The organism is Croceibacterium salegens (assembly GCF_009827435.1).
GTDB classification, from domain to species: Bacteria; Pseudomonadota; Alphaproteobacteria; order Sphingomonadales; family Sphingomonadaceae; genus Croceibacterium_B; species Croceibacterium_B salegens.
On record NZ_WTYM01000026.1, the window covers coordinates 1 to 57,671 of the forward strand.

Annotated in this window: 46 protein-coding genes and 1 pseudogene (1 of these 47 running past the window's edge); 21 read left to right on the plus strand and 26 right to left on the minus strand. The window is 62.8% G+C overall.

From position 1 onward, the window contains the following. From GRI89_RS02655 to GRI89_RS02665, 3 genes are all read right to left on the minus strand, one after another. On the minus strand, positions 1-440 hold a 440-nt coding region (locus tag GRI89_RS02655; protein WP_159791898.1), incomplete at its 3' end, for an FAD-dependent monooxygenase. A 72-nt stretch (positions 441-512) separates the two neighbouring features. Then, positions 513-1,376, minus strand: coding sequence for a dioxygenase family protein (locus GRI89_RS02660; protein ID WP_159791941.1), 864 nt, complete (start codon positions 1,374-1,376; stop codon positions 513-515). Further along, positions 1,376-2,443, minus strand: coding sequence for a maleylacetate reductase (locus tag GRI89_RS02665; protein WP_159791943.1), 1,068 nt, complete (start codon positions 2,441-2,443; stop codon positions 1,376-1,378). Before GRI89_RS02665 ends, GRI89_RS02660 begins: the two co-directional genes overlap by 1 nt. A gap of 170 nt (positions 2,444-2,613) precedes the next feature. Between GRI89_RS02665 and GRI89_RS02670 the strand changes: the two genes are divergently transcribed. From GRI89_RS02670 to GRI89_RS02685, 4 genes are all read left to right on the plus strand, one after another. Beyond that, the gene (locus GRI89_RS02670) at positions 2,614-4,800 is read left to right on the plus strand and encodes a dehydrogenase E1 component subunit alpha/beta (protein WP_159791945.1); all 2,187 of its coding nucleotides are present in this window, start codon (positions 2,614-2,616) and stop codon (positions 4,798-4,800) included. After that, a complete protein-coding gene (locus tag GRI89_RS02675) occupies positions 4,800-5,834 on the plus strand; it encodes an ACP S-malonyltransferase (RefSeq protein ID WP_159791947.1) in 1,035 nt (344 codons plus the stop codon). The genes GRI89_RS02670 and GRI89_RS02675 overlap by 1 nt, the downstream gene beginning before the upstream one ends. 107 nt (positions 5,835-5,941) lie before the next feature. Next, positions 5,942-7,231, plus strand: a complete 1,290-nt coding sequence (locus tag GRI89_RS02680; protein WP_159791949.1) for a flavin-dependent oxidoreductase — start codon at positions 5,942-5,944, stop codon at positions 7,229-7,231. Then, positions 7,228-7,683 carry a DUF3237 domain-containing protein gene (locus GRI89_RS02685; protein WP_159791951.1) on the plus strand — a complete coding sequence of 152 codons (456 nt, stop codon included), beginning with the start codon at positions 7,228-7,230 and terminating at the stop codon, positions 7,681-7,683. Before GRI89_RS02680 ends, GRI89_RS02685 begins: the two co-directional genes overlap by 4 nt. On the opposite strand, the gene GRI89_RS02690 is transcribed toward GRI89_RS02685, so the two are convergent. After that, a complete protein-coding gene (locus GRI89_RS02690) occupies positions 7,680-8,060 on the minus strand; it encodes a MerR family transcriptional regulator (RefSeq protein WP_159791953.1) in 381 nt (126 codons plus the stop codon). The genes GRI89_RS02685 and GRI89_RS02690 overlap by 4 nt on opposite strands. Beyond that, positions 8,057-9,736 (minus strand): long-chain-fatty-acid--CoA ligase, encoded by a 1,680-nt coding sequence (locus tag GRI89_RS02695; RefSeq protein WP_159792098.1) that lies wholly within the window; start codon positions 9,734-9,736, stop codon positions 8,057-8,059. Before GRI89_RS02695 ends, GRI89_RS02690 begins: the two co-directional genes overlap by 4 nt. Positions 9,737-9,891: 155 nt before the next feature. Here GRI89_RS02695 and GRI89_RS02700 point away from each other — a divergent pair, with 155 nt between their 5' ends. Genes GRI89_RS02700 through GRI89_RS02710 form a run of 3 tightly spaced genes read left to right on the plus strand, consistent with a single transcriptional unit; the run spans position 9,892 to position 15,156 of the window. Next, entirely contained in the window at positions 9,892-11,025 is a 1,134-nt protein-coding gene (locus GRI89_RS02700) for a thiolase family protein (protein ID WP_159791955.1), read from the plus strand. Further along, entirely contained in the window at positions 11,025-13,355 is a 2,331-nt protein-coding gene (locus tag GRI89_RS02705) for a 3-hydroxyacyl-CoA dehydrogenase/enoyl-CoA hydratase family protein (RefSeq protein ID WP_159792100.1), read from the plus strand. The genes GRI89_RS02700 and GRI89_RS02705 overlap by 1 nt, the downstream gene beginning before the upstream one ends. Before the next feature lie 10 nt (positions 13,356-13,365). Further along, positions 13,366-15,156: an acyl-CoA dehydrogenase C-terminal domain-containing protein gene (locus GRI89_RS02710; RefSeq protein ID WP_159791957.1), complete on the plus strand. Its 1,791-nt coding sequence runs from the start codon at positions 13,366-13,368 to the stop codon at positions 15,154-15,156. 114 nt (positions 15,157-15,270) lie between these two features. On the opposite strand, the gene GRI89_RS02715 is transcribed toward GRI89_RS02710, so the two are convergent. Beyond that, positions 15,271-16,218 carry a TauD/TfdA dioxygenase family protein gene (locus GRI89_RS02715; RefSeq protein ID WP_159791959.1) on the minus strand — a complete coding sequence of 316 codons (948 nt, stop codon included), beginning with the start codon at positions 16,216-16,218 and terminating at the stop codon, positions 15,271-15,273. Between the two features lie 32 nt (positions 16,219-16,250). Beyond that, positions 16,251-16,709 carry a MaoC family dehydratase gene (locus GRI89_RS02720; protein ID WP_159791961.1) on the minus strand — a complete coding sequence of 153 codons (459 nt, stop codon included), beginning with the start codon at positions 16,707-16,709 and terminating at the stop codon, positions 16,251-16,253. Between the two features lie 104 nt (positions 16,710-16,813). Between GRI89_RS02720 and GRI89_RS02725 the strand changes: the two genes are divergently transcribed. The 7 genes from GRI89_RS02725 (at position 16,814) to GRI89_RS02755 (ending at position 23,442) form a co-directional block, all read left to right on the plus strand. Beyond that, a complete protein-coding gene (locus tag GRI89_RS02725; protein ID WP_159791963.1) occupies positions 16,814-17,260 on the plus strand; it encodes a hypothetical protein in 447 nt (148 codons plus the stop codon). Continuing rightward, the gene (locus GRI89_RS02730) at positions 17,257-17,646 is read left to right on the plus strand and encodes a Rid family hydrolase (protein WP_159791965.1); all 390 of its coding nucleotides are present in this window, start codon (positions 17,257-17,259) and stop codon (positions 17,644-17,646) included. The genes GRI89_RS02725 and GRI89_RS02730 overlap by 4 nt, the downstream gene beginning before the upstream one ends. Positions 17,647-17,756: 110 nt before the next feature. Then, on the plus strand, positions 17,757-17,942 hold the full coding sequence (locus tag GRI89_RS18230) for an I78 family peptidase inhibitor (protein ID WP_328598051.1): 186 nt from the start codon (positions 17,757-17,759) through the stop codon (positions 17,940-17,942). Between the two features lie 52 nt (positions 17,943-17,994). After that, positions 17,995-19,140: an acyl-CoA dehydrogenase family protein gene (locus GRI89_RS02740; RefSeq protein WP_159791969.1), complete on the plus strand. Its 1,146-nt coding sequence runs from the start codon at positions 17,995-17,997 to the stop codon at positions 19,138-19,140. Continuing rightward, a complete protein-coding gene (locus GRI89_RS02745) occupies positions 19,137-20,192 on the plus strand; it encodes an enoyl-CoA hydratase/isomerase family protein (protein ID WP_328598052.1) in 1,056 nt (351 codons plus the stop codon). Before GRI89_RS02740 ends, GRI89_RS02745 begins: the two co-directional genes overlap by 4 nt. A 111-nt stretch (positions 20,193-20,303) precedes the next feature. Then, positions 20,304-21,116: a sulfite exporter TauE/SafE family protein gene (locus GRI89_RS02750; RefSeq protein ID WP_235912733.1), complete on the plus strand. Its 813-nt coding sequence runs from the start codon at positions 20,304-20,306 to the stop codon at positions 21,114-21,116. 97 nt (positions 21,117-21,213) lie between these two features. Continuing rightward, positions 21,214-23,442 carry a beta-glucosidase gene (locus GRI89_RS02755; RefSeq protein ID WP_159791971.1) on the plus strand — a complete coding sequence of 743 codons (2,229 nt, stop codon included), beginning with the start codon at positions 21,214-21,216 and terminating at the stop codon, positions 23,440-23,442. Here GRI89_RS02755 and ligD read toward each other — a convergent pair. The 5 genes and pseudogenes from ligD to GRI89_RS02780 all read right to left on the minus strand — a co-directional run. Then, positions 23,439-24,317 (minus strand): annotated as a pseudogene (gene ligD, locus GRI89_RS02760) (non-homologous end-joining DNA ligase); the annotation flags it as partial. The gene GRI89_RS02755 and the pseudogene ligD sit on opposite strands and share 4 nt — an antisense overlap. Positions 24,318-24,452: 135 nt before the next feature. After that, positions 24,453-24,662, minus strand: coding sequence for a hypothetical protein (locus tag GRI89_RS02765; protein WP_159791975.1), 210 nt, complete (start codon positions 24,660-24,662; stop codon positions 24,453-24,455). 13 nt (positions 24,663-24,675) lie between these two features. Then, on the minus strand, positions 24,676-24,813 hold the full coding sequence (locus GRI89_RS02770) for a hypothetical protein (protein WP_159791977.1): 138 nt from the start codon (positions 24,811-24,813) through the stop codon (positions 24,676-24,678). Then, positions 24,810-25,013 (minus strand): hypothetical protein, encoded by a 204-nt coding sequence (locus GRI89_RS02775; protein WP_159791979.1) that lies wholly within the window; start codon positions 25,011-25,013, stop codon positions 24,810-24,812. The genes GRI89_RS02770 and GRI89_RS02775 overlap by 4 nt, the downstream gene beginning before the upstream one ends. Positions 25,014-25,177: 164 nt before the next feature. Then, positions 25,178-25,636 (minus strand): YaiI/YqxD family protein, encoded by a 459-nt coding sequence (locus GRI89_RS02780; RefSeq protein ID WP_159791981.1) that lies wholly within the window; start codon positions 25,634-25,636, stop codon positions 25,178-25,180. Between the two features lie 111 nt (positions 25,637-25,747). Here GRI89_RS02780 and GRI89_RS02785 point away from each other — a divergent pair, with 111 nt between their 5' ends. The 3 genes from GRI89_RS02785 to GRI89_RS02795 all read left to right on the plus strand — a co-directional run bounded on the left by GRI89_RS02785 (position 25,748) and on the right by GRI89_RS02795 (position 30,387). Further along, on the plus strand, positions 25,748-27,925 hold the full coding sequence (locus tag GRI89_RS02785) for a PQQ-dependent dehydrogenase, methanol/ethanol family (RefSeq protein ID WP_159791983.1): 2,178 nt from the start codon (positions 25,748-25,750) through the stop codon (positions 27,923-27,925). Beyond that, complete coding sequence (locus GRI89_RS02790) at positions 27,922-28,920, plus strand: formylglycine-generating enzyme family protein (protein ID WP_235912735.1); 999 nt, start codon at positions 27,922-27,924, stop codon at positions 28,918-28,920. The genes GRI89_RS02785 and GRI89_RS02790 overlap by 4 nt, the downstream gene beginning before the upstream one ends. A gap of 303 nt (positions 28,921-29,223) precedes the next feature. Further along, a complete protein-coding gene (locus tag GRI89_RS02795; protein ID WP_159791985.1) occupies positions 29,224-30,387 on the plus strand; it encodes a tyrosine-type recombinase/integrase in 1,164 nt (387 codons plus the stop codon). A 241-nt stretch (positions 30,388-30,628) separates the two neighbouring features. Here GRI89_RS02795 and GRI89_RS02800 read toward each other — a convergent pair whose 3' ends face one another. The 5 genes from GRI89_RS02800 to GRI89_RS02820 form a co-directional block, all read right to left on the minus strand. Further along, positions 30,629-31,480, minus strand: coding sequence for a DNA adenine methylase (locus tag GRI89_RS02800; protein WP_159791987.1), 852 nt, complete (start codon positions 31,478-31,480; stop codon positions 30,629-30,631). Further along, positions 31,480-32,628 (minus strand): DGQHR domain-containing protein, encoded by a 1,149-nt coding sequence (locus tag GRI89_RS02805; protein WP_159791989.1) that lies wholly within the window; start codon positions 32,626-32,628, stop codon positions 31,480-31,482. The genes GRI89_RS02800 and GRI89_RS02805 overlap by 1 nt, the downstream gene beginning before the upstream one ends. After that, a complete protein-coding gene (locus GRI89_RS02810; RefSeq protein ID WP_159791991.1) occupies positions 32,618-33,118 on the minus strand; it encodes a hypothetical protein in 501 nt (166 codons plus the stop codon). The genes GRI89_RS02805 and GRI89_RS02810 overlap by 11 nt, the downstream gene beginning before the upstream one ends. 118 nt (positions 33,119-33,236) lie before the next feature. Next, positions 33,237-33,677, minus strand: coding sequence for a DUF2924 domain-containing protein (locus GRI89_RS02815; RefSeq protein ID WP_159791993.1), 441 nt, complete (start codon positions 33,675-33,677; stop codon positions 33,237-33,239). Continuing rightward, the gene (locus GRI89_RS02820; RefSeq protein WP_159791995.1) at positions 33,677-33,904 is read right to left on the minus strand and encodes a DUF3489 domain-containing protein; all 228 of its coding nucleotides are present in this window, start codon (positions 33,902-33,904) and stop codon (positions 33,677-33,679) included. The genes GRI89_RS02815 and GRI89_RS02820 overlap by 1 nt, the downstream gene beginning before the upstream one ends. 617 nt (positions 33,905-34,521) lie before the next feature. Here GRI89_RS02820 and GRI89_RS02825 point away from each other — a divergent pair. Beyond that, positions 34,522-34,908: a hypothetical protein gene (locus tag GRI89_RS02825; protein ID WP_159791997.1), complete on the plus strand. Its 387-nt coding sequence runs from the start codon at positions 34,522-34,524 to the stop codon at positions 34,906-34,908. 19 nt (positions 34,909-34,927) lie between these two features. Here GRI89_RS02825 and GRI89_RS02830 read toward each other — a convergent pair whose 3' ends face one another. The 9 genes from GRI89_RS02830 to GRI89_RS02870 form a co-directional block, all read right to left on the minus strand. Continuing rightward, positions 34,928-37,885 carry a hypothetical protein gene (locus GRI89_RS02830; protein WP_235912737.1) on the minus strand — a complete coding sequence of 986 codons (2,958 nt, stop codon included), beginning with the start codon at positions 37,883-37,885 and terminating at the stop codon, positions 34,928-34,930. Between the two features lie 35 nt (positions 37,886-37,920). After that, the gene (locus GRI89_RS02835; RefSeq protein ID WP_159792001.1) at positions 37,921-38,952 is read right to left on the minus strand and encodes a hypothetical protein; all 1,032 of its coding nucleotides are present in this window, start codon (positions 38,950-38,952) and stop codon (positions 37,921-37,923) included. 49 nt (positions 38,953-39,001) lie between these two features. Beyond that, on the minus strand, positions 39,002-39,367 hold the full coding sequence (locus tag GRI89_RS02840; RefSeq protein ID WP_159792003.1) for a hypothetical protein: 366 nt from the start codon (positions 39,365-39,367) through the stop codon (positions 39,002-39,004). A 30-nt stretch (positions 39,368-39,397) separates the two neighbouring features. Then, positions 39,398-40,228, minus strand: coding sequence for a M12 family metallopeptidase (locus GRI89_RS02845; protein WP_159792005.1), 831 nt, complete (start codon positions 40,226-40,228; stop codon positions 39,398-39,400). A 52-nt stretch (positions 40,229-40,280) separates the two neighbouring features. Beyond that, a complete protein-coding gene (locus GRI89_RS02850; protein ID WP_159792007.1) occupies positions 40,281-41,570 on the minus strand; it encodes a hypothetical protein in 1,290 nt (429 codons plus the stop codon). A 515-nt stretch (positions 41,571-42,085) separates the two neighbouring features. Beyond that, positions 42,086-43,408, minus strand: coding sequence for a site-specific DNA-methyltransferase (locus GRI89_RS02855; protein WP_159792009.1), 1,323 nt, complete (start codon positions 43,406-43,408; stop codon positions 42,086-42,088). Next, complete coding sequence (locus GRI89_RS02860; protein ID WP_159792011.1) at positions 43,401-43,862, minus strand: phage terminase small subunit P27 family; 462 nt, start codon at positions 43,860-43,862, stop codon at positions 43,401-43,403. The genes GRI89_RS02855 and GRI89_RS02860 overlap by 8 nt, the downstream gene beginning before the upstream one ends. Positions 43,863-44,153: 291 nt before the next feature. Then, complete coding sequence (locus tag GRI89_RS18350) at positions 44,154-44,657, minus strand: helix-turn-helix domain-containing protein (protein WP_159792013.1); 504 nt, start codon at positions 44,655-44,657, stop codon at positions 44,154-44,156. 280 nt (positions 44,658-44,937) lie between these two features. Further along, entirely contained in the window at positions 44,938-45,540 is a 603-nt protein-coding gene (locus GRI89_RS02870; protein WP_235912740.1) for a hypothetical protein, read from the minus strand. Positions 45,541-46,106: 566 nt separating this feature from the next. Here GRI89_RS02870 and GRI89_RS02875 point away from each other — a divergent pair. The 3 genes in view from GRI89_RS02875 to GRI89_RS02885 are tightly spaced (at most 10 nt apart) and all read left to right on the plus strand, a layout consistent with a single transcriptional unit that may run on beyond the window. Then, entirely contained in the window at positions 46,107-54,317 is an 8,211-nt protein-coding gene (locus GRI89_RS02875; RefSeq protein ID WP_159792017.1) for a SpvB/TcaC N-terminal domain-containing protein, read from the plus strand. A gap of 10 nt (positions 54,318-54,327) precedes the next feature. Next, positions 54,328-54,726 (plus strand): hypothetical protein, encoded by a 399-nt coding sequence (locus GRI89_RS02880; protein WP_159792019.1) that lies wholly within the window; start codon positions 54,328-54,330, stop codon positions 54,724-54,726. Between the two features lie 2 nt (positions 54,727-54,728). Then, a protein-coding gene (locus GRI89_RS02885) for a Tc toxin subunit A-related protein (RefSeq protein WP_159792021.1) crosses the window boundary here: on the plus strand, positions 54,729-57,671 show its beginning. It continues 6,744 nt past the right edge of the window; only the first 2,943 of its 9,687 coding nucleotides appear in the window; the start codon lies at positions 54,729-54,731; its stop codon lies beyond the right edge, outside the window.

A 57,671-nucleotide genomic window follows, 5' to 3' on the forward strand; every position in this document is an offset into this window, starting at 1 on the left:
TGCCCGGCCCCGTCCTTGGTGAAGGTGACATAAGGCGCATCGCCCTCGGCCTCGTGAAGCACCACATCCTCGGCCTCGTAAACCACTTCAAGCTCGCGCTCTTCGCGCGCGTCCATGAGGTCCTTGGTCAGCTCGGTCTGGCCGTAGACGACCACCTGCTTGCCAGTCAGTTCGGCGATGTCGATGCGGATCAGCCGTTCGCCGTCGGCGAGGTTGAACCCGTCGTGCGGCAGCCCTTCTGCCTTGAGCCGCGCATCGAGGCCGAGCCGCTCCATCAGCGACACCGTGATCCCTTCGAGCACCCCGGCGCGGATGCGCGAGAGCACGTAGGCGGGCGAGCGACGTTCCAGCACCACGCACTCGATACCTTCGGCACGCAGAAGGTGGCCAAGCAACAATCCCGCCGGCCCCGCGCCGATTATGCAAACCTGCGTCTTCAAACCCTGACTCCGCCGCACATGAATTCACTAACCCCAAGCTACTTCACCGAATCCGCCGCCGCGGCTTTGGCCTCATTCGCGGCTCAGGGCAAAGGTGTAGTGCAGGCTCTTCCACGGGGCGTTCATTTCACGTCCCGCGGGACCCTCGCCAGGGTCGTGTTCGTCGAGTTCGATGATCAACGACGGCTTGACGCCGAACACCGCATCGGAGGTGAGATAAGGGTCGCCGCTTGGGAACAGGTGCGTGACCAATGGCACGAAGCCGTCCGCGGCTAGCTTGAAGTGGACATGGCCGGGCCGCCAGGGATGCCGACCCGTCTTCGCGAGAAGGTCGCCGACCGGGCCGTCGGCCGGAACCTGGTACGAGACCGGCACCACGGCCCAGCACCGCACGCGGCCATCGGCGTCGGTCCTGAAGCGCCCGCGCAGGTCGTATTCGCCCTCAGGCAAGTCGCGCTGCACATCGTAGAGCCCGTCTGGACCGCCCTCCCAGATATCGACGATCGCGCCTTCGAGCGGCTTGCCGGCGCTGTCGGTCACCTCGATGTCGACCCACAGCGGGATGCCGTCGTCGCTATCGGTAATCCGGCTGCCCTGCTCGGCGATCGGCGGTTCCTCCACGTAGAACGGCCCGAGCACCGTGCTCTCTGTAACCCCGTCCTCTTCCGTCTGCTGCAGAGTATCGACCAGCATCGACACACCGAGCACGTCGGAGAGCAGGATGAATTCCTGCCGTGCGCCCTGACAGGTGTGGCCTACCCGGGTGAGGAATTCGATGGCGCCCATCCATTCGGCCGGCGTCGGATCGACCTCGGTGACGAAGGCATGGAGGTGGCGGATGAGCGCGTTGCTCAGTTCGCGGGTACGGCCATCGGGCGCCCCGGCGAAACTGGCGAGGGCCGAGCGGGTAATCTGTTCGGGCGTTACGGCGTTCATCAATGCATCTCCTCCGGCGGCCGGCCGTCCCAGGCTGCTTCGAGCAGCTTCTGCAGGCCGTGCGCATCGAGCGGTTCCGGGTTCCAGTACGGATTGGCCATGGTCAGATCGACCGCGCGGCCGATACCCTCGCGCGGCATGCCGAGTTCTGCAAGCGTCATCGGCGCGCCAAGGCGTTTTGCAAGGTCCCACATCCCCCGCGGCGCCTGCTCGACACCGAGCACGCGGGCAACCCTGGCCATGGCTCCGCTTGCTGCGCGGGCATTATAGGCCATGGCGTGCGGCAGGATCACCGAGTGCGTCGCGGCGTGCGGCAGGCCGAAGGTCCCTCCGAGCGTGTGGCAAAGCTTATGGTGAAGCGCCATGCCGACCACGCCCAGGGTCACGCCGCAGGCCCACGCGCCATAGAGCGCATCCGAACGCGGGCCCGAAGCTGTCGGATCGGCGACCAGTCGCGGCAGGGCGCCAGCCAGCGCCCTGATGCCGTCCTCGGCGAGCAGCGAGGTCAGCGGATTGGCGTCGGGCGAGTAGAGGCCCTCGACCGAATGGGCGATGGCGTTGAGCCCCGATGTCACCGTCACGTCCACCGGCAGGCCCAACGTCAGTTCCACGTCGTAGACCACCACCTCGGGCAGTACCCTCATGTTGCGCTGAATGGTCTTCACGCCGTTTTCGGTCTGGCCGAGGACTGGTGTAGCCTCGGAACCGGCGTAGGTCGTCGGCACGACCACTTGCGGCAGGTCGGTACGCAGCGCGATCGCCTTGCCCAGCCCGATGGTCGAACCTCCGCCGATCGCCACCACGCAATCCGCGCCGGTCTCGGCCACCTTTGCCATCGCCGTTTCTGTGACTTCGACCGGCGTGTGCATCGCCGCGCCGGCAAAATGCCCGCAGGCGAGATCACCAAGTTGCGCCACCAGCCGCTCGCCCATGCCGGCCTGCCCGGGCGTCGTCAGTACGAGCGCACGCGTGCATCCGAGCGCCGTGATCTCCCTGCCCAACTCGGACATCGTGCCTCGGCCGAACACGAACCGGCCCGGCAAGGCGTTGTAAGCGAATGGCTCCATGCCAGACCGTCTAGCGGGCGATTGGGGCCGGGTGAACAACCTCGTGCCGCGATCCCTGCAGGGAACGGCGGGTTACTCATGCAACTATCTTTCGACCCTGCAGTTCGGCTGCTAGGGGGCTGTCACGCTGGCCGACCAACGCCGGTACTTTCGCATTCGAGGCTCCCGGCATGGACCGCGCCAGTATCGTTCACGACAACTTCCTGCGCCGGGTGGCGGTGGGCGACTTTCCGGCTGGCAATGCGCCCGATCGGACGCTCGCCCCGGAACTTGCCGTATCGATCTTCCGCTCGGCCTGCCTGACCCGCGCGCTCGACCGCGAAAGCCGGACTATGCAGGCGACGGGCAAGGGCTTCTACACTATCGGCTCCTCGGGACACGAGGGCATGGCGGCGGTGGCCGCGGCGTTGCGGCCGACCGACATGGCCTTCCTCCACTATCGCGACGCCGCCTTCCAGATCCAGCGCGCCGCGCAGGTTCCGGGCCAGACCATCGCCTGGGACATGCTGCTTTCCTTCGCCTGCTCGAGCGAGGACCCGATCTCGGGCGGACGGCACAAGGTTCTCGGCTCCAAAGCGCTCAACATCCCGCCGCAGACCTCGACCATCGCCAGCCATCTGCCCAAGGCGGTGGGCGCGGCCTATTCGATCGGCCTTGCCAGGCGCCAGCCGCCCGAGTTCCGGCAGTTGCCCGACGACGCCATCGTCTATTGCTCGTTCGGCGATGCCTCGGTGAACCACTCGACCGCGCAGGGCGCGTTCAACACCGCGGGGTGGACGAGCTACCAGTCGGTCCCATTGCCGCTGCTGTTCGTGTGCGAGGACAACGGCATTGGCATCTCGACCAAGACGCCGAGGGGCTGGATCAAGGCGAACTTCGAAAACCGGCCCGGAATCAGATACTTCGAGTGCGACGGGCTCGACATCTACGAGACTTATCGCTTGGCGCAGCAGGCCGCGCTCTACGTTCGCACCCGGCGCAAGCCTGCGTTCCTGCATGTGCGCACCATCCGGCTCTATGGCCATGCCGGGGCGGACGTGGCGATGGCCTATCTTTCGCGAGCAGAGGTCGAGGCCGAGGAGGCGCAGGACCCGCTGCTGCACATGGCCCGCCAGCTTGGCGAAGTCGGTGTACTTTCTGCGAATGAAACGCTTGATATCTACCGGAACACCGCCGAACGCGTGTCGCGCGTTTCGGCCGAAGCCGTCACCCGCCCACATCTCGAAACCGCCGACGAGGTCATGGCCAGCCTGATCCCGCCGCGGCGCGAATGTCGGCCGAGCAACGGCCCCGATGCCGAGACGCGAGCCGAGCTGTTCGGATCGGATATGGCGCTGATGGAAAAGCCCCAGCCGATGGGCAAGCTCATCAACATGGCGCTGACCGACCTCATGCTCGAGCATGGCGAGATCGTGATGATGGGCGAGGACATCGCGAAGAAGGGCGGCAACTACGGCATCACCCAGCGACTCTCGACACGCTTCGGCTCGCCCCGCGTGATCGACACCCTGCTCGACGAGCAGTCGATCCTCGGCCTCGCCATCGGCATGGCGCAGAACGGCTTCATCCCGATCCCCGAGATCCAGTTCCTCGCCTACCTGCACAACGCCGAGGACCAGCTGCGGGGCGAGGCGGCGACGCTGCCGTTCTTCTCGAACGGGCAATTTACCAACCCGATGGTCGTGCGGATTTCCGGTCTCGGCTACCAGAAGGGCTTCGGCGGGCACTTCCACAACGACAATTCGGTGGCGGTGCTGCGCGACATCCCCGGCCTGATCCTCGCCTGCCCGTCGAACGGGGCCGATGCGGCGAAGATGCTGCGCGAATGCGTGCGGCTGGCGCGCGAGGAGCAGCGGCTGGTGGTGTTCCTCGAACCCATAGCGCTCTACCCGATGCGCGACCTTCACGAGACCGGCGACGGCGGCTGGATGCGGACCTATCCCGCGCCCGGTGAAAGGATCCCGATCGGCGAGGTCGGGGTGCACGGCGCGGGCAAGGACCTCGCCATCGTCACTTTCGGCAACGGCGCATACCTCGCGCAGCAGGCGCTGCCGCTGCTCGCCGCAAATGGCGTGAAGGCGCGCATTGTCGATGTCCGCTGGCTCTCGCCCTTGCCGGTCGAGGGCATCGCGAAGGCGCTCAAGGACTGCGGCGCGGCGCTTATCGTCGACGAGACCCGGCGCAGCGGCGGGGTGGCCGAAGCGCTGATGGCGCTGGTCGAGGAAGAGACCGGACTGCCGCACGCGCGCCTCACGGGAGAAGACAGCTTCATCCCGACCGGCCCGGCCTATGCCGCGACCATGCCCTCGCGCGACAGCATCATTGCCGCCGCGCTCGACCTGGTGGGCCGCAAGTGATGCAGACCGCCGTCGTCATCTGCCCCGGACGCGGGACTTACAACGCGGCCGAGCTCGGCTACCTCGGCCGGCACTTCCCCGACGCCGCCCTGCTGCGCCGGTTCGACGCCCTGCGCGCCGAGGCGGGGCAGGACACGCTGAGCGCGCTCGACGGCGCGGAGCGGTTCTCGCTCGCCAGGCATTCGCGCGGCGACAATGCCTCTGGCCTTATCTTCGCCGCCTCGCTCGGCGATTTCCTGGCCATCGACCGCACGGCGATCGAGGTGGTCGCGGTGACCGGCAATTCGATGGGCTGGTACTCGGCGCTGGCTTGCGGCGGGGCGCTTTCGCCCGAGAACGGATTCCGCGTCGCAAACACCATGGGCACGCTGATGCAGCAGGCGCTGATCGGCGGACAGACGATCTACCCGTGGCTGGACGATGACTGGGTGCCCCGCCCCGAGCGCAAGCGCGAACTTCTCGACCTTGTCGCGACAATCGGCGCGGAGCCGGACAAGCAACTGTACCTGTCGATCGACCTTGGCGGAATGCTGGTGCTGGCCGGCAATGCCGTCGGGCTCGAAGCGTTCGAAAAGGCGGTTCCGCCGGTGCAGGAGCGCTTCCCGATGCGGCTCGGCAACCATGCCGCGTTCCACACGCGGTTGCAGGAGCCGGTGGCCGCGGCCGGACGGGCGGCGCTACCGGTAGGAATGTTCGGCCAACCGAACCAGCCGCTGATCGACGGGCGCGGCAATGTCTGGTGGCCCGCCGCGACCGATGTGGCGGCGCTCCATGACTACACCCTCGGCCACCAGGTGACCGAGAGCTACGACTTCACCCGCGCTGTGACCGCCGCCGCGCGCGAGTTCGCGCCCGACCTGTTCATCGTCCTCGGCCCCGGCACGACGCTCGGAGGCGCGGTGGCGCAGTCGTTGATTCTCGCCCAGTGGCGCGGAATGGGCAGCAAAGCGGATTTCCGCGAGCGGCAGGCCGAGACCCCGCTGCTCGCCTCGATGGGAATGCCCGAGCAGCGCCCGCTCGTAACGGCAAGCTAGTTACACTCGATACGGTCACATTGCCTCGTCCGGCGGGTTTGCCTAGACGCCCTCGGCTCGCGCCGGACTCGCGCGATGCCGGATCGAACGAACGAGGGTGCCAGCGGATGCCGCAGCAAAGGGTTTTGATTGCAGGTGGCGGTATCGGCGGCCTCGCACTGGCGCTCACGCTCGAACAGATCGGCGTGCCGTGCACGGTGTTCGAGAGCGTGCGCGAACTGAGGCCGCTCGGCGTCGGGATCAACATCCAGCCCAATGCCGTGCGCGAGCTGCACGATCTCGGCATCGGCGAGGACGAGCTCGGCGAAGTCGGCATCCCGGCGCGTGAATGGGCGCTGGTCGGGCTCAACGGCAAGGAAATATATTCAGAGCCGCGCGGCAAGCTGGCCGGGTACAGGTGGCACCAGTACGCGCTCCACCGCGGACGGCTGCACCTCCTGCTGGCGCGGAAGGTGATCGAGCGGCTCGGGCCGGACGCGCTGCTGCTCGATCACAGGGTCACCGGGTACCGCAAGGAAGCCGACGGATCGGTCACCGCGCTCGTCGCTACGCCCGAGGGACCGCGCGAATTCAACGGCGCGCTGCTGTTAGGTGCCGACGGGATTCATTCCGCGGTCCGTGCGCAGATGCACCCGAACCAACCGTCGATCCACTGGGGCGGGACGATCATGTGGCGCGGCACCTCGCGCGGGCAACCGATCCGCAGCGGGTCCTCGTTCGTCGGCCTCGGCACCAGCCGCCACCGCGTGGTCTTCTATCCAATCTCGCAGCCCGACGAGCACGGCAGGGCCGACATAAACTGGGTCGCCGAAAAGACTTACGACACCGATCACGACTGGGCCAAGTCGGGCTGGTTCCGCCCGGTCGGGCTCGACGAGTTCGCCCACGAGTTCGAGGATTTCGTCTACGACTGGCTCGACCTCCCTGCCCTGCTGGCCAGTTCCGAGATCGCCTACGAGAACCCGATGATCGACCGCGATCCGTTGCCGACCTGGGTCGATGGCCCGGTGGCGCTGATTGGCGACGCCGCACACCCGATGTACCCGACCGGCTCGAACGGAGCTTCGCAGGCGATCATCGACGCACGCCAGATCGGCAAGTCCATGCTCGACCACGGCGTCACCGAGGCAAGCCTTGCCGCCTACGACGAGCAGTTCTGCGGCCCCATCGGCCATATCGCCCTGCGCAATCGCGGCGCCGGCCCGTTCGGCCTGCTGAACATGGTCGAAGACCGTTGCGGCGGCGAGTTCGATGACATCGACGCGGTGATTCCGTCCGAGGAGCGCGCCGCCTTCATGCTGGCCTACCAGCGGGCTGCGGGCTTCGCGAAGGACCGCCTCAACGCTGCGCCGCGGACAATCCCCGAAGGCGCGCAAGTGGCGAAGGTGGAGGCATGATTCCGCAGCTCGAACACGCCTGCGACATCGTGGCCCAGCTGTCCGCGCCGCACGAGATGGGCGAGGCTCCGGGCGGTACCCGGCGCATCATCCCCATCGTCGGCGGCACCGTGACGGGACCGCTCCTGCAGGGCCGCATCCTCAACGTCGGCGCCGACTGGCAGACGGTGACGGCGAACGGGGTCGCCCAGCTAGATGCGCGTTATGCCATCGAGACGCCGGACGGCGCGGTGATCGAGGTGATCAGCCGCGGCATCCGCGACGCCTCGCCCGAGGTCGCCGCGCGCATCGCCGCGGGCGAACAGGTGCCGCTGTCGGAATACTACATGCGCACCGCGATCCGCCTCGAATGCGGCGCGCCGGCCTACGACTGGGTCAATCGCTCGCTGTTCCTGGCGACGGGAGGCAAGGTCGGATCGACCGTCAGCCTCTCGGTCTATCGCGTCGCCTAGCCGCGCGCGAGAAAGGCGACCGACTCCTTCTCGATCTCGCTCAGTTCGCGGATCGTCTCCTCGATCGCCTTGCGCTGGTTCTTCAGGTCCTCCAGCCGGGTCCGCACCCGCTCGAGCAGGGCCTCGATCTGGTGGTGCTGGTCGGCATCGACCTCGTAGAGTTCGAGGAATTCGCTGATCTCGCGCAAGCTGAAGCCGAGGCGCTTGCCACGCAGGATCAATTTCATCCGCCCGAGGTCGCGCCGGGTGTAAACACGGGTCGAACCGATCCGCTGCGGGCTGATAAGCCCCTTGTCCTCGTAGAAGCGCAGCGTGCGATGGGTAACGCCGAGCTCGTTGGCGACGTCCTGGATGCCCCAGAGGTCTGCCGGCTTCATTTCGCGCCCTCGCGGATCAGGTCGTGCTCCTGCGCGATCAGGTCCTTCTTCGACAACTTGCCGACCTGCGTCTTGGGCAGGTGGTCACGCACTTCGATGCGGTCGGGCTCCTCGATCTTGTTGAGCCGCTTGGCGAGGAAGGCCTGCAACTCCTCGACGTCGATCGTCATGCCCGCCTTGGGTGCGACGAACAGCCAAGGCGCCTCGCCGCGATAACGGTCGGGCACGCCGATGGCGATCGCCTCGTGAACCGCGGGGAATTCGTAGGCGGCATCCTCGATGTTGCGCGGATAGACGTTGTATCCGCTGCACAGGATCAGGTCCTTGATGCGGTCGACCAGGAAAAGGTAACCGTCCTCGTCGAGGTAGCCGATGTCGCCGGTCAGCAGCGCGCCGTCGTAGAAGGTCTTTTCGGTCGCGTCGGGGCGCTTCCAGTAGCCTTTCATGACCTGCGGACCGCGCGCGCAAACCTCGCCGCGCTCGCCCTGCGGCATCAGCTTTTCGGGATGCTCGTGGTCGCGGATCTCGATCACCGTTCCGGGAAAGGGCGGGCCGCAGCTGTTGTCCTTGATCTCGCCGTGGAGCAGCGGGTTGCAGGTGATGATCGGACTCGCCTCGGTCAGACCGTAGCCCTCGACAACGCGGGTCTTCGTCCGCCTCTCGAACGCCTGTCGCACTTCGAGCGGCAATGGCGCGCCGCCCGAAACGAAGGCGCGCACTTCGGTAAAGTCGGGCAGTTCGCCGAGCGGCAGCGAATTGAGCGCGATGTAGAGCGTGGGCACGCCGAAGAACTGCGTCGGCGGCTTGCGCTTCACGCTGGCAATGAAGCGCTTCATCTCGAAGCGCGGCAGCAGCACGATCTCGCCGGCGATGTCGATCGAGTAGTTGAGCACCGTCGTCAGCGCGAAGACGTGGAACATCGGCAGCACCGCCGTGGTGCGTTCCTGCACGCCCTCGCGCCCGCCTTCGGCATGGATCAGCATCTGCCGCGCGTTGGCGGCAAGGTTGGCGTGGGTCAGCATCGCGCCCTTGGGCACGCCGGTCGTCCCGCCGGTGTACTGCAGCACCGCGATATCGTCGGGGTCGAGGTCGGCGCGCGCGTATTCGGTGCCTTGCGCCATCAGCTCGCGCCAGCCGATGAACAGGGCATGGTCGCGGGGCCGCGAGCGCTTCCCGATCTGCGTCAGGCGATAGCCGAGGCCGGTGAGCGGCGGCATGGCGTCGGCCAGCGGGCACAGCACGACGTGCGCGACGCCGCACTTCTGGCCAATCTCGATGACCTTGTCGCTGATCGACTTCACGTCGGGCACCGCAACCATGTGCGCGCCGCTGTCGTGCAGCAGGTGTTCGAGCTCGTCGCACGAGTAGAGCGGGTTGAGGTTGACGACGATCCCGCCGAGCCGGAGCACGGCGAAGTAGAGGATCACGTAATAGGTCGTGTTGGGCAGGCACAGCGCGAAGCGGTCGCCCTTGGCCAGGCCCAGCTTGGCGAGGCCCGCCGCAGCGTGTTCGACCTCGTCGGCGAGCTGGGCGTAAGTCCATTCGCGGGAGAAGAAATCCAGGGCGATGCGCTCAGGGAAATTCGCCGCGGCATCGTCGAGCAACTGGGACAGGACGCGCGGTTTCAGCTCTGGCAGGACCGTGAACTTTTCGCCCAATTGACCGTTATCGGACATGCCCGTCACTCGAAACTCCTAAGGCGCCATCGACCGACAGCGCGAATCGCACTGTGCAGCAAAATTTGCTTGACGTATAGGTCAATTCGCGCACCTATAGGGAATATTCCGGCACGCGGTCGAGTCTCGTGCCAAGTCCAGAGAGGTTCTTCCCGATGACCGAAGTCGTGATCGCCGGCTACGCCCGCTCCCCGTTCACCTTTGCGACGAAGGGCGCGCTGGCCCGGGTCCGGCCGGACGACCTCGCCGCGCAGGTCGTCAAGGGCTTGCTCGAACGGACCGGCGTCGATCCCGGCAAGATCGAGGATCTCGCGCTCGGCTGCGCCTTCCCTGAGGGCGAGCAGGGCTTCAACATGGCGCGGCTGGTCGTGCTGCTGGCCGGCCTGCCCAACGGCGTCGGCGGCATCACCATCAACCGCTTCTGCGGCTCTTCGATGAGCGCGATCCACTACGCCGCCGGACAGATCTGCCTCGGCGCGGGCGAGTGCTTCATCGCCGCCGGGGTGGAATCGATGAGCCGGATGCCGATGGGCGGCTTCAACCCCATGCCTAACCCCCAGCTGGCCAAGAACAGCCACGCCTACATCTCGATGGGCGACACCGCCGAAAACCTCGCGAAGAAGTACGCCATCGCCCGCGCCGAGCAGGAGCGGTTTGCCGTGGCCAGCCAGAAGAAGGCCGCCGCCGCGCAGGCCGCGGGCAAGTTCAAGGACGAGATCATCCCCATCGTGCAGGGCGACACCACGATCAGCGAGGACGGCACCTTGCGCCCCGACACCACTGCCGAGGGTCTCGCCGGTCTCAAGCCCGCCTTCCAGGCCGACGGCACGGTGACCGCGGGCACCTCCTCCCCGCTGACCGATGGCGCCTCGGCAACGCTGGTCTGCAGCGCCGAATTCGCAAAGGCCAACGGGCTCGAGGTCATCGCAAGGATCAAGTCGGTCGCCATCTCCGGCTGCGCGCCTGAGATCATGGGCATCGGCCCGGTCGGAGCCTCGATGAAAGCGCTTGAACGCGCCGGGCTCAAGGCCTCCGACATCGACGTGGTCGAACTTAACGAAGCCTTCGCCAGCCAGGCGCTCGCCTCGATGATCGACCTCGGGCTCGATGAAGCCAGGGTCAATATCGACGGCGGCGCCATTGCCATCGGCCACCCGCTCGGCGCCACGGGCGCGCGCATCGTCGGCAAGGCTGCCGCGATCCTCAAGCGCGACGGCGGCAAGTACGCGCTCGCCACCCAGTGCATCGGCGGCGGCCAGGGCATCGCCACGATCCTGGAGGCCGCATGATGGCTGACGCTTCGATCAAGAAGGTCTGCGTCATCGGTTCGGGCGTGATGGGCTCGGGCATTGCCGCGCAGGTTGCCAATGCGGGTATTCCCGTGCTCCTGCTCGACATCCCTGCCAAGGACGGCCCGAACCGCAACGCCATTGCCGAAGGCGCCGTGGCCAAGATGCTCAAGACCGAGCCCGCCCCGTTCATGACGCCCGCGGCGACCAAACTTGTCGAGACCGGCAACATCGACGACGATCTCGGCCGGATTTTCGAGTGCGACTGGATCGTCGAGGCGATCATCGAGAACCTCGACATCAAGCGTAGTCTTTATGCCAAGATCGAAGTCCACCGGAAGGCCGGCACGCCGATCTCCTCCAACACCTCGTCAATCCCGCTGGCGATGCTGACCGAGGGCCGTTCGGACGACTTCAAGGCCTCGTTCCTCATCACCCACTTCTTCAACCCGCCGCGCTACATGCGGCTGATCGAACTGGTGACCAGCCCGCACACCAGCGAAGAGATCGTCGAGCACGTCGAGACCTTCGTCGACCGCACGCTCGGCAAGAGCGTGGTCTGGTGCAAGGACACGCCCGGCTTTATCGCCAATCGCATCGGCACATACTGGATCCAGACCGGTGTCAACGGCGCGTTCGACCTTGGCGTTTCAGTCGAGGATGCAGACGCCATTGTCGGCAAGCCGATGGGCGTGCCTAAGACCGGCATCTTCGGATTGGTCGATCTCGTCGGGCTCGACCTCCAGCCGCATCTCATGGCTAGCCTGCAATCCACGCTGCCGAAGGACGATCCCTACCAGGCCATCGCCCGCATCGAGCCGCTGATCGATAAGCTGATCGCCGAGGGCTATACCGGCCGCAAGGGAAAGGGCGGCTTCTTCCGCATGAACAAGGATGGGGCAAAGCGTACGCTCGAAGCCATCGATCTTGCGAGCGGCGAATATCATGTCGCCGCCAAGCCTTCGGTCCCGTCCGGCGCTGCCGCCAAGGGCGACCTCAAGGCGCTGGTCGAAATGGACGGGAAGTACGGCAAGTACGCCTGGACCGTACTCGGCAACACCGTGGCCTATGCCGCGGCGCTGGTGCCGGAAATTTCCGACACGATCGTCGGCGTCGATGACGCGATGAAGCTCGGCTACAACTGGAAGTTCGGGCCGTTCGAGTGGATCGACAAGCTCGGCGCCGACTATGTCGCCAGGCGCCTTGAAGCCGAGGGCAAGCCGGTCCCCGAACTGCTAAAGCTCGCCTCGGGCCGGACCTTCTACCGCGTCGAGGGCGGCAAGCGGCAATACCTCGGCACCGACGGCGCATACCACGACGTCGAGCGCGCCGAGGGCGTATTGCTGCTGTCCGACCTCAAGCTTTCCAGCAAGCCGCTGATCAAGAATTCCAGCGCCGCGCTGTGGGACATCGGCGACGGCGTGGTGTGCCTAGAGTTCACCGGCAAGATGAACGCGCTCGACGGCGAGGTAATGAAGCTGATCGGCCAGGCCGCCGGGCTCGTCGCCAAGGACTACAAGGCGCTCGTCGTCTACAACGAGGGCACGCACTTTTCCGCCGGGGCCAACCTCGGTCTCGCGCTGTTCGCCTACAACATCGCCGCCTTCCCGGAGATCGAACAGCTCATCGGCGGCGGGCAGCTTGCCTACAAGGCGCTCAAGTATGCGCCCTTCCCCGTGGTCGGCGCGCCGGCCGGGATGGCGCTTGGCGGGGGCTGTGAAATCCTGCTCCACTGCGACGCAATCCAGGCCCATGCCGAACTCTACGTTGGCCTCGTCGAATGCGGCGTCGGGCTGATCCCCGCCTGGGGTGGCTGCGGCGAGATGCTCGACCGCTGGAAGCACATGCCCAAGATGCCCAAGGGCCCGATGCCCGCGGTGGCCAAGGTGTTCGAGATCGTCTCGACCGCCACGGTTTCCAAGTCGGCGGCCAACGCCAAGGAACTCGGCTTCCTACGTCCGGCCGACGGCGTGACGATGAACCGCGACCGCCTGCTCTACGAAGCCAAGCAGAAGGCGCTGGCGCTGGCCGAGGACTACAAGGCGCCTGAGCCGCCAGACTTCACCCTGCCCGGCCCGGCCGGCAAGGCGGCGCTGATGCTGGCGGTGACCGACTTCCACAACCGCGGCCTCGCCACCGATTACGATGTCGTGGTGTCCGAGGCGCTGGCGACCGTCCTGACCGGCGGCGATGGCGACCCCGTCCAGCCGATCACCGAGAACGAGATGCTCGCGCTCGAGCGCAAGGAATTCATGGCGCGGCTCAACGACCCGCGCACGCTGGCCCGGATCGAGACGATGCTCGAAACCGGCAAGCCGCTGAGGAACTAGGAGAGAGACGATGCAAGTCTACGAGGCCCCCCTGCGCGACATGCGCTTCGTGCTCCACGAACTCTTCGCCGACGAACCGTTCGGCAAGGTCGAGGCGAACGAGGAGTTCGACACCGATCTGCTCGACGCGATCCTCGAGGAAGCGAACAAGCTGGCCACCGGCGTGCTGCTGCCGCTCAACCGCAGCGGCGACGAGGAAGGCTGCCACCTCGAAAACGGCGTGGTCCGCACTCCCAAGGGCTTCAAAGAGGCCTACGACCAGTTCCGCGAGGGCGGCTGGTGCGCGCTCGCCGCCGATCCGGCGTGGGGCGGACAGGGCCTGCCCGAGACGGTCAACAAGCTGGTCGAGGAGATGATCAGCGCGACCAACGTCAGCTTCGGACTCTATCCCGGCCTGACCCACGGCGCGACCACGGCGATGATCGACTTCGCCAGCGAGGATCTCAAGAACACCTGGCTGCCCAAGATGGTCGAAGGCACCTGGTCGGGCACAATGTGCCTGACCGAGGCGCATTGCGGGACCGATCTCGGCCTGCTGCGCACCAAGGCGGTGCCGCAGGACGACGGCAGCTACAAGATTTCCGGCGGCAAGATTTTCATCTCCGCCGGCGAGCAGGACCTGACCGAGAACATCGTCCACCTCGTGCTGGCGCGGCTCCCCGATGCCCCAGCGGGCATCAAGGGTATCTCGATGTTCCTCGTCCCCAAGCTGCTGCTCGACGACCAGGGTCGTCCGTCCAAGCCGAACAACGTCTCGGTCGCGGCGATCGAGCACAAGATGGGCATCAAGGCATCGGCCACCTGCCAACTCAACTTCGATGAGAGCACCGGCTGGCTCGTCGGCACGCCCAACAAGGGCATGCAGGCGATGTTCCGCATGATGAACAACGAGCGCGTCGCTGTCGGCGTGCAGGGCCTCGGTATCGGTGAGGCCGCCTACCAGTCGGCCGTGTGGTACGCCAAGGACCGCCTGCAGGGTCGCTCGCTGTCGGGCGCGAAGTATCCCGACAAGCCGGCCGATCCGATCATCGTCCACCCCGACGTTCGCCGCATGCTGATGACCATGCGCGCCAACAACGAAGGCTGCCGCGCCGTGTGCGGCTGGGTCGCCCGCGCGCTCGAAACCGCCGAAAAAGGCACCGAACCCGAGGCCAAGCAACGCGCCGAGGACTTCGTCGCGCTGATGACTCCAGTGGTGAAGGCGCTATTCACCGATCTAGGCTTCGAGAGCGCCAACCTCGCGGTGCAGGTCTATGGCGGGCACGGCTACATCCGCGAGAGCGGGGTCGAGCAGTACGTCCGCGACGCGCGCATCGCGCAGATTTACGAAGGCACCAACGGCATCCAGGCGCTCGACCTCGTCGGCCGCAAGATGGGTGCGAACAATGGCCGCTACCTGCGCAGCTTCTTCCACCCGGTCGCCCAGTTCGTCGAGGAACTGAAGGCGCACGAGGAATTCGGCAAGATGGGCGAAGCCTTCGAGAAGGCCTTCCAGGCCCTCCAGCTCGCTACCGGCACGATCGCCCAGAAGGGCCTCGCCGATCCCGAGGAAGCCGGCGCCGCGGCGACCGAATACCTGCGGCTGCTCGGCATGGTCGCGATGGGCTACTGCTTCGGCAAGTCGGCCGTGCTGGCTCACACGAAGCTGGCCGAGGGCACCGGCGAAGCGGATTTCTACAAGGCCAAGATTGTCACCGCGCGGTTCTTCTTCGACCGCATGCTGCCGCCGGCGAGCTCGCTGGTGCTGGCGATCAAGCGCGGCAAGGCGAGCATGATGGAAATGCCGGTCGAGGCATTTTAGCCGCCACGTTCTTCGTCATTGCGAGGAGCAAAGCGACGAAGCAATCCAGGGTGGCTCGGAGCAGCCCTGGCTTGCTTCGCTACGCTCGCAATGACGAAATGTCGGGTCTGGCTCTTACCGCCCCGCCACCCGCGCGCCCTGAATGTCGACGACTTTCGGGCTGTTCGAGAACAGCACGCTGAACTGGTCGTCGAGGTCCTGCGTGTGCGGCTCGGTGCCTTCGCGCACCGTGGTACGGCGCATGTCGCGCTTGTACTTGTCGTAGGCGTATTCGCCGCCGCGGTGCATCGAGCACAGGTTGTCCCAGATGACCATGTCGCCGACCTGCCAGCTGTGGCTGAAGACGTATTGCGGCTGGGTGCAGTGCTCGATCAACTGCCTGATCATCGCCCTGCCCTCGGCCTTGTCCATGCCCTCGATGTCCATGGTGTGCGCGGCGATGAACAGCGACTTGCGGCCCGAACCCTTGTGGACGTGGACCAGCGGGTGGCGCGCCTTGAAGCGGGCGTCGATTTCCTCGTCGGGAATGTCGGCCCCGGCGAGCTTGCGGCTCCACCACAGCGAGTTGATGCCGACCTTGTCCTCGAGGAAATCCTTCATGTCCTGCGGCAGGTCGTCGTACGCGCTGCGCGTATCGGCGAACCAGGTCTCGCCACCTTCGGGCGGAACGCTGTGGGCGAGCAGCAGCGAGTAGCTGGTGCGCATTTCCATGAAGGCGCTGTCGGTGTGCCACAGCCGGTCGCCCTTGCGGTACTGAATCGCCGCCGGGTCCTGAGTGATTTCGCCCTCCGGGTTGAGGTTGCTGGCGTCGAACAGCTCGCGGAACGGCAGGCGGTACTTGATGCCCTCGCGCGCCGGGACGCGCTCGAGGTAGCCGAAGTTGCGGCTGAATTCGACGTGGTCAGCGTCCGACATGCCGGTGTCGCGCCACACGGTCACGCCCCAGGTGTCCATGGCGTCGGTCACCTGCTTCACCTCTTCGGGCGAAAGCTTGCGCGTCAGGTCGAGGCCCGAGCAATAAGCGCCGAAGCGCGGGAGGATGGGGTCTACTTGCAGGGGCATAGCGCCTCTCCGATATATTCTTAGCTTGCTAACTACATAGCAACCGGACGCTTGCGCTGCAAGCTCGCCCGCTTGCACTGCGCGCACAGCACGCCGTCCTGATTGTAAGCCCGATGCGCGAAGGTGACGATGCCCTGGTCGGGCCTCGATTTGCTCTGGCGCACGTCGAGCACCTCGGTCTCGATCCGCACCGTATCGCCGATGAACAGGGGGGCCGGAAAACGGACCTCGTCCCAGCCGAGATTGGCCACTGCGGTGCCCTGCGTTGTGTCGTTGACGCTGATCCCGACCATCAGTGCCAGCGTGAAGCACGAATTGAACAGGATCCGACCGTACTCGGTTTCCTTCATGTACTCCGCATCGAGGTGCAGCGGCGCAGGATTGTGGGTCAGCGCGCTCATCAGCAGGTTGTCGGTTTCGGTCAGCGTGCGCCGCAACGGGTGGTCGAAAACCTGCCCGACTTCGAATTCCTCTAGCCACAATCCGGCCATTTCACTCTCCTTTGCCGATGTCACTATCACGGCTTTTTTCGCCGTTACAGGAAAGGTTCGGCCGTTCCGGTGTTGGATGGCCAGTGTCAGATGGAGGTCACCCCATGCGATTTTCCGCCATACCCCTCGTCGCGCTCGGACTTGGCCTAACGGCTTGCGGCTCCCAGTCGGACGATACGCCCGCTCCGACAGCATCGGCGACCGGGGCCGCCGCTCCGGCGCCCGCCCCGCTGCCGACCGAAATTCCGATCCAGTTCCAGGGCCGCTGGGGCCTCAACGCTAACGATTGCTCGGGCGACCCGGCGGCGGCCAAGGGCCTGCTGACGATCGATGCCTCGACCCTCAGGTTCTACGAATCGACCGGGACGCTCGACGAGGTGACGTCATCGACCGAAGGCCGCCTGCGCGGGAACTACTCCTTCACTGGCGAAGGGATGGAATGGCAACGCGACGAAATCCTCGACTTGCGAAATGGCGGCAAGGTGCTGGTACGGCGCGAATTCGGAGAAGGTGCATCGCCCGAAGCTTTCGACTACACGAAGTGCGAATGAGCAAACGCACCCGCATCCCGCCGCTCTCGCCTTTCGAGGAACAGGCCGGCTTCACCCGCGCATTGCGCACCGGAAACCGCATCGTCTGCTCCGGCACCATCGGTGTCGAGGAAGACGGATCGGTCTCGCCCGACGCCGGCAAGCAGGCGGACCGCTGCTTCGCGCTGATCAAGGGCTACATCGAAGAGCTCGGCGGCGCGATGGAGGACGTGGTGCGCGTGCGAATGTTCGCCACCGACATCAAGGATGCCGACGCGATCACCGCCGCCTTCACCCGTGCGCTCGCCCACGTGCGGCCGACGGGAACCCTCGTCGCCATTGCCGCGCTCTACCATCCGAGCTGGAAGGTCGAGATCGAGGCCGAAGCGGTGATCGGAGACGAATGATGCGAACCTCGCTTGCCCCTATTGCGATCTTGGCTCTCGCCGCCTGTGCAACGACGACGCCTGACGTGGATCGGCCGACCCGAGCGCCCGCTGGCGAGTGCAGCAGCGATGTGGCCAACAGCTTCATCGGCAAGAAGGCGACTCCCGAACTGGGGGAGGAAATGCTCGCCGCCACCGGTGCCAAGACTCTGCGCTGGGTTCCGCCGCGCTCCGCGGTGACGATGGACTTCCGTCCCGACCGGCTGACCGTCAGCTACGACGACGATTATGTGATCACACAGGCAAGCTGCACCTGAGGCGGTTGCATGTGAAACGGCTTCGCGGCATGGGCCTGCGCGAGAGGACCTCATGACCGGACAATTCGCCCTTACCGACGACCAGTTCGCCATCCAGGAGATGGCGCAGCGCTTCACCGCCGACGAGATCACGCCCCACGCCGCGAAGTGGGACGAGGAGCACATCTTCCCGCGCGACACGATCCGGAAGGCGGCCGAACTCGGTTTCGGCTCGATCTACGTTTCGGAAGAGTCCGGCGGCATCGGCCTCGGCCGCCTCGAGGCGGCACTGATCATGGAGGCGATGGCCTATGGCTGTCCTTCGACCAGCGCCTTCATCTCGATCCACAACATGGCCTGCTGGATGATCGACCGCTTCGGCGCGCAGGCCGTTAAGGACAAGTACCTGCCGAGCCTGATCGGAATGGACAAGCTCGCCAGCTACTGCCTGACCGAGCCGAGCAGCGGCTCGGACGCCGCGGCGCTCAAGACCAAGGCGGTCAGGGACGGCGACGACTGGCTGGTGACCGGCACCAAGCAGTTCATCTCCGGCGGGGGCGAGAACGACATCTACGTCACCATGGTCCGCACGGGCGAGGATGGCCCCAGGGGCATTTCCTGCCTCGTCATCGAGAAGGACATGGAGGGCGTCAGCTTCGGCGCGCAGGAGAAGAAGCTCGGCTGGCATTCGCAGCCGACCGCTGCGCTCAACCTCGACAACGTGCGCGTGCCGGCGGAGAACATGATCGGCGGCGAAGGCGAGGGATTCCGCATTGCCATGATGGGGCTCGACGGCGGGCGCATCAACATCGGCGCCTGCTCATTGGGCGGTGCGCAACGCTGCCTCGACGAGGCGGTGAAGTACACCAAGGAGCGCAAGCAGTTCGGCCAGGCCCTGGCCGATTTCCAGAATACCCAGTTCACCCTCGCCGACATGGCCACCCGGCTCGAAGCGAGCCGCGCACTACTCTACCTCGCTGCCGCCAAGGTGACCGAGAACGCCCCGGACAAGACCCGTTTCGCGGCCATGGCCAAGCGTTTCGCCACCGATGAATGTTCGGCGGTGGTCAATGATGCGCTTCAATTGCATGGTGGTTACGGCTACCTGCAGGACTACCCGATCGAGCGCTTCTGGCGCGACCTCAGGGTCCACTCGATCCTCGAAGGCACCAACCAGATCATGCGGATGATCGTCGGCCGGGACCTGCTGCGGCAGTGACAGGCGAAGTACACCTCCACCGCCACGGCGCGGTCGGCCATGTCTCGCTCAACCGGCCCAAGGCGCTGCACGCCCTGACACAGGGCATGTGCGAGGCGATGAGCGAGAAGCTGCTCGCGTGGCGCGCCGACGACGGGTTCGCCGCGGTGCTGCTCGACCATGCCGAGGGCCGCGGGTTCTGCGCCGGGGGCGACGTGCAACTGGTGCGCCGCTCGGCGCTGGAGGATGGCGGTGCGGCAGGACGCGCCTTCTTCCATGCCGAATACCAGCTCAACCACCTGATGTTCACCTACCCCAAGCCGATCGTCGCCTTCATGGACGGCGTGACGATGGGCGGCGGCGTGGGCATCAGCCAGCCGGCGACGTATCGCGTGGCGACCGAGAACACGCTGTTCGCCATGCCCGAGGGTGCGATCGGCCTGTTTCCCGACGTCGGAGCGGGATGGTACCTGCCACGGCTCAGGGGCCGTACGGGTGTCTTCCTCGCGCTGACCGGTGCGCGGCTCGACGGGGCAGAGTGCCTGTGGGCCGGGCTCGCAACGCATTACCTTGCGAGCGACGCCCTGGCCGAAGCAAAAGCGCGGATCATCGTCGATCCGACCGACATAACCGCAATCCTCAACGAGCTTTCCGCTACGCCGCCCGATGCGCGCATCGCCGGGAATGCCGAGCGCATCGACCGCCTGTTCGCCTCCGACAGCCTCGAGGAAATCATCGCTGCGCTGTCGGCCGACCCGTCGGACTGGGCGGCCAAGGAACTGAAGGCGGTTGCTGCCAAGTGCCCGGCCACGTCCAAGGTGGCGCTGCGGCAATTCGCCGAGGGTCTCGTCCAGCCGGACTTTGCCGCCGAAATGGCCTCCGAGTACCGCATCGCCGCTCGCATGATGTTGCGCCCCGATTTCGTCGAGGGCGTCCGCGCGGTGCTGGTCGACAAGGACAACAACCCGCAGTGGAATCCGGCGGACCCGCCTGGCGTCGCCGCGGACATGCTGGACGCGATTTTCGCACCGCTTTCGCCGGACGAAGAATGGAGTCCCAACGCCCCGCTTTAGGGCAGCAAAACAATTCCTTGCATCGTTCCGCTTGCGATTGTGTGCTGCACAAGGCAACCCTGCGAACGATGAAGGGGCCTGGCATACGTCGCGGTCGCCGATGGGCGGCGATTGGCTGACCGTATGGACGGTCTCAATCTCGGCTATTCGCTCGCCGGCGGCTTCGTCGGATTCCTCGTCGGCCTGACCGGCGTGGGTGGCGGATCGCTGATGGCGCCGCTGCTCATACTCATGTTCGGCTTCAGCCCCGCGGTCGCGGTCGGGACCGACTTGTGGTTCGCCACGATCACCAAGACCACTGGTGGCCTCATCCATCACCGCCTCGGTTCCGCCGACTGGAAACTCGTCGGCCGGCTGTGCCTCGGCAGCATTCCGGCAGCGATCCTGACATTGTTATGGCTTGGCTTCTACCACCACGGACGGCTCGAATCGCAACTGCTGATGTTGCTGCTCGGCGGTGCCCTGCTGGTGACTTCGGTGTTGATGGTGCTGCGGCCCTATCTTAACCACCCGCTGCACAACCTGCGGCTCAAGCTTTCGCCGCAATTGCCGCGCCTGCGCAAACGGCAGTACACCTTCACCGTGCTCGGTGCGGCGATCATTGGAGCGCTGGTCACGCTGACCTCGGTCGGTGCCGGGGCGCTGGTCGCCGTGATGCTGGCGATCCTCTATCCACTACGGCTCGGGACCAAGAAGATCGTCGGCACCGACATCATTCATGCCGTTCCTTTGACGCTGGTTGCCGCCATCGGCCATTCGTGGCTCGGCAACGTCGATGCCTGGCTGCTCGCCAGCCTGCTACTCGGCTCGATTCCGGGAATCATCGCCGGCTCGCTGGTTACCGGCAAGGTCAACGAGAACCTGGTGCGCTATGCGCTGGCGGGAATGCTGATCGTCTCGGCGCTGAAGATGATCTTCAGCTGACGTCGCCGGTTTCGGTGCGATTGCACCGCTTTACGCACCCCCGGCGCTTGGCAATCGGCAAACGGCAGGGCAGAAGCCGGAGCAAGGAGAGGTACAAATGAACGTTATCAAGCCGATTCTTGCCGCGAGCGTGCTTGCACTTGCCTGGACGATGCCGGCCGCCGCGCAGGACCAGGACGTGGTCATGGCCGCTAATACGACCGGGACGCCCGACGAGCGCGCCGCGGCGATGCTCGCGCAGATGACCCCGGCGGAGAAGCTGATCCTGCTCAAGGGCTACTTCGGCAGCCCGTTCGGTGGCTTCCCCGGCAGCACCGCTGCACCCTACGTACCGCCGGAGGAAGTGCGGCTGGGGTCTGCAGGCTACGTACCCGGCATCCCCAGACTCGGAATCCCCCCACAATGGGAAACCGACGCCGGGATCGGCGTTGCCTCGCAGCAGGAAGCGGTCGACAAGAAAGCGCGTACCGCACTTCCCTCGGGCCTCGCCACCGCGGCGACATGGGATCCCGCGCTAGCCTATGCCGGCGGCGCGATGATCGGGTCGGAAGCCCGGGCTACCGGCTTCAATGTGATGCTCGCGGGCAGCGTCAACCTGATGCGCGAGCCGCGCAATGGGCGCAATTTCGAGTACGCCGGGGAAGATCCGCTGCTCGCCGGGTCGATGGTCGGTCCGTTCATCGCAGGCGTCCAGTCGAACGAGATCATCTCGACCATCAAGCATTACGCCCTCAACGACCAGGAAACCGCCCGCAACACGGGGAATTTCGAGCTCGAGGAAAGTGCGTTCCGGATGAGCGACTTGCTCGCCTTCCAGATCGCCATCGAGCAGGGGCATCCGGGCTCGGTGATGTGCGCCTACAACCTCGTTGGCGGCATCCATGCTTGCGAAAATCCCTGGCTGCTGACCAAGGTCCTGCGCACCGACTGGAACTGGCCGGGTTACGTCATGACCGACTGGGGCGCGGCCCACTCGACCGCGCCCTCGGTACGCGCCGGCCTCGACCAGGAATCCGGCTACGGGTTGCAGCGTGACGACTGGTTCGGCGCCGAAAAACTGCAGGCCGCACTCGACAGCGGCGAAATCGACAACGGCATGATCGACACGATGGCCGGACGCATCCTGCGCTCGATGTTCGCCCACGGCCTGATCGACAACCCGGTGGAGGCGGCCAGCCCGATCCCGTTCGAAGCCAACCGCGCCGTCAGCCAGGCCGACGCGCAAGCGGCGATCGTGCTGCTCAAGAACGAGGACAACCTGCTTCCCCTCACCGGCGCCAAGCGTATCGCGGTTATCGGCGGACACGCCGACAAGGGTGTTATTTCGGGCGGCGGATCGAGCCAGGTCTATCCCGACGGCGTCAACGCCGTACCAGGCATCGCGCCGACCACCTGGCCGGGACCGGTGGTGTTCAATCCCTCCGCCCCGCTGCAGGGGCTGCAGGACCAGCTTCCCGGCGCGACCTTCGCCTACTCCTCGGGTGACGACCCCGACGAGGCGGCGCAACTCGCCGCCGAGGCCGACATCGCAATCGTCTTCGGGACCCAATGGGCGAGCGAAAGCATCGACGTGCCGCTCACGCTTGGCGAGGGACAGGACGCACTGGTTGCCACCGTCGCCAAGGCTAATCCCAACACTGTCGTGGTGCTGGAAACCGCCGGCCCGGTGATGATGCCCTGGGCCGACAAGGTGAAGGGCATCGTCGAGGCATGGTTCCCCGGCCGCATGGGCGGCGCGGCGATCGCCAGCGTGCTGACGGGAACGGTCAACCCGTCGGGTCACCTGCCGGCGACCTTCCCGCGCTCGCTCGACCAGTTGCCACATCCGGAGGAACCACACCCGGGCACGACGACTTACGACGAGGGCGTGCTGGTCGGCTACAAGTGGTACGACGCCAAGGGCTTCGAGCCGCTGTTCCCGTTCGGCTACGGCCTGTCCTACACCTCGTTCGCATACAGCGACCTCACCGTGCGGCCGATGGGCGACGGCATCGTTGCGACTGTCAGGATCACCAACACCGGCGATCGTGCCGGGGCCGACGTCGCCCAGCTCTATCTCTCGGGACCGGAGTGGCCGGAACTGCGCCGCCTCGGCGGCTTCGCCAAGGTCACGCTGGAGCCGGGTCAGAGCACGGTCGTCGGCATCAAGGTCGACCCGCGCCTGCTCTCCGTCTGGGACACCGGCGCGGAATCGAGCGAAGGCCCGGGCTGGTTGCGGCGCGACGGCGACTACACGGTCAGCGTCGGCTACAGCTCGCGCGACATGGCCGACACCGCCTACATCAGCCTGCCGGCCCGTCACCTGCCGCCGGAGTGGAAGCCCTAGGGCAGCGCCTGTTCGACGATCCCCCAGCCGGCGAGGTCCTTGCCCGCGGCGCGTTCGATGAGCCGCGCTGCGTCTGAGATCGAGTAAGGGTGCGCGTTCGCCGCAGTGGCAAGTTCGTCCCACGTCACCGGCGCGGCTACGGGCGCACCGGCGCGAGCGCGGGCACTGTAGGGCAGCACCGAGGTGTTTCCGCGCTGGTTGCGCAGCCAGTCTATGAAGATGCGGCCCTCACGCTTCGCCTTGCTCATGGTTGCGGTGAAGCGGTCGGGTTCGGCTTCGGCAACAAGGTCAGCCAGTCCTTTCGCGTAGTCGCGATGGGAATCCCACGAATGCCCCCGCGACAAAGGGGCGACTATGTGGACGCCCTTTCCGCCCGATAGCATCGCGAAGCTCTCAAGCCCGTCGGCGACGAGCCGGTCGCGGATATCCGCAGCCGCCCGGGTCACTTCGGCATAGCCAAGCCCAGAATCGGGATCGAGGTCGAACACCAGCCGGTCGGGAAGTTCGACGTCGTCCGCGCGCGCCTGCCAGCCGTGAAATTCGATGGTGCCCATCTGCACGCAGCCGAGCAGTCCGCCTGCATCCTCGACGTAGAGATAGTCGTCGCTCTGCCCACTCTTTTCCGGGATCTGCACCGTGTGAACCTGCGGTCCGAAGCCACCGGTGTCGTGTTTCTGGAAGAAGCATTTCTTTGCCCGCCCCTGCGGACAGCGTACGAGGCTGACCGGTCGTCCGGCCGCGAATGGCAGCATCAAGGGTGCAATCGAGGCGTAGTAGTCGGCCAGGTCACCCTTGGTCTGCCCACTGTCTTGAAAAATCACCCGATCCCGGTTGGAAATCTTCACTTCAGGATCGTCAGCTGGCGTCATCGCAGGTCCTTTCGTTCCTCCCCCACGCCGTTCTTGCCGAGGCGCAATTCGAGTCAGGTATCGCTACGCCTGCATCTTATGCCGATACCGCCATTGGTCCAGCCTCTCCACTTTGCGACTTCAGGGGCACACCCGTCGACCTCAGCGGAAAGCGAACTCGCCGGCCTTGCCGCCGAATTGTTCGACAGCGTAGGCGCGCGCGGCTGCGGTGGACTTGAAGGTCTCCTCGACCTGCCTGCTCACCACCCAGGGATATCCCTGGCTGTTATAGCGCGTTTCACGCACGGTCAGATGGAACTGTCCCATCTCGTCCTTGAGGATGAGGAACGGCTTCGGCTCGGCGGATGACATAACTTGGCACCTTTCAGGATAAGGGTTCGTTGAGCACGGAGGCAGCTTCGGCCTGCCGCCTGCGTTGCCGACGGCGAGAATCGAGCCGGACGGCCAGACCGATCATCAACACAAGCAGGAAACCGTAGATCACGAATACGAAGTCGATCATGATCGTTCTCCCCCCTCGTCCTTCGCAATGGACTTGAGCGCCCTGGCGTCGTCTTGCTTGCGCCGGCGCAAGTTCTCTCGCGCCACGGTTTGCTGCTCGGAATTGTAGCGGATCCACCAAATGAGCGCTCCAAACGAGGCAACCAGGACCGCAATCAGGGCGTAGGCGATGAGTGTCCTGTCGGTCACCGGTTCGATCACGTGGAACCAAGGACGAGATGGGCGTGAAGCACGATGGTCTCCTCATGGGGTAAGCGGGAGCACATCGCATCTCTCAGCCGCGAGCGCTTACAAAGAGCGTCTGCCCGCAGTGGTCCCCATATAGCGATCCGGCGAGCATATGTAAGGGCCGCAGGGCGGCGCCGTCATCGCGCCCGTTCCAGCCTGACCAGAGCCTCGTCCAGCGCTTGCAGGAAGCGCGACCTGTCCGCCTTGCCGAATGGTGCGGGGCCCCCGACAACGTCGCCACCTGCGCGCAGGTCCGCCATGATGGCGCGAGTGGCAATGGCACTGCCAATGCTTGCAGCTGTAAAGGGCCGACCATTGTTGCCGACGACAGTGGCCCCAGCCTTCAGGCAACGATCGGCCAGCAAAATGTCTGCAGTGATTACGATCGCGCGTGAGTCGGCGCGTTCGGCAATCCAGTCGTCGGCCGCATCGAATCCGCCATCGACCACCACCCTTTCAACCAGCGGTCCAACGGGCACCCGGAAGTAGCTGTTGCTGACCACGCTGACCGGAATCCGGCGGCGTTCGGCAACGCGGTAGATTTCCTCCTTCACCGGACAAGCATCGGCGTCGACAAGTATGCGGATCGATTTCATAGCCTCACCCTGCCATTTTCCTAGAGGTCGGGCCACCGCATCCGTCATGGCGCTTGCGCTCGAACTCCACTTGCGGCCAATGTTGGTCACGGACGTCAGGGAGAGGGCCGGATGAAGTTTTTCCGCTTGGCTTTGGCGGCTGCGCTCCTGACGCTGGCGGGGTGCGACCTTCCGGCGGACTACTACGGCGGCACGCCCGAAGCCGGCGCGATCGACGATGACCGCATGCTCGCCGCCGACAGCGATGCCGACAACTGGCTTGGCCACGGCCGGACCTATGCCGAGCAGCGCTTCAGCCCACTCGACCAGGTCAACGTCGACAACGTGGGCCAGCTGGGCCTCGCCTTCTCTGTGCCGCTCGACACCCACCTCGGGCAGGAGGCGACGCCGATCGTCGTCGACGGGGTCATGTACTTCTCGACCGCCTGGTCAAAGGTCATGGCGGTCAACGCCACAACCGGCGAGGTGCTGTGGAAGTTCGACCCCGAAGGCGCGCGTTCGCAGGGCGCCAAGGCCTGCTGCGACGTGGTCAACCGTGGCGTGGCGGTTTGGGGCGGCAAGGTCTTCGTCGGCACGATCGACGCCCGCCTGATCGCGCTCGACGCAAAGACCGGGGCCAAGCTGTGGGACGTCCAGACGGCCGACATCTCCAAGCCCTACACAATCACAATGGCCCCGCGCGTGGTGCGCGGCAAAGTCATCATCGGCAACTCCGGAGCCGAGCTCGGGGTGCGCGGATACGTCACCGCCTACGATGCCGACACCGGCGGGCTCGTCTGGCGCTTTTACACCGTCCCCCCCAACCCCGCCGACGGTCCCGACGGCGCCGCCTCGGACGAGGTCTGGGCAGGGCCTGCGGGCAAGACCTGGGCAGGCAAGTGGTGGGAAATGGGCGGCGGCGGCACCGTGTGGGATTCGGTCGTCTACGACGCCGAGTTCGACCAGTTGCTCGTCGGCGTTGGTAACGGCAGCCCGTGGAACCATCGTGCGCGCAGCGATGGCGAGGGCGACAACCTGTTCCTCGCCTCGATCCTCGCGCTCGATCCCGACACCGGCAAGTACAAGTGGCACTACCAGCTCAATCCGGGCGAGAGCTGGGACTACACCGCCACGCAGCAGATGACGCTGGCCGACCTCACCATCGACGGGAAGGTCCGCAAGGTGGTGATGCAGGCGCCGAAGAACGGGTTCTTCTACGTTATCGATCGCAGCGACGGGAAGCTGATCAGCGCAGAGCCTTACGCTCCGCAAAACTGGGCGGAGAAGATCGACCTCGAAACCGGCCGCCCGGTCGAAAAGCCGGGCATTCGCTACAAGGACGCGCCCTACCTCATCTACCCCTCGGGCATCGGCGCGCATGCGTGGATGCCGATGAGCTATTCGCCCAAGACCGGCCTCGTCTACATCCCGATGATGGTGGTCCCGCTCTCGCTGTCGGACGACGCGAATTACGAGCGGCACATCGGTCGCTGGAACACCGGCGTCGGTTTCATGGCCCCGCCGCCGGGCTCGGTGCCGGGCAACACGCCGCTCGAACGCCGCGCTGCGCTGGCAGCGATGAACCGCGGTGCGCTCGTCGCGTGGGACCCGGTCAAGCAGAAGGCCGCGTGGACGATCGAGAAGGAATGGCCGTGGAACGGCGGCACGCTGGCGACCGGCGGGAACCTCGTGTTCCAGGGCGATCCCTACGGCTTCTTCCACGCCTATGCCGCCGACACCGGCAAGGAGCTTTGGAATTTCGACAGTGGGCGCGGGATCCTCGCCGGGCCGGTGACCTACCGGGTCGACGGGGTACAATTTGTCGCGGTGCTGGCCGGGTACGGCGGCTCGATGGGTGTCGCGACGCAATCCGACTGGATGCGCCGCCCGCCGCCCAACGGTGTGATGTTGGTGTTCAAGCTCGGCGGCACAGCCAAGCTCGAACCGCTGCCTCCCTACGATCCGCCAGCCTACGTCATTAGCGACGAGAAGTTCTCGCCCAAGCAGATTGCCGAGGGCGGCACGCAATACATTCAGTTTTGCAACATCTGCCATGGCGGCCCGGTCAACCCGAACCTGTTCCGCTCGCAAGTCGCGAAGGATTCAGGGGCATGGAAGGCGGTGGTCTTTGACGGCGGCCTGTCGGACAACGGCATGATCAGCTTCAAGACTTGGCTCGACGAGAAACAAGTGGAAGCGATCCGCGCCTATGTCCTCACGCAGGCGGCGCAGCTGGCGAAGCAGCCGGCTTCGCCGCTCGCTCCAGCAGGCAAAACCGGAGACAAAGGCCCCGCGAAACCCGGAACATGACCATCCGCCATCAGTTCGCCATGCCGCTGTGTCTCGCGCTCGCTGCCTGCTCCGGCGGCGATGAGAATGGCGCGGCGCCAATCACCAAGGTCGCATGCGCCACACCGCCCGACACTCCGGTACGGATTGCGGGAGGAACCTTCGCGATGGGCTCCGACCTCGTCGATGCCGAGGAAAGCCCGATGCGCGCGACAACGGTCGGCAGCTTTTGGATCGACCCGCACGAGGTCACCAATGGGCAGTTCGCCGCATTCGTCGCCGCGACCGGCTATGTTACGCTGGCGGAAAAGCCCGTCGATGCGGCCCAGTTCAACGTACCGAAGGAGCAGATCCCGCCCGAGCTGCTCGAACCGGGTTCAGCGGTGTTTACTCCTCCCGATACGCCGTCCGACCGCTATGCCGATTGGTGGAAATACATTCCCGGCGCAAACTGGAAGAAGCCATACGGACCTGGAGGTGCTGACGCCGTACCCGCCGAGCCTGTGGTGCACATGGCGTGGGACGACATGGTTGCCTATGCCAAGTGGAAGGACGGTCGGCTGCCGACCGAAGCGGAATGGGAATACGCCGCCAAAGCCGGTCAGCCCGCGCGCAAGGACCAGCCCGGACCGGGCAAGGCCAACACCTGGCAAGGCCTCTTTCCGGCAGTCAACGAAGGCAGCGATGGTTTCAAGGGAATTGCCCCGGTCGGCTGTTTCGCCCCCAACGCCAACGGGCTCTACGACATGGTCGGCAACGTCTGGGAGGTAACCGCCGACTTCTATCGTCCGGGCCACGACCCGGCGCAGCGCGACAACCCCAAGGGTCCTAGCGAGAACGATGCATACGATCCGCTCAATCCCGGCTTTGCCAGCCGGGTGATGAAGGGCGGATCGTATCTCTGCGCGCCGAATTACTGCCAGCGCTACCGGCCCGAGGCACGGCAGGGGCGCGATGCCGGACTTGGCGCGAGCAACGTCGGATTTCGCCTTGCCTACGACCGGGCACCGGGCTGACTGCAGACGTGCGAAATCGCGCCGGCAAGCGCAGCGTTCGATCCATGATTTGTGTCGGGTTTTTAGGTGGTTGCGGGGGTTGGATTTGAACCAACGACCTTCAGGTTATGAGGGCTCTGCTGCAATCCTACGGCTCACTACGCAAACCTACTCTTAAGACCTTATTTTCAGCACCTTAGGTTGACTGCAGAAGTGTATCGCGACTGTGTGTCTACGCACGGTTTCGCTATGCTTCGCCCCCGCCTGCTTCCTATTTGCTTACGGATCGGAGCCCGAAACCGCCACTGGTAACAGGAGGCGTAAATGGCCAAGCTCACAAAGCGCATGATCGAGGCGCTCGAACCGACTGACAAAGATTACTTCGTCTGGGATGATGAACTCTCAGGGCTCGGTATTCGGGTCTTCCCAACCGGACGCAAGCAGTTCGTTCTGCAGTATCGCTATGGCCGTACATCCCGGCGAATGGGCTTGGGGCGCTTTGGCGCGATCACGCCAGACCAGGCCCGCGGCCTCGCCCTCGAGGCGATGGTGAAGCTGCGCCAAGATGTCGACCCAATGGCTGAGAAGCGCGCGAAGCGCACCGCGCTCACCGTGCGCGAGCTCTCCGATCGCTTCGACGTGGAGCATATCGCAGTCCACCTAAAGGCGAGCACGGCCAAGGAGTACCGCCGTAACCTCAACCTCTTCATTCTACCGGCGATCGGTCACTTGCGGATCGTCGACGTCACCCGAGCCGACGTTGCGAAGTACCATCACGACTGGCGGCACCGTCCTTATCAGGCTAACCGCAATCTTGAGATCATCTCCAAGATGTTCAATCTGGCCGAGCTCTGGGGATTGCGACCCGACGGCACCAACCCTCGGCGGCACATCAAGAAGTATCCGGAAAAGAAGCGTGAGCGATACTACTCGACGGCAGAGCTTCAGGCCATCGGTCGCGTGCTCGGCGAGATGGAAGAGGAGCGGATCGAACTCCCATCAGCGATTGCCGCCGTACGACTCCTGCTGTTCACGGGCTGCCGTCTAAGCGAGATCATGACTCTCCGTTGGGAGTACGTCGACATTCCAAACAAACTGCTCCGCCTTCCCGACAGCAAGACCGGGTCAAAGGAGGTTCATCTTGGCAATGCGGCAATCAAGGTCTTGGAGGACATTACTCCCACAGCCGATAACCCCTTCGTGATCGAAGGTAGAAATCCAGGTGCTCACCTCACCGATCTCCAGCCGTTCTGGCAGCGGCTACGAGGGCGCGCAGGTCTGAAAAACGCGAGGATACATGACCTGCGACATACCTTCGCCTCGGTTGCCGTTAGCCACGGCCAGAGCCTGCCAATGATCGGCAAGCTCCTCGGCCATACGCAGGTTCAGACGACGGCACGCTACGCCCACTTGGCCAACCAGCCGGTGCTTCAGGCGGCAAATGATGTGTCCAATCTGATCGCGCAGAGTTTGGTTCCGACCGGGTGACAAGCGGGTCCACCTCGAAGTTTGGGACTGACGGGGTCTGCTTCGCGCCCCAAATTCAGCCGTTCAGCCTGGCGGTGCGCGACGCTCAGAACTGCCGATCCTTCGGGCAACGTTCAAACGTCAGTTACACAGATGCGGTTTAGCCTCGTTCTCATCGGTTCGCGCGACTATCGATCTCGAGCGTAATATGATCAATCATCGAAGCTATTCTAATTTGCGGGCCATCGTCGATCGTTAATTACTACGCGCGGCTACCAATCGGCGTAAGGTTGAGTGCAAACAGAGCCTCGGTTGTGCCGCCGCGGTGCGCTGCGGATCCAGCCAAAATGGACTGACGCTCGACCGAAGTGTAGGTGAAATCGTCGCGATAAAGCTCCCGCAGACTCTCGTGATCGGCATTCGTAACTAGTACAGCAGCACCTCGTGAGCCGGCCCGCCGTAAAGCCGCCGCAAGCCTGACTTGGTCGTCCCAACTGAAGATAGTCTCGTTATATTTCACGAACCCATTCATGTTGTGCTTCACGGTATAAGGTGGGTCGACGAATAAAAAATCACCATGGCCGCAAGCGTCAATCGTTGTCTCGAAGTCTTGGCAGGCTATTTCGGCCCCGCTCAGAGCTTTCGAGTAGAGTTCAAAATCTTCACCTTCAATCAACACTGTGGTCTTTGTGCCTATCGGCACATTGAACTCGCCGAGCCTATTCACTCGGTAAAGCCCGTTCCAGCAGGTTCTATTAAGATAAAGCATTCTGGCTGCGCGGCCGAGGTCATCCCCGATCACTTGCTTACGCACCGCGTAATAATGATCGCGGGAGTGTTCGTCGTGATGCCGCCTGAGCATCGCCTGAAGTTCCACTGGGCTGTCTCGGATGACGCGATAGAGGTTGATTAGGTCCTGATTGACATCGGCTAATATCGCCCTTTCAGGTAGAAGCGAAAAGAAGATCGCTGCACTCCCAACAAACGGCTCAACGAGGCGGTCGAAGGTTGGGGGCGCTGGAAAACCTCGCGACACAAGCCAACGCTTGCCGCCGGCCCATTTCAGAAATGGCGGAGGAGTGGCGGTCCGGATAATCTGCTGTGTTTCGATCATCACTCAATCGTTTCGACGAGGTCACGGTAGAGTCGCGTCTCTCCCGATGTGCCGGGTGGATAACGCTCTGTGTTAAAGTCATCCCATTTGAGCTGCGACCTCTGAAATATGCTGCTGAAGGTATCCGACGACACAACCTCGCCGGGCACCGCGACGAAGTTGTACGCGTCGCGGAAAAAACGAATTAACGCTCGAAACCCGTTCGTTCTCGGCAGAATCTGTCCGGTCCCTTTGACTGCCCACGCTTCCGGCCAGCGCTTCTGCACCGCTTCAAAATAGTTCCAGATGAGTTCTGCCAGATCGACATCGCGACCTTCCAAGAAGAAGCGGCGCAGGACAAGTTTTCGAGCCTCGTCATCGCTAATCGGCTGGAATGACCGGCCCCGACGAGCCCAGTCGCGATCCGCGATCAGCTGTTTCTTGTTGGCCACCATATGGGAGAGTAGACCCTCAACTACTGTGGCTTGCGAAAGCGGCTCCGGCGCGTACCGCCCAGGGGTTGCTGTCCCGAGCCGCTTTATCCGCTCATGGAAAGGGCTTCCGTCGGTCTGGTCCAACGAAAGGCAGACCGAGTGCGCGATCCTTTCGGGCGAGTTAGAAGTGCTATAGCTGAAAAGGTCGTAGACTAAGCTCTTGCTAACCTTAGTTTGAGCGAGATTGACGGTCGCGAATACACGCGCCTGATCCTCGATGTCCGCATCGACGAGGATTGCGACGTTGACGTCAAAGTCTTCGACGTTCGCTCGTTTAAGCCCCTCGATCCGATGTTGGCCATCGATGACCCGAGCGACACGTTCGTAGCTAAAGAGCCCGTCGGGATTGGAGACCTGCTCGCTCTGCAAAATCATCTTCAAGCAACCATCGTCACACTCTTTCAGCGTGACGCATGAGGCAGAAATGGCGAGCACAACGGCGGTCGGAAACGTCGCGTCGATAGTTGTCACGTAAGTGGCGATCTCTTGGACGCGCTTCTCACTCAGTTCGCGTTGAACGCCAGTGGCTAGGTATATACCGTCCTCACAGTTACGAATTTCCCGCATGTCATATTCGGCGAGTTCCCATAGCACTCGGCTTGGCAGCGTGCCGATGTAGAGGTCTCCAAGCGGTTGACGCGCACGAACGACGTTTAGGACCACTTCAATTCTCATTGTGGCCCCCCTTCCGCCGCTGGAGTTCGTCTTGAACTTTCGAAGCCACGGTAGCACCCGCTTGCAACGCGTCACCCGAATTCACCGACTTCATTGCATCAGCCAAAATGCGAACAACGAGTACGCCGAGGTATAGCCAGAATGCCGCCACGCCCACGAACGCCTGCCCCTTCTGAAGCGTCGGATCTATCGCAACCAGCGCGACTAGAAAGAGCATGCAGGCGATCGATCCGAGACCGATCCAAAGGGTCGCAGAATCAGGCAATTTCTTTCTAATGCACAAGAGTGCCAGCGTTGCGAGCGAGCCCATCGAAAAAAATGCGAGCTGGCCATTCGATAGGAATGCCCAATAATCTTCTGTCGAATTCTTGTTAACGACGGCGGCCAAACGACCGAGGAGCAGAGGCGCCAAGCTGAAGAATGCTACGAATATCACATCGTAGGCCGCCAAGCCGAGGTGGCCGAGGACCGCTTTCCAATATGCCTTCATCGCTCACCCCGCATATGGAAGGTCTAACTGGCTGCTTTCAATGAGCAACAAAATTCTAGGGCCGTAACGGACCAAATTATGGCGCTGAGCGGCATTGTCAGAGCAATTGCACCTTAACCTATTGGCCGCAGCTCAGGGCTGCTGTCAGTCTCACCTTGTCTCCGGCTTCGCTCCTAGGATCAGAGGCGTTTGGCCAAAATTTGGGCTTCCGAAGCTGGTCAATCTCATCCAAAATCGACCAAGTGCAGTTAGTCTGACAATGCCCATGGTAGGTCTTGCCGTTCCACTCCCGCACAAGTCGCGTCCCCGGCTTTATCGCGATGTCGTGAGCTGACCTGACCGAGCCGGTCTGTTCCAGTCGCCTGTTTGCCTTTTCGATTGCTTTCCTGGTCGATGACGGCAGCCCGCCATGCAAGCGGCTCTGCAACCGCCAGGCGATGCCTCGCTGCAGCAGGCCTGGCCCGATATCGGGTGCAGGCTTCCTGAAGAGCTCGCGCCAGCGGGTTCTCAGCTCGGCAGGTGACATCGCGGCGAGGTCCTCGATGTCGAGGCCGGGCATCACTGCACCTCGGCAGTCACCCGGTATGCAGTCTTGCCGTCCGGTCGCTCTTCCTTGACTACTGTTGCGCCGGTCTTGCGCACGCCGCTGAGGAATGCGCGGCAACTGTGCGACTTCCAGCCGCTTGCCTTCTCCATCTCCGCCAATGTGGCGCCTCGCTCACGGCGCGGCATGGAGTTGATGCTCGCGGCCTTGGTCTTGCGCTGAGGGTTCTTTGCGTTGGACATCTTGGGTCTCCTTTGTGGGGCGGACCATCCGCCCTCACTGACCCGAGCCGCCGGACCATCATGTCCAGGCGGCGATCAATCGCCGACACCAATGCTCGACAAGCGCAACTAGTCCCGTCGGAATGACCGCTTAGCGCCCCGTTATCGGTCGTTCGGAATAGCTGGGCACGAGCCCAAGACCTGCCGTTCGTTCAGTTCGCTCTCGGCGGTGGCAGGAACGTCCGGCTTTGGGAGTTTGCTGCCGGGAAGCCTGCGTCGGGCCCGTTGCAAAGGCGAACCTACGCGAGGTTGCAACAGAATGAGCAATAGGGATGCGAGAAAAAATTCTCGATCCTAAATCGCGGCGGGCGTTCGCGTTTGCGCAAGCGGAACGACGCTTTAGTATAGATCTAGCGAGTGTTGGACTGTCAAAGCGCCTACAGTAAGGTGAGAACGGCGGCTCAAGAGAGCCAATCGAGGGGACGCGTTGATTAGTAAGATCGATGATTTGCACGAGCGAGCAAGGCGGTCCCGGGCTTTTTCGAATCAGGAGAAGGCGGGCGCCGATCAGGCACCCTGAACAGGCCGCCGAGCAAGAAGGCATCAATCTAACAGGAAAGCACGCAGCGGAGGGCAAGATGGCGGACAGTCTGACGAAACAGATCGGTCGATATTTCAATCTGGGCGCGATAGCGCCGCGACCGATCTATGATCCCGACGCGACGCCGCCACCGCCCAAACCGGCGGACTGGCTGCCGCAATATGTCGCGGTAGCCTTGGGCGTCGCGGCGGAACCGTTCCTGCACACGTTTATCGCCACCAAGCACTGGTTTGGCACGACTACGCCGGATCTCATTCCGCAAACCTTCTTCGGCCTAATCATGGCCGTCCTAATTTTCCCCGGGGTTTACAAAAGCTCGTTCGATCCGGCCAACCCGCGCTTCGTGCAATTCAGCGCGATCTTCGCATCCGGGATTGGCTGGCAGTCGCTGTTCTCGACTGCGTCGAAAGCCGTCGCCGGCTGATCCGGAGCCAATCCTACCCCTAGAACTCGTCGGTGAGCTTGGTGATGGCTAGCACAGCGCTGGACAGTTGTTCGCGATAGTCGCTGCCGCCCTCGGTATGCGAATAGATGGACGAGTAAAGACTGAGCCGCGAGACCGCCTCGTCCACGCCCTTGAGCTTCTCATCGAGGTTCAGCTGCGCGAAACTGCTTTTGAGAATATTGATGAAGCCGGTCGTGTTTTGGTCGGGACCGAGCAATTCGGTCCGCTGCAGCATGCGGTCGCCTTCGCCAAAGGTCATGCCAGGGTTGACGGCGACGGGAACCTGTTCGACGCGCGCAGCACCTAGGTTGTGCTTCGAAAAAAAGCTCTCCCAGTCATCCACATGCGGGCTGGTGGGGCCGCCGACAATAGCCTGGAATGCGCCGTTGGCAAACTGAACCTTGCCTGCCGCATCTGTGATGGCGACGAAGTCCGCGCTCTTGAGCAGGTTTGCAGCGGACTTGCGAAGGCTTTCCGACGCTTCCGCGAGTGCAGGGCCTTCCGGGGTCTGCGCATGGTCGGGACTTTGCGCGGTGACGGCCAGGCGATTGGCCTCAGCCAGGAGGCGCGAGGCGGTCTCGTCAATGGTCGGCGCATCGCTCGGCGGGCCGCCGACCGAAGCGGCGAGGGACGAGAGCGTCGCATCGTTTGCGAGCGAGTGTCGCGCCAGTTCGCCGAGCAGGCGCTTCTGGCCGACGACAGAAGTGAGCGCCGGGTCGGTTTCGTTGCCGTCGGTGGCCGCCTGCAGGGAGCGCAGCTCCTGCGACACGCGGTCGAGGGGAAGCCCGGTGGCCTCGCTCAACGCTTCAGGCTGGGCGGCGTCGATTAGATCTCGGGCCGACTTGCGTGGGTCGATGCGCAGCTGCACGGGCAGTGCGTCGGCCTGATCGATAATGGTGCGCACCTCTTGCAGTAAGGAGAGATTTTCGAGCGTGCCGACGGTTTTCTGCACCGGGTCGGGCTCCGCATCGTGGCGTAGCGGCAGAGGGTCGTCTCGGACCAGCCGGTCGTCGCCTCCTTGGTTACCGCCCATGAAAGCCGGAATGGTGGACGATGCGGCCGTGCTGTCGCCCAGCATTTGACGCGGCGCTTGGGCAAGCTGGTGCCAAGACGTCCAGGCGCTATTGTCGAGCGCGGCACTGAGTAGTGTCTCGGTGAGCGAACCGAGACCGATGATCCCGCTCGTGCGCACAGCTGCGTCTTTGACGATGGCCAGGCCTGCGCGCAGAGTCGGCGGTTCCCAGAACGGCGTGTCGAGTATTTCCTCGCGCGCCAGCCGGAGCGCGCGAACGTCCGGATGGTCAGGGAGAACCCGGCCAAGAAAATCGATGATCGCGTCGAACTTGAACGAGCCGCTGGATCTGTGGTCGGGTGCGGATGCCGCATGGAGGCGCAATGCATGGGCAGCCAGAATACCGAGCATTGGGTTGGCAGTCTCGTTGTCGAGCAGTTGTTCGATCTCGCCCGAGGCGATCACTTCGCCGATCGGCCGGTTGCGCTGGAGGCAGTCGGCGACGAGTTCGGCGGCCATGGCGCTCTGGCTTTTGGGATCGAAGGGTACATTGGGTCGGGCGAGATGTACGGCAAGGTTGCGGAGCGAGGGGAAATGGCGGGCGGGAATGAAAATCTGGGTCGACCAGCCGTCCGCCAGATGCAGGCTATGAAATCGCTCGGGAACGGCTTCGCAGCCGCGGCGGTGCAGCACATAGTGCCCGGCCGGCAGGTCGCGACAGAAGGTCAGCCAGCGCTTCTTGCGCCCGATTTGGCTCTCTTTGGCGAGATTGGCGACCTGAATGCCTTGCGCGTCGAGGATTTCTAAGCTGCTGGCGATATCCTCCATCCGTTCGGGCTGGAGCGCTCGGACGAACAGAAAGAGCCGGCTGTTCGCGTCGGGCTTGGACAGGCTGTCAGGGATCACGCTCCATTTCACGGCGGCACGCGCTTGGTCGCGCCGAAATTTTGCCGCGCCGTGCAGCGGAGCGGCGAAGGCCGGACGCATGTTCCATGACAGGGCCGCGATACGCACGAGGCGGCCGGAACCGACCGCAACGAGCTGGCTCGCGCTCTGCTCCTCAAGCTTGGCGGTCACCTCGAAAGCGCCCACGGGGACCGACAGCGTGATGCCGCGGCGGCCATTCGCCATGGTCTCGCACGGTCCGAGCGCGCGAACGATCGATCCGGCGCCATCGACGACTTGGATTTCCGCGGCCCAATGCGGCGCTTCGACGATGAGTTCGCCGCTGGCGGGCCGTGAAGCGAAGTCGATGGGCGGACCGGATGACGATATCTCGATCGCCTGGGCGGAGGTTGGTCCCGTCGCGGCGATACGGGCGTTGACGGCGTCGATGAGATGGTGGGAATGTGCCGGGTTGCCGAGGAGCGCCGCGACCAAGGCGGCGGTCAACCGTCCGGCCTGGCCGTCTTCATAGGCGAGGTCGACGAATCGGACGTCGCTGATCTCGGATAGAATGCGCGATTCAGTAATTGGGAAATCGATAATTTGGCGAGCGGACCCGGGATCAATCGGCAGCGCAGCCTGCAGGTCGGCCACGACCACCAGTTGCCGAAAGGCGCCCGAGCGCCGGATATGATCGACCAGCTGCCCGACATCGATGATTGTCGGCATCGCATCGCGCGCCGTTAGCACCAGCTGGGTCGCGCCGGCGATACGCTGGCCTCGACCGGATAGGTAGAGATAGAGACGCTCCCCGATGATGCCACTCGCCCCGAGACCGAGCTGCGCGAACGTGCGCGTGACCGCATAGGTCGGCGGATCCTCTTCGCGCTTTTCAGGGCCGGGTGCCAAAAAATGAATGCGGTCGGGGCTGAGACCGCCGCCCAGCGGGTTCGCCAGCCAGTCGTGGAACTGCCGCGCCGTGGTAGCGGGCAGGCTTACATCCGCGCCTAGCCCGCATGTCGCGATGAGCACGGCATAGTGGCCTGGATTTCCGAGCATCGCACCGCCTTGGGAGGATTCGCCAGCAACTGCCATCATAGCCTAATCTCGATCGTCTTGCCGTCTTTGTTTCGCGTGTCCAAGGCGCGAGGATCGGCTGGAGCGCCCTCGGCGCTGACCTCGAGGAAATAGACGAAGCCTGAGCGGATCGGCCCGGGCCAAGGCGTCGCCCCATCGAGCGTGGCAAGGTCGGCCTTGTAGAGCTCGGTTTGCAGACTGAACGTGACAGTTCCTGTCAGACCCGACTGGTTGATGATATTGACGATCGTCGTGAATGCCGTCGCTGGCGAGGACAAGATCATCTCGTAGTTCGGAAACATCGGCTCCGGCGACGGGTCGATCTTGACGGGAGCCGCTTCGGCGAGTTCACCGACCCGTACGCGCACATGATCCCACAGCGTCCGGCTCGTGACATTGTTCTGCACGTCTAGTGCAAGCTGCGCCTTGCCTTCGAGACCTTCGATGATGGCTTCGGTGAGGATGCCGCGCGGCTCGTAATTCTGCTGCAGGAGCTCGAAAGACTTGTCGCCCCAAGACGCGCCCAGCAGGGCGAAGTCGGTCACCTTCGGCACGCTGGCTGGATTGGGCGGGCTGAGCTGGGGTCCATTAGCAGTCGGGCCTCGGATGAGGTCGCGACAGCAATCCATCACATAGACCACTTCGTCGAAGACGCCGAAGGTGCGAAAGAACTCTCGATAACCGCGGAAGCTGAGCGCGACATTGGCGCGGTCGCGGGCGGCGTCCATCAGCCACATGCCGATCTCGTCGAAAGTCGGGCCGAACGCATGCCCGGCAAAATAGAAATAGAGCCGCCGGCCAAGCCTCTCGCCGGTCTCGGTGCGCTCGCGGATCTTCATGGCGTTCAAGGCGCGCGTGACAGTCCGATGCGCGGGCACGGCTTCGGTCACGTCGGTGCCAGTAGGATGCGGGCTCGATGTGATGAGCCGCACATGGTCGGGATTGAGGCTGCCCTGGTCCGGATCGACCAACCATTTGGCAAAGCGCGACGCGTCGCGCACCGCTGCCTTGAGCGGCGGCAGTTGCGGATAATGTTCGATGCCGATCACGAGCGCATGGTCGTCGGGATTGCGGATCGTCATGGCCGGCCCACCTTGTTCAGGTACTGGCTCCCCGCGCGCGCAGCACGATCTGCACGTCGCTCGGCCAGCCGTGGGTCAGGATAGGATGGGCTTCGTCCGAAAACAGATCCTCCTCGGACCGCTCGCCGGTCGAGCCGATGTCGAGCCAGACCTGGGCGGCGTAATGCGAGCGCTCTTGTACGCGCCCCTCGTCCAGCGCGACGCGAAGCGAGATCTTGGTCTCGCGCCCGCGATGATGGGCGACCGCCGCAATACACGCCTGCGCGATCGGCTCGGACGCCCGGTCGACGAGGCCCACATCGCGGATGGTGACTTGCAGGGTCGCATCGACAAAGCTCGGGACTTCGGGCGGGATCACGACCTCGCTCGTCAGCGCCGGCATCGCATCGCCCTTGCATCGTTGGACGGCAGCTCAGGCGAACCCGCTCCAGTCGAGGCCGGCATAGATCGCCTTGATCGCAGCCACGTCGCCGGCGCTAAGGCCGTTGCGTTGGCCGATCGACGCGCCGGTCTTGGTGACGATCGTCGCCTTGCCATTCGCCGAAAAGGCCTTCTCCGGATAGTGCATGATTGAGCCATAGTCATAAACGCCGCGATCATCGCCGTCCTGAACATGCTTCTCGAAATTAAAGGCCATATTGGGGATAATGTTTTCAGGGACGAGCGTAATGTAATTGTCCCGATCCTCCCGGCTCTGCTCGTGCCAGAGGCCGAGAGCGTGACCGATTTCGTGGATTGCGGAGCCGACGCTGCAGCCTTCTCCTAGCGAGATCACCTGCTTGCCGCCTTGCCGCCCGACAGCCGACCAACAGCCGTCGCGTCGTTCAAAGGAAATAAAATCGGCCTCGTCGGTGCGCGCGACGAACTTCAACGGCGTGCGCTGCATCCAATGCGCGATGGCCTTTTCCGCTGTGTCGCGCACGACGCCCTGCGATTGATACGGGACGGCGCCCGAGGGCCAGCGAAACTGGCTGCCGGTGATAGTAACACCGCGGGTAAAGACCTGGCTCTGAGCGCGTGCCCGTGCCACCTGTTCCTGACTACCCAGAACGATGTCGCCTTCGAAGATGGCCTGGCCGCCGAGTTCGACATAAGCCGCCGTGAAATTTCGAACACCGTCCTTCAGCGTGTAGATATCTGTGTCGACGCGGTGCTTCGGGCCATCATGGCGAAACATCGCGGCAGGAAGGTCGAGGCTTTCATCGGCGGGCTCATAGGCGGCATCGTCTGATTGGTCGGTCATCGGCAAATTCCTCTCGCGATTGCGATCGGTCCTCTACGAAAGCGATCTGGTATCAGCTCTCCGGGCATTTGAATCCGCCGGCGCGGATAATTTCCTCGCACAGCTTGAGCTTGTTGTATTTCTGTTCGGTTTCGAGGGAGGTGATGGCGGCCTGCTGCGCCTGCTGTTCCTGGGTATCGATGGTCTTGCGCAAGGCGGCGCTGGCATCGACGATGCTGCCGGCCGCGCCGACGATCGCCTCGCCGCGTGCATCGGATTTCCATTCGAACGAACCGCGCCGCCCGAATTCGTCGAGACCGAGCGCCATCGTTTTGGTCTCCGCGAAGCCAGCAGTTAGCTCAAGCTGGGTGATGTCGCCCCATTGGGCGACGGGCAAGGTCAGCTGCTTGAGCGTCTTTTCCTCTCGCGCCGCCCCGAAATCCTTGGTGATGGCGATGACCGTCAAAACCATATCGACCGGCTCGCGAAATACGATGGTTTGTGCGCACTTGCTCGTCTCGCTCAGACAGCCGGGGAGCGGCGGAACATACTTCGCCATGTCGATCTGCCCCAGGCTCGTATTTCCGGTATTCGCCTGAGACGTGAGGCAGCTGGCGCCGCCATTCTTCCGAGCCGAGGCAGTCGTCTCTAAGCAGTAGCCGAGTGCGAAGGTGGTGGGATTGTCGGCGACATTGTCGAACCATTTGCTCAACTGATCCTTGCGCCAGCTGATGAGCCCGCCGTCGATCCCTTTCATAAAGCTGATCTCGGTGGTGAGGCCGAGCGTCAGCTGACCGGTTTTCAACCGTGCGACCTCGAGCGCCAGCGCATCAATCCCGAGCCGAGTCTGTTCGGCGCGAATCGGATCGATCGTATCGAGCGTCGCGCGAAGCGCTTTGATCCGCTTGTCCAGTATGTCAATTCGGGCAAGCGCGTCTCGCGTGGCCGGGTTGCAGGAGGATCCGGCGACCGGCAACGTCGAGGCATCAAAGGGGACAAGCCCGGCGATAACTTTGAGCGCGCCCGTGATGATCGCGCCCGTCCGATCGGCGACACCGCCGTTGATCGACTTGATCGCGCGATTGGGATGAAGTTCGATCTTGAGTGACCGGTTCTTCGTGAACGAAGCGAGGTCGGCACCGTAGATGCGAAAGCGATGCTGATCGTAAGGCGTCGGGGCGGCGACCGGCGACAAGGTCAGGGTCGGCGCGGCCTCGATCCCGCCGTCGCATTTCTTGAGGACAAGCTCGAGCGCGACCTGCGCATGCGTCTCGGGGAGCTCATATTGAATCGATGTGGCGTCGGTTCGGGCGACCGGAGCGTCGGGTCTGGTGGTTGCACACCCACCGAGAAGCAACGCCAACGCGAGTAAGGCCTGTGACCGCATAACCCCCCCAATGAGATCGACCGCAATATCGCACATCGGTAGAATTCAAGTCGTCGTAAACGGCAGGATATCATAGTCATGAGCATTTGCAATTGAGACTACGACAAGAATAGATATTGATCCGCTTTGGTGTATTTATTTGATCGAGTATCGTCGATTTTTTGCGTGAACATTTGGCCTGCAAGTCCGATCCGATCGTCCCAGAATCCCTGTAGAGGCTTGTTCCGCCCCCAGCAGGTATCTGACACCGGATAGGTAAACAGCGACACTCCATGGCGATCCGGAAGCGAGCAACCGTGGAAGTGGGTGTGCCTCTCTAAGCTTTCGAGACAATTCTATGTTCACGCGAAGCGTTTCAGCGGTTCGATGTCGCCGTTTTTCGGTTGCCTGAAGCACCGCGACATAGTCTTGTCGGCAGTCAACCTTCAGTAGCGTCTGCTATCGCTGCTTGATGTCCGAAAGCCGTCAGTCTACCTTCGGCCCAATTGCGGTCATCCGCGGACAGCTTTCCGGCCAGTTGCGTCTTGCCATCGCTCGATGATTACATCGCAGTAGTGAGGATCTAATTCGATTGCTCGACATCGAAGCTCGAGCAGCTCAGCAGCGATGATGGTAGAGCCGGATCCAGCGAACGGATCCAAAACGATGTCGCCTTGCTCTGCAGAATTCCGCAGTGTGGATACGATCAACTGCACAGGTTTCATTGTCGGATGATCGGCAGAAGCTCTGGGACGGTCCACACGGATAATTGTTGGCTCGATTGCGCGTGCGCTCAAACCCTGCCCTTCAATTACTATCGTCTCATTACCTACGCGCACGACCACTGAGCCGTCCTCGTTCATCGAAAACACGTTGCCGTTAAGTTCGGAAATAGTCGACTGCTTGCGATTGCCTAGCCACGTATGCGCCGCTCCCGGCTTCCAGCCGTAGAGGATCGGCTCGTGCTTCCATTGATAGTCCGATCTTCCGAGGACTATTGAATTCTTCTCCCAGATCACGACCCCGGAAAGCTTCAAGCCAGCATCTTCAAATGCTTGTCGGAACTTGAGGCCCTGAGTGTCGGCGTGAGCTACATAGACAGACGCTCCGCTTGGCAAGGCTTTGGCCAGGCAGCTGAACGACTTGCGAAGGAATTCAGCGAATTCTGCGTCCTTGAGGTTGTCATTGGCAATCGAACCTGCCGAACTTTGATAGTTCACATTGTAGGGAGGGTCAGTCCAGCAACACTGTGGGCGATCTTCCCTGAGAAGATCAGAGTAGGTTCTGGCCTCCGTCGCATCGCCGCAAACTAGTCGGTGGTCACCAAGGATCCAGCAATCGCAAGGTCGGCATACCGGCTGAGCGCTAGTGTCAGGAATGTCATCCGGATCGGTGAGAAGCCGCTCACCTGGTGGAACAAGCTCTGCAAATTCACGGTCGGAAAATCCAATAAGATCCACTGCAAATCCTGCAGCGCACAGATCCTCTAGTTCAGCGGCAAGCAGCTTTTCGTCCCAGCCAGCATTCAGCGCCAGCTTGTTATCAGCGATGACGTAGGCACGGATCTGTTTCTCGCTCCAGCCATTCGCGATGATCGCGGGTACTGTCTCAATTCCGAGCCTCTGGGCCGCAAGTACGCGGCCATGCCCGGCAACAATCATCCGATCCTCGGTGATCAGAATAGGGCTGGTCCAGCCCCATTCTCGGATTGCATCTGCAATCTGCTTTATCTGCTTGGCCGTGTGAGTTCGTGCGTTGCGCCCGTAAGGTCGCAGATCCGCAATCTTTGCCTCAACTGCCTGACAAGCCGGCCAGTCTCTCTGCAAGTCAGTCATCGAAGAACTTGGCCTCGATGTCGTTGATTGGCTCATGATCGTCGCGAACGCCCAAACGAGCTCGCGAGGAAGGCGTGAAGCCAAGTTCCGACGCGAGTGACTGCAGAATGGCCTGCTGCTTGTTCAGCACGGCCAGCCACGGACTGATCATCGGATAACCACTTGGCGCACGAACTAGGACCGGGCTTGCGTCGATACTTGCAGCCGCTTCATCGTACAGGCATGCCGCAACAACGTATCGCGTCAGAACCTCTGCATCGATGGGCTGAAGCAGGCCGAATGGCGCGTGCTTGACGACCCTTGCCCAGACTTTCTTTTGCGCTGAGGAAAGCTTTCGATTTGGATGAAGCCTACGCTGCCGCTGGCGCAGCTCTTGATAAGGCAACTTTCTTTTTCCAGGGTTTCCCGTGACAAGCTTCAAATGAGTTGGGATCGGTTTTCGACCACGAGCCATTTTCGCGTTACTCCTTCTTGGCGTCGCGCAAATGGTGGCACTACAGATCCGAGGTTCTCAATCTTGGGTAATAGCAAATCGAAGAGATGAGGGTGGGAGCGTATCGCCGAGTGGTGGGGAAGTTGTGGTGGCGATGCTTCGCGACTCTTAAGCGAGCACAAAACTTGCCAAGAATGCCTCGCACTCCCTCGAGGAGTTGCCCTAAATGCGGCGCCACCCCCCCCCTTTTGAATTTCGCGGAGATAAGAAAAAACGACCACCGCCGGTGTCCGTGTGAAACCTGTCAGGGTTTCAACTCCCCCCCTCGCCTGGTTCTTCACTTCCAATGCCTTCTGCTATGTTATCCAGAATCTCATCGACGGCGACACCCACTCTGGTCGCTGATCGGCGTCGTGCGGTTTTCCCCAAGCTTTCCACAGCTCCAGCGCGATTCCTTTCTGGATTCCTTGAAGGATTCTGGAAGTCATTTTGACCTGCCTCTCCCCGCCGATTTGACCTGGGTTTGACGTCATTTTGACCCCCAGGATAGAGTGCGTATTCCGATGCGCACGTTCCAGGTTTCGTTCCCACGAACACTATGCGTCTGGTCGCTTTCAACTTCTTGAGCGACCGAGAAACCGTGGACGGCGACAGGCCAGATACAGCGGCGAGATTCCCTTTCGTCATGAAGCAAAGTCCCGAGCCGTTGCCTACGCGGCACATATAGAGAAATACGTGCTTGGCGTTTCCACCAACGCCCCGGTCGTCGAAAGCTCGATCAAGGAGGCGCGGCGCGTTGCCCTTGGCCTTAGTCATGATCGCCTCCCATCAAGCCGCGCTCTTCTGCTCGAAGGATTGCGTCTCGAGGGTACAGGACACGGCTCGAGATTTTCGTGTAGGTCGGTCCGACGCCCTTGAACCTCCAGCCTTCGAGGGTCCGCAAGCTAGTCCGCCACCGATCGGCAAGCTCTTTAGGCGTCAGGAATGCATGCAAATCAATCGTTCGCTCAGTCACGTGTCAGCACCTCTTGATTCTTACTGACGCGCTCAATTCCCCTGGAAGAAGCAAGAAATGAGGGGGAGATCAGGATTCGATTTATTGCTTCGGCCGACCGCCGGTCTTGTAGCCAGTGGGGATCTTGGCTTCGACCCAGGCCACCTTGAAGACATCATCCCCGACATGGAATTCAAACAAACGCTCTGCGAGATCTTGAATCATGGGCTTGGTCATTCCCGACTTGGGAGGAACGACGGAACAGACCTGTTCGATGAACCAGATAAGCTTCGTGAGTCTTTCTTCAGCCGTCGAAGGAATGATTTCCACCTCCTCAAGCTTGCCAACCTGGCTTCTCACGAATGAAATTACTCCCGACTTTAGCAGGGCCGCAGGCGCAATCTCTTCGAATTGCAGCTTATGTCTTGGCAAAGCACGAACCCGCCATTCTGCGGACGAAAGGGCATCGCGAAGTCGGCTGACGAACTCTTCGTGCAGTGCAATCCGTCTGAGATATTCCTTTGAGGGAGCCTCTGTTACCGTGCGCGGAGGAAAAGGGTCCCACTGCTTAACGCTCCTCGGCGCAGGAGCGTGGATGACTTTTTCATACTCAGCCCATTCGCCATTCTTGGCCAAGTGGTCCCTGGCAAATTGCATAAGCGAGTAGCTTGCCCTGATACGGGCCGATCCGAACTTCCTTGTCATCCGATCGGCTTAGACTTCCTGACTAATGGTCTACAATCTTTCGATGAATTTCGCTAATGCCAAAAGAGGTGGCGACGACAGTTCCAGTTGATTGCGGAATTATAACGGCGAATATGTCAAGTGGGCTGCGGCCCTACCTCGAGAAGGCCGCCTTAGGTGGATTTTTGATGCCGAATGCTTGCGCCCTCAGGGGCCGAAGGGTTGTTTTTCCCTCCGCAGCGCGATTGCATCTACCGTGACCAATTCGGACAAGCCTGCCGGCGAGATTGTTGGCAAGCGAAAAATGCAGTTTTGAGTTGGCGCCGCAACGACTCACTGCTTTTCCGACTTCTGGGAGCGCCAGCTTTGCGGAGGCAGACGAGGGTAGGCCGACCTCATTGCAGTAATCGCTGAGCGGCATAAGAGTGCTAGAATCGGGCTGCTTGCGACTACATCCATATGTGTTACAAGTTATTATTCGGTCGAGCGACCCGAGTCGATTATTACTTCGTTGGTTATTTTACGCCGCCAACTTCGCAGTAACTGCGGAGCGATCCGTATTGCAACCTGTTGGGACGTCCAATGGCATGATTGGCTTCGCAGACCAATCTCCTGAACGCTTCATGCTAGGTCATAGCCTAGAAGTGAACGGATTGTCCGGGGCAGTCAGTCTCGGCATCCCAATTCGCGCAACACCTGGTCGCAATGGTTTTCAGCCCGCGCTTTCGCTGAGCTACGCGGGTGGAGGTGCTAACTCGACGTTCGGAGTCGGCTGGGTGCTGACGGGCCTTGCCGCGATCGGCATTGATACCTCGCGCCGCGGCCCGCTCTATCGCGAGGGCGCCGATCGATACGCATTCAACGGCGGAATGTCGCTGGTACCCTATCTTAACCGGGCCATTGACGGGAGTTGGCAGCCGGTCGTCGAGATTCGCGCAGGCCAGCGGGTAGAGCGCTACCGAAGTCAGACCGAACGGACGTTCGAAAAGTTCGAGAAATGGTTCGACCCAGCGACAGGTCGCGTCCACTGGCGTGCCTATTCCCGCAATGGTGTGATCTCGATTTTCGGACTCGCGGCAGACAACTCTACCCGCATCGCCGATCCGGAAGATCCCGACAGGCGCACGTTCCAATGGCTGCTGGAGGCCCAATACGACCCTCGCGGAAACGCCATCATTTGCCAATATAAGGGCGAGGATTTCACTGGGGTTGACTCGGCCGCAAGTTTCGAGCGCCGACGCGTGCTCAGCGGAGCCGGTATGGCCCAGCGCTACCTCAAGCGAGTTTGTTACGGAAACAGCAAGCCGCTCTCTCCCGCGCAGCCAGCCGCAGCCGGCAATCAGTGGCATTTTGAGCTGGTTCTCGATTACGGCGAACACGGCGGGGCAACGCCAACGAGCGAAGAGAGCACGACTTGGCCGGTCCGCGCCGACCCGTTTTCAACTTTCGCGCCGGGCTTCGAACTGCGCACTTATCGCCTGTGCCGCCGGTTCCTGATGGTCCATCAATTTGCCGAGCTCGGGCCCGTGGCGCGAGTGGTCGGGGCTACCGAGCTGACCCATTTGGCAGATCCGGCCGGCACAACCTTGCAGTCCGCATCCTTCCGCGGGTTCAGGACCGATCTGACTACCAATAAAGTGATTTCGCGAGCGACGCCTTCGCTCGCGATGAAATACAGCTCGGCCACCGTCGGCCAAGCCTTCGAGCCGATGACCGCCACAGAAAACCTCCCAATCGGCATCGATGGGGCGGCCTATCAGTGGTTCGACCTGCGCAACGAAGGTCTCCCGGGCATCCTGCATCGACTGGGCCAAGCGTGGTACTTCAAGGAAAATCTTGGCGGAGGGCGGTTCGGGACGGCCGAGCTTGTAGACGAGATTCCGATCGCGGCATCAGCTGCGTTCCAGCTCTCTGACTTCGACGGCGATGGGCAAACCAACCTTGCTAGCTTTGAGGGACGCGAGGCGGGAATTTTCGTGCGCGAGCGCAATGGGGGACGGTGGAGCGGCTACCAGACCTTGCGCAGACTGCCGCGCATCGACCTGGCCAACGCGCGCGTGCAGTGGGCCGATCTAAACGGCGACGGCTACCCGGACCTCTTGATCGACAAGCATGATGTGATCGTATGGTACCCGTCGGACCGCGGCGAGGGGTTCGCAGATCCGATCGAAATCGCTCGGCCTGAGGCTCGCGAAGGCGGTGCGCCTACGCTGCAAGCGTCATCCCGCATCAACACGTTTTTTGCAGACATGACGGGGGACGGCCGTCCCGACATGGTGCGGATCGATCGTGGCCGAGTGGAATACTGGCCCCACCTGGGGGAAGCACGGTTCGGCCCAGGCGTCCTGATGGAAGATGCGCCCGCGCTGGACGACTTCGGAGAGCTCGATCCCGCGCGGCTGCGGCTGGTCGACCTGGGCAGCATGGGGGGGGCCAGCCTGCTGTACCTCGGTCGCGGGGTCATCCGCTATTGGATAAATCGATCGGGCAACAGTTTCGCACCGGAGGCGCGGATCACCGGGCTGCCTTACATCGACAACTTGTCGTCCGTCGAAGTGTTCGACCTGCTAGGAGATGGTTCGCGCTGCCTCGTTTGGTCCAGCCCACTAGGCGCCCAGCACGGTCAGGCGATCAATTATCTGCGCTTGTCCGACGAATTGCCGCCCCGCCTGTTGTTGTCGGTGACCAATGGCATGGGCCAGGAAACCCGCTTCGTCTACCGCTCCTCGGCCAAGGACTTTTTGCGGGACAAGGCAAACGGCGTCCCCTGGCGGACGCAAATTCCTCATCACCGGATGGTGGTGGGATCAGTCGAAGGCATCGATCGAGTTGCCGCCGTCGCGGTAACCACGCGTCACGAATATCGCGACGGCTACTTCGACAATGCGTCGCGGCGATTCGTGGGCTTTGCCTCGGTCGATGCCTACGACACCGATCTCAGCCGTGCTGGAGGCGAGGCGGCCTCCGAGGACAATGCGCCGCCGACTTTGATCAGGACGTGGTACAACACTGGATCTTCCAACGCAGACGCGAGCCCAGAGCCCGACGTTTATCGCGGGGACACCCTCGCCGCCCGCTTGCCCGAACCGTTTCTTTGCGATGTAGCTAACCTAACCACCGAGGAACAGGTCGAGGCGTTGGCGTGCGTCGCCGGCACCCTTCGGCGGCAAGAGGTCTTTGCGGTGCGCGCCGACGGCACCCGCGCGCCCCATCCGCTTAGGGTCACCGAATACGCCTACTGTATTCGTCTCATTCAACCCACGCGCAGCGAACGCGATGCCGTTTTCGCCTTCATACAAAGCGAGACGGTGGGGCGTGATTACGACGAAGATCCAAGCGACCCTCGTGTCACTCACCAGTTCCAGCTCGATCACGATGACAGCGGCAATGTCACTCGCCGCTTGTCACTCGCCTACCCGCGGCGATCCGGGGCAATTGGCACGATCGCCGGCCAGGGGGTGCTGCACGCAACGCTGGTCGACCGCGAGGTTCAGAATTACGACCAAATCGACCGTTTCGAGCTCGGGATCGAACTAAGCGAACGTCACTTCAATGTATCTGGTATCCCCCCCCCGGCGGGCGAACTATACCCGATCGATACCATTCGCGTGCAGATCGCGGTAGCGCTGGCTGATATACTCGAGTTTCACGAGGCACCCGACGGCGCCTTGCCCCAAGCCAAGCTCACGACGTGGCGTCGCGGCCGCTTCTGGAACGATGGTCTGACCGCGGTCCTGCCACCCGGCGAGGTCGGCTCGATCGTACTTCTCAATCGCGAGGAGCGCGCCGCTTACCCCGCGGCGGGCATCGCTTCAGTGTTTGGCGGCCGCGTTGACGTGGGCATGTTGGGAACCGAAGCGCAACTTACCTTGGCGGATGGGCACTGGTGGGTAAGCGACGCACAGTACGTCTACTCTGCACGCGATCATTTTCACCGGCTGAGGCAGCAATCGAGCCCCGGCGGCGGTTTGCAGACTTTTGCTTTCGATCCGCACGATCTGCTGGTCACATCGGTCACTGACGCATTCGGCAACCGGATCAGCGGAATTTCCGACTACCACGTCATGGCCTCGTCCTCCGTGACTGATGCCAACGGCAATGTGTCAGAGACGCTTTACGACCCTCTGGGCCTGTCGTCAGTTGTATCCACCCACGGCGATCAGATTGGCGCAGATGGCGGGATCCACCCCGTGGGCGGCGACCCGCTGGCCCTTTATACACCTCGAGCCAATTTCACGTTCGCCGACGTCATCGCCAATCCGGCACGATTCCTCCAGCACGCGAGCCGTTTCGTCCATTGCGACATGGCTGCGTTCGAACGCGGCGAGGGTCCAGTCAGGTCGATCCTACTAGAGCGGGAGCAGCATCGTCATGACGGCGAAGGAAACACCACCGCATCCTCCGCCATCCGGGTCACGATCAACTATCTCGACGGGTCGGGCCGTCCGGTTCAAGTTAAGTTGCGCTGCGGTCCCGGAGAAGCGATCGAGCGCAGCGCGACCGGAGCGGTCGTGGTCGACGGCATGGGCCGCCCCAAGACGGTGCCGGTTGCGGTGCGCTGGGCGGCCAGCGGGCACGAAGTGCGCAACAACAAGGGCTGGCTCATCCGCAAGTACGAGCCGTGGTTTTCCAGCACCGAGGCTTTCGAATCCGATCTCGAGCTTCGGCACTATGGCACCGCAGTCCGCAGCCTCTACGATTCGGTCGGACGGGTAGTGCGGCAGGAATTCGCCAACGGCAGCTTCGCCACTTCAGCGCATTCGGCATGGCAAGTTCGCAACAGCGACGCAAACGATAACGTGACCGGATCTGCTTACGAAGCGGCTCGCATCGCATTACCGGCCGGAAGCGCAGAGCAAGGTGCGCTGCTCAAGGCGCAGCTCCATGCGCGCACGCCCCGGATTGTGGACATCGACGCCCTTGGACGAGCCATCGCCGTCACCGAGACTGGAAACGATGGCGCCAAGCGTCGCTCGTCGATCGAGTACGATGTGCTTGGGTCGCCCAAGCGCTTTGTCGATCCGCGCGGACTGACCGCGTTCGCCTACGAATCCGATATGCTCGGGCGGGTGCTTTGCGAAAGCGGCATCGATGCGGGTGATCGCTGGTCGCTGTTCGACACGCACGGTCGCCTTATCAGGCGGTGGGACGGAAAAGGCCAGCAGCATGTCTATGGGTTTGACGCCAATGGGCGCCATGTTTCCACCCGATCTGTCGAGCCCGGCGGAATCGACGTCCAGACCGAACTGCTGGTTTACGGCGACAATCCGGCGATGCCACAGGCGCAGCGGCGCAATCAGCGCGGACGGTTAGTCGAGCATCGAGATGAGGCCGGGATCGTGCGTTTCAACAGGCGCCATATGGACGGCACGGTCCTGGCCAAGCGACGGGTGCTTCGCGACGGCACCAATGCACACAAGACGGCGGTCGACTGGTCCAGCCCCACGGCGGTGACACTCCAGACTGTGGCGTATTCCTCGAGCCAAGAGATCGACGCGCTTGGCCGTCCGGTGATTCAAGAGCTGCCGGACCAGACACGACGCGAGCTAACCTATTCGCCACTCGGCCACCTTGAACAACTCCACTTGAGTACCGCTGATGGGCGCCTCGATCGCCTGGTCATCCTCGAAGCAACGGAGGCCAATGCCCGCGGCCAGCCTACCCGGATCGCGTTCGGAAACGGAGTCGAGACAGCCTTTTCCTACGACCCAGAGACGCTCCGTCTGGCCCGCCTGACGACGCGTTCCGCCGTCAGTGGCCGGACCTACCAGGACGTCGGCTATACCTATGATCCGGTCGGCAATATCACGCGCCTGCACGACATGGCCCAAGATCCCGGCGCCAACGTGCCCCTTATGCAGGGACTGACCGTCAGTGCTGTGTGTGAATATACATACGATCCGTACTATCGGCTGGTCGCGGCTACCGGACGGATCCATCAGGCGCTGCTGCAACACGATTATCGCGAGGGGTTGAGTGAACCCGACGCACTGAAGGGCACTCGCCACCTGAGCCTCAACAACGGCGCAGCGATCGAACGCTACACCCGTCAATATGCCTACGACATGTCCGGCAACTTCTTGCAGATGCGCCACATCGGCGTCTCGCGCAGTTGGACGACCGATTATCGGACATCGCCGCAGTCAAATCGCACGCTGCCCCGCAACGATATTAATGGAAATGCGATCACCAGCCCGGAAGGCTACTTCGACGCCAACGGCAACACCGTTCGGCTGCCACACCTGCGGGCCATGCAGTGGAACTCCGATAACAGGCTTATCCGGGCAGTTGTCATCGACCGCTCCGCGGCCGGCGATCCGGACGATGCCGAGTACCATGTCTATGGCGGCGATGGGCAACGGGTGCGCCGCGTCAGCGAACGGCTGGTGGGAGGCGCGGTCGAAACCGTCGAGACAATATTCATGGATGGGTGCGAGATTCGCCGCATCGTGCGTGCGGGAACCGTGCGGCTCCATCGACTCACATCGCACATCTCGGACGGCTCGCGCCGGCTTGCCACTCTTCACCAGTGGCGCATCGATGACGCCGCTCGAGAAACCGACGACATCGCGGCCAAGAAGCTCCACTTCCTCGTCGGCAACCACCTCGGCTCGGTAGCGCTGGAGCTCGACGAGGCCGGCGCTGTCCTCTCCTACGAAGAATACTTTCCGTTCGGCGGGACGAGCTTCCTGGCGGGTCGCAACGCGCGCGAAATTAAGCTCAAGGACTTACGCTATTGCGGTAAGTGCCGCGACGACATGACCGGTCTCTATTGCTATGAGTACCGGTTCTATGCACCGTTCATCGGTAACTGGTTGAGTCCCGATCCGCTAGGTCCTGGGGCCGGGCTCAATTCCTATTGCTTCGTCAATAACAACCCGATCGTCTTCATCGATCCACTTGGCCTCGACATCGCGGGGGTGGTCGAGGGCGGCCCAAAGGGGATGACCAAGCAACAAGCGATCAACTACTACAATTGGAACTTCGCCTATCCGAACGGCTGGCGGCTGACCGATATCCGTCGCCCGACCGCGAGCGAGAAGAAAGAGCACCCTACGATGGAGTGGGTCGAGAAGGACTCTCGGCCGCTGACCGACAAAGAAAAGGCCATCATCAAAAAGGTCAACACTTCCAGTGCAGAAACAGCCGCCCAAAAGGAAGCAATTTACGAGATAAGGGAAGCTCTTTCCTCACTGGATGACATTACATCGTTGGATCTGACGAACGCGGACCTCTCCAGCGACAATAACAAAGAGGGCTCCGAGGGGAGTGAGGGAGCCGAGGACAAGGGCGGCGGCGACGCCGACAAGGGTGAAGGGAACAAGAGCGAAGGCGAGAAGGGCGACACCGGCGGAACCGGAACGGCGGATTCCGGCGATGGCACGGGTTCCGGCAAGACCGGGACCGGCGCCGGTGGAGGCGGTACGGGGGACGGTACAGGAACCGCGGAGGGAAAGGGCTCCGGAGAAGGAAAGGGATCAGGTAGCGGCATCGGCAGCTCGGCCAAGAAGGGCAGCACTGGTAGCACAAAGACCGGCGGAACAATCAGTGGCGGGAAACCCGGCGGCAAAGAAGGCGGTCGCGAGGGAGGGACTGGTACCGGCAAACCTCAGGGCAACACTGGCATCGCCGATGGCCTGCAAGGCGGCACCGGGACCACCGTTCCACCTCCCGGCACCCAGATCGATCCAAACGGTGTCCCCTACACGCCCGACATGAAGCTGACCGAAGTCACGCCGGAGGCCGGCACGCCCGACAATCCGAATGGCGGCGGGGGCGGCGGCACCGAGGGTGACGTCCGCGGATCGCCCGGGACGGAAGGAGGGAGCGGCAACCGGCCCGGCGGGATCGAGGGCGGTTCGCCCGAAGGTTTGCCCGGATCGACCGGGAGCGGCAGTTCGGGCCAAGGGCCTAACACAGGACGTGAAGGCGGCGAGGCCGGCGGCAGCGAAGGCGGCCTGATCGGCGGTCAGGGCACATGGAGCCTGCCAACCTGGCTCGCCTCGCCAATCAACTCGGTGATCGAAGTCGGCGGCAAAGTGCTCGATGTCGTGCAGATCGGGCTCGACATCATCGGTCTCATCCCCGGTCTCGGCGAGATCGCCGATGGCCTCAACGGCCTCATTTCACTGGCCCGCGGCGATTACGCCGGCGCGGCCCTAAGCTTCGCGGCGATGATCCCTTTCGCCGGTTGGCTCGCGAGCGCCGGCAAGTTCGCCAAACGCGCGACCAAGGCTACCGAGCTGGCGAAGGAAGCCTCGCACCTAGCTAAATACGCCGACGAAGCGGCCGAAGTCGGCGGGGTAATCGCGCGTAATGCCGATGAAATGGCGGAGGTGGTGGCCAAAGGTGCGGATGAATTAGGGACATTCACTGCCGCGGGCTCAGAAGTATTTCACGCGCCGGGGGTCACCCGAGTTGGCGAGGACGTCGTCTCAAAGCGCGTGGCCGGCAATGTAAAACAACTTCCTGGTACACATGACGCAGTTGTTCATGGAACCATGGTTGATGAGGCAGGGGCGATGTTCAACGTGGATGGATTGCCCACACACACAAACCAGATTGCTGACGCCATTCGCGCCAATCCAGCTTGGAACGGAGAGCCGGTGCGGCTGGTAACTTGCTGGGGCGGGTGCGGCCCAGCGAAGGAACTTGCCAACATACTTAAAGTCGATGTTATTGGCGCAACCGATAAAGTTCTAGTTGAGCAGGTCGCAAACGCAACCGCTCAGGTAGCAAATGGCGGCTTCTGGAAAATATTTTCACCGACAGGGATTGAAAAGGTTTTCATTCCATAAGGAGGTCTTTTTGAAGACAATTGGATTAATTGCAGAGCTTGAGGGGAGACAACCCAGAAAGGATTTGCCTTTACTTAAGCAAGCTTCCTATAAACTGGACAAAGATGATGTTGATGCCGTAATTGCTTATCTCAACAGCGGGATCGATGTTATTGACATAATGGGCTCAAGCCAAGACCCCTTAGACAAAACAAAGTACATCCCTGGTGGGTACAGTATACAAAGTGATGGATACTGGATTTGGCGTGCTGATCTAACGTATTTCGTTTCGAAGTACAGAATACAACTACCAGATTTATTTATTCATTCTGTCAAGCGTGGCCCACCACTTGGATTAAATGCCTCTAAAATTCGGGCAAAGGCGCAAGAAATCCTGACAGTTTATGAGGCGAATTCTCGTGGAGACTGACGATGGACAAGCAGCAACTTCTCGAACTTGAAGCCAAGTCTCATTTGACGCCGGCGGAGTTGCGCGAAGCCAACGACCCGATCGCGGGAGAGATCACCGCACGCCTGGAAGAGAGCGTGGCAGCGGCCGAGGTGGCGAGCGTGCTGTCCGATTCCGAACCACTGCACCGGCTGACTGATCGCGTGGCCGTGCCGCTGGGCGACGCGCCGCAGCGCCGCAGACTACGCGGCGCCGTGTTCGACGCAGTTCGCGCCGCCGTCGCGGCGGATCCCGAAATCGCAGCTGATCCCGAGGTTGAAACGCACTTGCGCAAGGCGGAGGAACGGGCGCGCGAGGCGGCGCAAGCACGGGGGATCGACCCAACCCTCGCCGAAGCCGCGCGACTCGACGAGCCGGTGGCATTCAATCCCGCGTTCTCCGCGCAGCTCGAAGCAGCGCGGATCTACCGGCTTGGCGATGCCGCCGGCCTAGCCGACGAGACCGCCAAGGTGGTAATCGACAATTTGGGCTCGCTGTCAGAAGTCAGCGAGGAACGCTTGGCGGGACTGGTGCGTGACGGGACGCTGATGGCCACCGATGCTGCCGCCGTTGGCGTGGCCGCCTCAGTCTATGCCATTCTCGACGAGCGGCCGGAGCTAGTCGCGGCTGCTGCGAACAGCCTGTCGAACCCGGCCGAACTGGTCAAGCACACCGCGGCAGACTGGGAGCGCCTGGTAACTGCCAGCGGCACGACGCCTCCGGGCGAATTGTCTGCCAAGGACTACGGTGCGCTGTTGCATGAAAAGATCGAGCGGCTGTTTCTCGCCGAGGCCCTGTCCCTGCGCGGCGCCGCAGTGGACGCCGGCAAGGCGATCGCGAGCAATCGGGCATTGGCCAACATCCGCAAGGACAATCCCGACGTTCCGGTGGCGGGCGCCGCCGAGCTCGAAGCGCTGGACACATCGCGGCTCACCCCCACCGAACGCAAGAAGGCAGAGGAGAAGCACGCCGAGATCCGCCAGTTCGTCAATCGCTTTGCTGGGATGGGTCTAGATGCGGTGCTCGACGATGCGAACCTTACCAAGGTGGCCCGCAAAAAAGAGGTCAACAGGCGCGTCGAGCTGGTCAACGCGTTTCTTGCCGGCAACAATGGGGTGCTCGCGCGCGACCTAACGCAAGGTAGCACAGATCTCAAGGAAGTGAGGTTCCCGGCAAGAGCCTCGGCGAGCGACAAGGCCATGGTCTTGGCGCACGTCCGCACCTACCAGCGCGCCCTAGCCGTCGCCGAGCGGCTCGATGATGCCGAGGCGCTGGTCAGCGCCGGATACCGCTCGGCCCAGGCGATAGCGTCAAGCGATGCCCAGACGGTCGCGGCAAAGGCGCGCATCGATATCGCCGATGCCGAAGCCTACGTCGCACGCGCCAAGGCCATCACTGTTAGGGTGACGGGTCACTTTGGAGCGATAATCGATGCGGTTTTCAGCGGCAAGAACCAGCTGCCGGTCGACAACACGACCCCGGCTATAACTGGGTTCCTGAAAGAGATCCCTGGCTTCGCGGACTTTTTCGGCAACCAGGATTTTTGCAACTGCGCTCACTGCCAGTCGATCCTGAGCCCAGCGGCCTATTTCGTGGACCTGATGTGCTTCATCGACGAGCACGTCACCCAGCCCTATTTCTCCACCCAGCCCGCACACGTCTTGAACCTGAAGACGCGACGGCCCGACTTGTGGACGATCGAGCTCACTTGCGACAACACGAACAAGCCGATCCCCTATCTCACGATCATCAACGAGATCCTCGAGAATGCAGTGGCAACTGATTCTGGATTCACCGGCGACCTTACCAACCGGGCCGCGGTGGCCGACCATGTCTACAAGACCAAGCTGCCCGACGCGCTCGACAGCTTCGTGCAGCCGCTCAATCTGGCGTTCGAGGAAATCCGCACGTTCCTTCGTCACTTCGCGCTGACCCCCGCAAACCTCGGCGAAGCGGGGCTCGCGACGGGAAATAGTCTGACGCGCCTGATGCTTGGGGTTTCGCCCAAGGACTTCGCGCTCATTGCCACGGCTGACGACGCGTTGGCGTTCCTGACCAAGGTCTATGGCGTCCCCCTGTCCGAAACCGCGGGCAAGATCGACCGGTTTGAAGTCAGCCGGCTGATGAAGCCGATGGGCATCACGCGCGCCGATCTCGACGAGCTGGTCGCGAGCCGGTTCGTCACCGAGGACGGCGCGGTTCCGATCGCGTTCAAGGGGGCGAAGCGCACTGCCGACAGCATTCAGAATGACGTCGAGTACATCGAGGGGCTCACCCGCGCGGCGCTCGACCGCCTGCACCGCTTCGCGCGGCTACGCAAGGTCACTGGGTGGAAGACAGGCGAGCTCGACATGGTCTTGGCCCATCTTGCCCAGCGCGGGATCGGCAATGGGCTCGACGCAGAGGCCCTTGGCGCGCTCGCCAGGTTGCAGCGCCTGCAAATCCGCCTCAAGCTATCGATCGAGGAGCTGACCCCGCTGTGGTCCGCCATTCCGACGATGCCGATCCTGCGCAAGGCGCCACTGGCGGCGGGCGAGGGTTTCCCCAAGGCTAAGTCATCGCAGGCGAAATTCACGGTGTCGCTGTTCAACCGTCAGTTCAACCAAACCCGCCACGTCGAGACGGGCGGCAGTTTCCCGAAGGATACGGCCGCCTTCCTCCATCCCGCACTTGCGGATTCGCCGTCTCCCAATCCCGATCCTGAGTTAGCTCGACTGATGGCTGGGACGGGAACTACCGAAGGAGAACTGTTGGAGCTGGTCACCGGCCTCGCGCCGGCGCTCGGGATCGAGCCTCACTCGGCCACTGAAGCGGATCGCGCTTTTGCGTTGACTTCGCGCAACCTCACGCTGCTCTATCGCCACGCGCGGCTGGCGAAGCTGCTGCGACTGCCGATCACAGAACTTTTCGCCCTCGCCGGACTCGTG

Excerpts from the sequence above, each read along its gene's own strand:
- GRI89_RS02660 (WP_159791941.1), bottom strand. The coding sequence starts at position 1,376 with ATGAACGCCGTAACGCCCGAACAGATTACCCGCTCGGCCCTCGCCAGT.
- GRI89_RS02665 (WP_159791943.1), bottom strand. The coding sequence starts at position 2,443 with ATGGAGCCATTCGCTTACAACGCCTTGCCGGGCCGGTTCGTGTTCGGC.
- GRI89_RS02670 (WP_159791945.1), top strand. The coding sequence starts at position 2,614 with ATGGACCGCGCCAGTATCGTTCACGACAACTTCCTGCGCCGGGTGGCG.
- GRI89_RS02675 (WP_159791947.1), top strand. The coding sequence starts at position 4,800 with ATGCAGACCGCCGTCGTCATCTGCCCCGGACGCGGGACTTACAACGCG.
- GRI89_RS02680 (WP_159791949.1), top strand. The coding sequence starts at position 5,942 with ATGCCGCAGCAAAGGGTTTTGATTGCAGGTGGCGGTATCGGCGGCCTC.
- GRI89_RS02685 (WP_159791951.1), top strand. The coding sequence starts at position 7,228 with ATGATTCCGCAGCTCGAACACGCCTGCGACATCGTGGCCCAGCTGTCC.
- GRI89_RS02690 (WP_159791953.1), bottom strand. The coding sequence starts at position 8,060 with ATGAAGCCGGCAGACCTCTGGGGCATCCAGGACGTCGCCAACGAGCTC.
- GRI89_RS02695 (WP_159792098.1), bottom strand. The coding sequence starts at position 9,736 with ATGTCCGATAACGGTCAATTGGGCGAAAAGTTCACGGTCCTGCCAGAG.
- GRI89_RS02700 (WP_159791955.1), top strand. The coding sequence starts at position 9,892 with ATGACCGAAGTCGTGATCGCCGGCTACGCCCGCTCCCCGTTCACCTTT.
- GRI89_RS02705 (WP_159792100.1), top strand. The coding sequence starts at position 11,025 with ATGGCTGACGCTTCGATCAAGAAGGTCTGCGTCATCGGTTCGGGCGTG.
- GRI89_RS02710 (WP_159791957.1), top strand. The coding sequence starts at position 13,366 with ATGCAAGTCTACGAGGCCCCCCTGCGCGACATGCGCTTCGTGCTCCAC.
- GRI89_RS02715 (WP_159791959.1), bottom strand. The coding sequence starts at position 16,218 with ATGCCCCTGCAAGTAGACCCCATCCTCCCGCGCTTCGGCGCTTATTGC.
- GRI89_RS02720 (WP_159791961.1), bottom strand. The coding sequence starts at position 16,709 with ATGGCCGGATTGTGGCTAGAGGAATTCGAAGTCGGGCAGGTTTTCGAC.
- GRI89_RS02725 (WP_159791963.1), top strand. The coding sequence starts at position 16,814 with ATGCGATTTTCCGCCATACCCCTCGTCGCGCTCGGACTTGGCCTAACG.
- GRI89_RS02730 (WP_159791965.1), top strand. The coding sequence starts at position 17,257 with ATGAGCAAACGCACCCGCATCCCGCCGCTCTCGCCTTTCGAGGAACAG.
- GRI89_RS02740 (WP_159791969.1), top strand. The coding sequence starts at position 17,995 with ATGACCGGACAATTCGCCCTTACCGACGACCAGTTCGCCATCCAGGAG.
- GRI89_RS02755 (WP_159791971.1), top strand. The coding sequence starts at position 21,214 with ATGAACGTTATCAAGCCGATTCTTGCCGCGAGCGTGCTTGCACTTGCC.
- GRI89_RS02765 (WP_159791975.1), bottom strand. The coding sequence starts at position 24,662 with ATGTCATCCGCCGAGCCGAAGCCGTTCCTCATCCTCAAGGACGAGATG.
- GRI89_RS02770 (WP_159791977.1), bottom strand. The coding sequence starts at position 24,813 with ATGATCGACTTCGTATTCGTGATCTACGGTTTCCTGCTTGTGTTGATG.
- GRI89_RS02780 (WP_159791981.1), bottom strand. The coding sequence starts at position 25,636 with ATGAAATCGATCCGCATACTTGTCGACGCCGATGCTTGTCCGGTGAAG.
- GRI89_RS02785 (WP_159791983.1), top strand. The coding sequence starts at position 25,748 with ATGAAGTTTTTCCGCTTGGCTTTGGCGGCTGCGCTCCTGACGCTGGCG.
- GRI89_RS02790 (WP_235912735.1), top strand. The coding sequence starts at position 27,922 with ATGACCATCCGCCATCAGTTCGCCATGCCGCTGTGTCTCGCGCTCGCT.
- GRI89_RS02795 (WP_159791985.1), top strand. The coding sequence starts at position 29,224 with ATGGCCAAGCTCACAAAGCGCATGATCGAGGCGCTCGAACCGACTGAC.
- GRI89_RS02800 (WP_159791987.1), bottom strand. The coding sequence starts at position 31,480 with ATGATCGAAACACAGCAGATTATCCGGACCGCCACTCCTCCGCCATTT.
- GRI89_RS02805 (WP_159791989.1), bottom strand. The coding sequence starts at position 32,628 with ATGAGAATTGAAGTGGTCCTAAACGTCGTTCGTGCGCGTCAACCGCTT.
- GRI89_RS02810 (WP_159791991.1), bottom strand. The coding sequence starts at position 33,118 with ATGAAGGCATATTGGAAAGCGGTCCTCGGCCACCTCGGCTTGGCGGCC.
- GRI89_RS02815 (WP_159791993.1), bottom strand. The coding sequence starts at position 33,677 with ATGCCCGGCCTCGACATCGAGGACCTCGCCGCGATGTCACCTGCCGAG.
- GRI89_RS02820 (WP_159791995.1), bottom strand. The coding sequence starts at position 33,904 with ATGTCCAACGCAAAGAACCCTCAGCGCAAGACCAAGGCCGCGAGCATC.
- GRI89_RS02825 (WP_159791997.1), top strand. The coding sequence starts at position 34,522 with ATGGCGGACAGTCTGACGAAACAGATCGGTCGATATTTCAATCTGGGC.
- GRI89_RS02830 (WP_235912737.1), bottom strand. The coding sequence starts at position 37,885 with ATGCTCGGAAATCCAGGCCACTATGCCGTGCTCATCGCGACATGCGGG.
- GRI89_RS02840 (WP_159792003.1), bottom strand. The coding sequence starts at position 39,367 with ATGCCGGCGCTGACGAGCGAGGTCGTGATCCCGCCCGAAGTCCCGAGC.
- GRI89_RS02845 (WP_159792005.1), bottom strand. The coding sequence starts at position 40,228 with ATGACCGACCAATCAGACGATGCCGCCTATGAGCCCGCCGATGAAAGC.
- GRI89_RS02855 (WP_159792009.1), bottom strand. The coding sequence starts at position 43,408 with ATGACTGACTTGCAGAGAGACTGGCCGGCTTGTCAGGCAGTTGAGGCA.
- GRI89_RS02860 (WP_159792011.1), bottom strand. The coding sequence starts at position 43,862 with ATGGCTCGTGGTCGAAAACCGATCCCAACTCATTTGAAGCTTGTCACG.
- GRI89_RS18350 (WP_159792013.1), bottom strand. The coding sequence starts at position 44,657 with ATGACTAAGGCCAAGGGCAACGCGCCGCGCCTCCTTGATCGAGCTTTC.
- GRI89_RS02870 (WP_235912740.1), bottom strand. The coding sequence starts at position 45,540 with ATGACAAGGAAGTTCGGATCGGCCCGTATCAGGGCAAGCTACTCGCTT.
- GRI89_RS02875 (WP_159792017.1), top strand. The coding sequence starts at position 46,107 with ATGATTGGCTTCGCAGACCAATCTCCTGAACGCTTCATGCTAGGTCAT.